The organism is [Zimmermannella] faecalis ATCC 13722 (assembly GCF_000381765.1).
GTDB lineage: Bacteria > Actinomycetota > Actinomycetes > Actinomycetales > Microbacteriaceae > Gulosibacter > Gulosibacter faecalis.
Map to the genome: position 1 here is coordinate 1 of NZ_KB907081.1, position 57671 is coordinate 57671.

General features: G+C 69.6%; 44 protein-coding genes (1 of these 44 running past the window's edge). 18 read left to right on the forward strand and 26 right to left on the reverse strand.

Annotated elements, in window-relative coordinates; genetic code table 11:
- Positions 1–235 precede the first annotated feature (235 nt).
- Together G328_RS0109960 and G328_RS0109965 are read right to left on the reverse strand one after the other, a co-directional pair.
- Positions 236–1072: a variant leucine-rich repeat-containing protein gene (locus tag G328_RS0109960; RefSeq protein ID WP_154651565.1), complete on the reverse strand. Its 837-nt coding sequence runs from the start codon at positions 1070–1072 to the stop codon at positions 236–238.
- A gap of 77 nt (positions 1073–1149) precedes the next feature.
- Complete coding sequence (locus tag G328_RS0109965) at positions 1150–1995, reverse strand: Cof-type HAD-IIB family hydrolase (protein ID WP_019619208.1); 846 nt, start codon at positions 1993–1995, stop codon at positions 1150–1152.
- Positions 1996–2049: 54 nt separating this feature from the next.
- On the opposite strand from G328_RS0109965, the gene trhO reads away from it, so the two are divergent.
- Entirely contained in the window at positions 2050–2952 is a 903-nt protein-coding gene (gene trhO / locus G328_RS15060; RefSeq protein WP_019619209.1) for an oxygen-dependent tRNA uridine(34) hydroxylase TrhO, read from the forward strand.
- Here trhO and G328_RS0109975 read toward each other — a convergent pair.
- The 3 genes from G328_RS0109975 to gltB all read right to left on the reverse strand — a co-directional run bounded on the left by G328_RS0109975 (position 2949) and on the right by gltB (position 9568).
- A complete protein-coding gene (locus G328_RS0109975) occupies positions 2949–3497 on the reverse strand; it encodes a hypothetical protein (protein ID WP_154651566.1) in 549 nt (182 codons plus the stop codon). The two genes, trhO and G328_RS0109975, sit on opposite strands and share 4 nt — an antisense overlap.
- Positions 3498–3573: 76 nt before the next feature.
- On the reverse strand, positions 3574–5037 hold the full coding sequence (locus G328_RS0109980; protein WP_019619211.1) for a glutamate synthase subunit beta: 1464 nt from the start codon (positions 5035–5037) through the stop codon (positions 3574–3576).
- Entirely contained in the window at positions 5030–9568 is a 4539-nt protein-coding gene (gene gltB, locus G328_RS0109985; protein WP_019619212.1) for a glutamate synthase large subunit, read from the reverse strand. Before gltB ends, G328_RS0109980 begins: the two co-directional genes overlap by 8 nt.
- A 170-nt stretch (positions 9569–9738) precedes the next feature.
- Between gltB and G328_RS0109990 the strand changes: the two genes are divergently transcribed.
- On the forward strand, positions 9739–10098 hold the full coding sequence (locus G328_RS0109990; protein WP_019619213.1) for a metallopeptidase family protein: 360 nt from the start codon (positions 9739–9741) through the stop codon (positions 10096–10098).
- A 1-nt stretch (position 10099) separates the two neighbouring features.
- Here G328_RS0109990 and G328_RS15065 read toward each other — a convergent pair whose 3' ends face one another.
- The gene (locus G328_RS15065; RefSeq protein WP_019619214.1) at positions 10100–10630 is read right to left on the reverse strand and encodes a nucleoside/nucleotide kinase family protein; all 531 of its coding nucleotides are present in this window, start codon (positions 10628–10630) and stop codon (positions 10100–10102) included.
- Positions 10631–10846 carry a hypothetical protein gene (locus tag G328_RS15070; protein WP_019619215.1) on the reverse strand — a complete coding sequence of 72 codons (216 nt, stop codon included), beginning with the start codon at positions 10844–10846 and terminating at the stop codon, positions 10631–10633.
- A gap of 67 nt (positions 10847–10913) precedes the next feature.
- Here G328_RS15070 and glgX (G328_RS0110005) point away from each other — a divergent pair, with 67 nt between their 5' ends.
- From glgX (G328_RS0110005) to treZ, 3 genes are read left to right on the forward strand one after another with little or no spacing between them, the layout of a single operon-like run.
- On the forward strand, positions 10914–13082 hold the full coding sequence (gene glgX, locus G328_RS0110005) for a glycogen debranching protein GlgX (RefSeq protein ID WP_040905508.1): 2169 nt from the start codon (positions 10914–10916) through the stop codon (positions 13080–13082).
- A gap of 12 nt (positions 13083–13094) precedes the next feature.
- Positions 13095–15431 carry a malto-oligosyltrehalose synthase gene (gene treY / locus G328_RS0110010; protein ID WP_019619217.1) on the forward strand — a complete coding sequence of 779 codons (2337 nt, stop codon included), beginning with the start codon at positions 13095–13097 and terminating at the stop codon, positions 15429–15431.
- 20 nt (positions 15432–15451) lie between these two features.
- A complete protein-coding gene (gene treZ, locus G328_RS0110015) occupies positions 15452–17245 on the forward strand; it encodes a malto-oligosyltrehalose trehalohydrolase (protein WP_019619218.1) in 1794 nt (597 codons plus the stop codon).
- On the opposite strand, the gene G328_RS0110020 is transcribed toward treZ, so the two are convergent.
- The 3 genes from G328_RS0110020 to G328_RS16635 are packed head-to-tail and all read right to left on the reverse strand — an operon-like array spanning position 17242 to position 18465.
- Complete coding sequence (locus G328_RS0110020; protein WP_019619219.1) at positions 17242–17493, reverse strand: helix-turn-helix domain-containing protein; 252 nt, start codon at positions 17491–17493, stop codon at positions 17242–17244. The two genes, treZ and G328_RS0110020, sit on opposite strands and share 4 nt — an antisense overlap.
- Entirely contained in the window at positions 17493–17780 is a 288-nt protein-coding gene (locus G328_RS0110025; RefSeq protein WP_019619220.1) for a DUF2975 domain-containing protein, read from the reverse strand. Before G328_RS0110025 ends, G328_RS0110020 begins: the two co-directional genes overlap by 1 nt.
- Positions 17781–17823: 43 nt before the next feature.
- The gene (locus tag G328_RS16635) at positions 17824–18465 is read right to left on the reverse strand and encodes a Type 1 glutamine amidotransferase-like domain-containing protein (RefSeq protein WP_019619221.1); all 642 of its coding nucleotides are present in this window, start codon (positions 18463–18465) and stop codon (positions 17824–17826) included.
- Positions 18466–18535: 70 nt separating this feature from the next.
- On the opposite strand from G328_RS16635, the gene G328_RS15955 reads away from it, so the two are divergent.
- The 3 genes from G328_RS15955 (at position 18536) to G328_RS0110045 (ending at position 21332) form a co-directional block, all read left to right on the forward strand.
- Complete coding sequence (locus G328_RS15955; protein WP_019619222.1) at positions 18536–19777, forward strand: Cpe/LpqF family protein; 1242 nt, start codon at positions 18536–18538, stop codon at positions 19775–19777.
- Between the two features lie 74 nt (positions 19778–19851).
- A complete protein-coding gene (locus tag G328_RS15080) occupies positions 19852–20481 on the forward strand; it encodes a TetR/AcrR family transcriptional regulator (protein WP_019619223.1) in 630 nt (209 codons plus the stop codon).
- Entirely contained in the window at positions 20478–21332 is an 855-nt protein-coding gene (locus G328_RS0110045) for a 3-hydroxyacyl-CoA dehydrogenase (protein ID WP_019619224.1), read from the forward strand. The genes G328_RS15080 and G328_RS0110045 overlap by 4 nt, the downstream gene beginning before the upstream one ends.
- A 5-nt stretch (positions 21333–21337) precedes the next feature.
- Here the strand turns inward: G328_RS0110045 and dinB are convergent, their stop codons facing one another.
- Positions 21338–22612: a DNA polymerase IV gene (gene dinB / locus G328_RS0110050; RefSeq protein ID WP_019619225.1), complete on the reverse strand. Its 1275-nt coding sequence runs from the start codon at positions 22610–22612 to the stop codon at positions 21338–21340.
- Positions 22613–22641: 29 nt separating this feature from the next.
- Between dinB and G328_RS0110055 the strand changes: the two genes are divergently transcribed.
- Genes G328_RS0110055 through G328_RS0110070 form a run of 4 tightly spaced genes read left to right on the forward strand, consistent with a single transcriptional unit; the run spans position 22642 to position 27383 of the window.
- Entirely contained in the window at positions 22642–24366 is a 1725-nt protein-coding gene (locus G328_RS0110055) for a long-chain-fatty-acid--CoA ligase (RefSeq protein ID WP_019619226.1), read from the forward strand.
- Positions 24363–25337 carry a LacI family DNA-binding transcriptional regulator gene (locus G328_RS0110060; RefSeq protein WP_019619227.1) on the forward strand — a complete coding sequence of 325 codons (975 nt, stop codon included), beginning with the start codon at positions 24363–24365 and terminating at the stop codon, positions 25335–25337. Before G328_RS0110055 ends, G328_RS0110060 begins: the two co-directional genes overlap by 4 nt.
- 29 nt (positions 25338–25366) lie before the next feature.
- Positions 25367–26395 carry an agmatine deiminase family protein gene (locus tag G328_RS0110065; protein WP_019619228.1) on the forward strand — a complete coding sequence of 343 codons (1029 nt, stop codon included), beginning with the start codon at positions 25367–25369 and terminating at the stop codon, positions 26393–26395.
- Positions 26396–26405: 10 nt separating this feature from the next.
- Entirely contained in the window at positions 26406–27383 is a 978-nt protein-coding gene (locus G328_RS0110070; protein ID WP_019619229.1) for an acyl-CoA thioesterase domain-containing protein, read from the forward strand.
- Here the strand turns inward: G328_RS0110070 and G328_RS0110075 are convergent.
- The 3 genes from G328_RS0110075 to G328_RS0110085 are packed head-to-tail and all read right to left on the reverse strand — an operon-like array spanning position 27367 to position 30859.
- Complete coding sequence (locus tag G328_RS0110075) at positions 27367–28839, reverse strand: MFS transporter (protein ID WP_019619230.1); 1473 nt, start codon at positions 28837–28839, stop codon at positions 27367–27369. The two genes, G328_RS0110070 and G328_RS0110075, sit on opposite strands and share 17 nt — an antisense overlap.
- On the reverse strand, positions 28836–30179 hold the full coding sequence (locus G328_RS0110080) for a M20/M25/M40 family metallo-hydrolase (protein ID WP_019619231.1): 1344 nt from the start codon (positions 30177–30179) through the stop codon (positions 28836–28838). The genes G328_RS0110075 and G328_RS0110080 overlap by 4 nt, the downstream gene beginning before the upstream one ends.
- Positions 30180–30196: 17 nt before the next feature.
- On the reverse strand, positions 30197–30859 hold the full coding sequence (locus G328_RS0110085) for an NUDIX domain-containing protein (RefSeq protein ID WP_019619232.1): 663 nt from the start codon (positions 30857–30859) through the stop codon (positions 30197–30199).
- A 34-nt stretch (positions 30860–30893) separates the two neighbouring features.
- On the opposite strand from G328_RS0110085, the gene G328_RS0110090 reads away from it, so the two are divergent.
- Positions 30894–31643, forward strand: coding sequence for an MBL fold metallo-hydrolase (locus G328_RS0110090; RefSeq protein ID WP_019619233.1), 750 nt, complete (start codon positions 30894–30896; stop codon positions 31641–31643).
- Between the two features lie 21 nt (positions 31644–31664).
- Here G328_RS0110090 and gatB read toward each other — a convergent pair whose 3' ends face one another.
- The 8 genes from gatB to G328_RS0110130 all read right to left on the reverse strand — a co-directional run bounded on the left by gatB (position 31665) and on the right by G328_RS0110130 (position 42124).
- Positions 31665–33173, reverse strand: coding sequence for an Asp-tRNA(Asn)/Glu-tRNA(Gln) amidotransferase subunit GatB (gatB, locus tag G328_RS0110095; RefSeq protein ID WP_019619234.1), 1509 nt, complete (start codon positions 33171–33173; stop codon positions 31665–31667).
- Between the two features lie 4 nt (positions 33174–33177).
- The gene (gene gatA, locus G328_RS0110100) at positions 33178–34686 is read right to left on the reverse strand and encodes an Asp-tRNA(Asn)/Glu-tRNA(Gln) amidotransferase subunit GatA (protein WP_019619235.1); all 1509 of its coding nucleotides are present in this window, start codon (positions 34684–34686) and stop codon (positions 33178–33180) included.
- The gene (gene gatC / locus G328_RS0110105; protein ID WP_019619236.1) at positions 34686–34985 is read right to left on the reverse strand and encodes an Asp-tRNA(Asn)/Glu-tRNA(Gln) amidotransferase subunit GatC; all 300 of its coding nucleotides are present in this window, start codon (positions 34983–34985) and stop codon (positions 34686–34688) included. Before gatC ends, gatA begins: the two co-directional genes overlap by 1 nt.
- Positions 34986–35039: 54 nt before the next feature.
- The gene (locus G328_RS0110110; RefSeq protein WP_019619237.1) at positions 35040–36218 is read right to left on the reverse strand and encodes an acetyl-CoA C-acetyltransferase; all 1179 of its coding nucleotides are present in this window, start codon (positions 36216–36218) and stop codon (positions 35040–35042) included.
- A gap of 65 nt (positions 36219–36283) precedes the next feature.
- On the reverse strand, positions 36284–38584 hold the full coding sequence (gene ligA, locus G328_RS0110115; RefSeq protein ID WP_019619238.1) for an NAD-dependent DNA ligase LigA: 2301 nt from the start codon (positions 38582–38584) through the stop codon (positions 36284–36286).
- Between the two features lie 2 nt (positions 38585–38586).
- Entirely contained in the window at positions 38587–39060 is a 474-nt protein-coding gene (locus G328_RS0110120) for an Asp23/Gls24 family envelope stress response protein (protein WP_019619239.1), read from the reverse strand.
- The gene (gene mnmA / locus G328_RS0110125) at positions 39057–40223 is read right to left on the reverse strand and encodes a tRNA 2-thiouridine(34) synthase MnmA (RefSeq protein WP_083919618.1); all 1167 of its coding nucleotides are present in this window, start codon (positions 40221–40223) and stop codon (positions 39057–39059) included. Before mnmA ends, G328_RS0110120 begins: the two co-directional genes overlap by 4 nt.
- Positions 40224–40270: 47 nt before the next feature.
- Positions 40271–42124: an ABC transporter ATP-binding protein gene (locus G328_RS0110130; protein WP_019619241.1), complete on the reverse strand. Its 1854-nt coding sequence runs from the start codon at positions 42122–42124 to the stop codon at positions 40271–40273.
- Positions 42125–42230: 106 nt separating this feature from the next.
- Here G328_RS0110130 and G328_RS0110135 point away from each other — a divergent pair, with 106 nt between their 5' ends.
- Positions 42231–43952 (forward strand): amidase, encoded by a 1722-nt coding sequence (locus G328_RS0110135; RefSeq protein ID WP_019619242.1) that lies wholly within the window; start codon positions 42231–42233, stop codon positions 43950–43952.
- Here G328_RS0110135 and G328_RS0110140 read toward each other — a convergent pair whose 3' ends face one another.
- Positions 43953–45236 carry a uracil-xanthine permease family protein gene (locus tag G328_RS0110140; protein ID WP_019619243.1) on the reverse strand — a complete coding sequence of 428 codons (1284 nt, stop codon included), beginning with the start codon at positions 45234–45236 and terminating at the stop codon, positions 43953–43955.
- Between the two features lie 138 nt (positions 45237–45374).
- A complete protein-coding gene (locus tag G328_RS0110145; protein ID WP_019619244.1) occupies positions 45375–46610 on the reverse strand; it encodes a cysteine desulfurase family protein in 1236 nt (411 codons plus the stop codon).
- Positions 46611–46635: 25 nt separating this feature from the next.
- Here G328_RS0110145 and glgX (G328_RS0110150) point away from each other — a divergent pair, with 25 nt between their 5' ends.
- The 3 genes from glgX (G328_RS0110150) to glgB all read left to right on the forward strand — a co-directional run bounded on the left by glgX (G328_RS0110150) (position 46636) and on the right by glgB (position 53080).
- Complete coding sequence (gene glgX, locus G328_RS0110150; RefSeq protein ID WP_019619245.1) at positions 46636–48738, forward strand: glycogen debranching protein GlgX; 2103 nt, start codon at positions 46636–46638, stop codon at positions 48736–48738.
- A 161-nt stretch (positions 48739–48899) separates the two neighbouring features.
- Positions 48900–50852, forward strand: a complete 1953-nt coding sequence (locus tag G328_RS0110155) for an alpha-1,4-glucan--maltose-1-phosphate maltosyltransferase (RefSeq protein ID WP_019619246.1) — start codon at positions 48900–48902, stop codon at positions 50850–50852.
- Positions 50853–50896: 44 nt separating this feature from the next.
- On the forward strand, positions 50897–53080 hold the full coding sequence (glgB, locus tag G328_RS0110160; RefSeq protein ID WP_019619247.1) for a 1,4-alpha-glucan branching protein GlgB: 2184 nt from the start codon (positions 50897–50899) through the stop codon (positions 53078–53080).
- 15 nt (positions 53081–53095) lie between these two features.
- Here the strand turns inward: glgB and G328_RS0110165 are convergent, their stop codons facing one another.
- Complete coding sequence (locus tag G328_RS0110165; RefSeq protein ID WP_019619248.1) at positions 53096–54064, reverse strand: tetratricopeptide repeat protein; 969 nt, start codon at positions 54062–54064, stop codon at positions 53096–53098.
- Between the two features lie 10 nt (positions 54065–54074).
- Positions 54075–56366: a DUF8094 domain-containing protein gene (locus G328_RS16640; RefSeq protein ID WP_019619249.1), complete on the reverse strand. Its 2292-nt coding sequence runs from the start codon at positions 56364–56366 to the stop codon at positions 54075–54077.
- Between the two features lie 313 nt (positions 56367–56679).
- Between G328_RS16640 and G328_RS0110175 the strand changes: the two genes are divergently transcribed.
- Positions 56680–57671, forward strand: the 5' portion of a protein-coding gene (locus G328_RS0110175; RefSeq protein WP_019619250.1) for a DivIVA domain-containing protein. 628 nt of this gene lie beyond the right edge of the window; the window shows 992 of its 1620 coding nt (coding positions 1–992); it begins with the start codon at positions 56680–56682; its stop codon lies off the right edge, out of view.

Sequence of the window (57671 nt, forward strand, 5' to 3'; positions counted from 1 at the left end):
CCACCCTTCTAAGGGCACCACCCGCCAACACCCGGTGGACGTGCCCCAGCACCCCAGCGCATCCCGAATTCACGCCCGCACACGCAGGCGACACCGCACCGGCACACCCGCCGAAGCGGTACTCGGAGTGCGCTGGGGCATGCGCCAGTGGTGGAACAGGGAAACGAACGATGGCCACGGTCGCAAAGACCGTGGCCATCGTCGTGATCGCGAGATCGAGTGATCGTGCAGCGGGCTAGCCCTTTCGGCGCTGCATGATGTCGAGCACCGTGCCGGCGATGAGTACGAGGCCGACGAGGAGGATGACGAAGATGCCGAGGCCCGGTCCGAAGCCGTAGCCCGCGACGTTCGCCAGGGTCGCGATCGCGTCGATCACAGAGACGACGCCTGCGATAAGGGCGACCACCCACGACGAGATGAGCACGGGGCGCTTCGTCGAGTAGCCCGAGAAGATCGTGAGACCGATCGTGCCGAGGAACAGAATCAGCAGCAGCACACCATCGCCCGACTGGATGAAGCTCGCCGAGACGCTGAATCCGAACGCGCTCGCCGAAACGGCGGGGAGGAAGAGGCCGATGAATCCGACGACGGCGGCGATTACGACGCCGACCTGGCCCCACGTGAACTTGTTGAGGAAGCTGTTCGGGTCGTCACTCGCCCGCTTACCCGCGCGCTGACCGGCATCGTTGAGGAAGCTCTTCGCGCCCTGCGCCATCTGCTGCGCACCATCGAAGAACTGGTTCGCGCCGCCCTGCTGCTGGCCGGGCTGGCCCTGCTGGCCGGGCTGACCTGGCTGGCCGTACTGACCCTGCTGCGGGCTCTGCGCCCAGTGCGGAGCTTCCTGGCTCTGGCTACCCTGTGCTTCCTGTGCCGGCTGCTGCGCCGGCGGCTGATTCTGCGCACCCTGCTGCTGGCGAATCCAGTTACCGAGTTCCGGGTAGCAGTTCGGGTTCGCGAGAATGGCCGACCACAAGTCGGGGCGCACGGCAGCGGCCCGTGCGAGCGTCGCGGCGTCGGTGGTCGGGCTGGCGAGTTCTTCGGCGGTGAAGCTGCCGGGTTCGCGATCGGTCATCGTGGTCTCCATCCAGTTGTCCGCGGCGAGGCGGGTCGTCGTGCCGGCCCTGCGGTTTTCCGACACCTGCGGGCATCCTACCTAGAGAGCAAATACGGGCTAGAGAGCAAATACGTCAGTACCTGCACAACGCCGAACTCGTCGTTACTCGGCGCGAGGTAGTTCGCGACGTCGCGCACGCCCGGATGCGCGTTCGCCATCGCGAACGACCAGTCGCCCGTGCCCATCATTTCGAGGTCGTTGAGGTAGTCACCGAACACGACGGTCTGGGCTGGCGTAATGCCGAGCGCCTCCTGCAGGTCGCGAACGCCGTGCCCCTTGTGCACGCCCGGCACCATGATGTCGACCCAGTTCGCGCTCGAGACGACGACCTGTAGATCGTTCGCGATGTCGCCGAGCAGCGCATCCGCGGCCGCCTGCGAACCCGAGAACGCGAAGATCGCGAGCTTCAGCGCGGGCTCGCCGACCTCGAGCATGTCGTCGACGACGTCGAGCTTCTTGTAGTACCGCGACGCCTCCGCGAGGAACGCGTCGTCGGCGCGCTCGACATACGCGCCGTGCGCGCCGCAGTAGACCACGCCGAGGTCGAACTCTTTCGCCTCGCGCACGATGGTCGCGACGCGCTCAACCGTCTCGTTGCTGATGACCGTGGTCGAAACGATCTCGCCGCCGTGCACGACGATGTTGCCGTTCTCGGCGATAAACGAGCCGCCCTGCAGGCCCGGGAACATGTGCTCGAGCGTCGCGAGCTGCCGCCCGCTCGCCGGCACGAACGTCACGCCGCGCGAGCGCACGAGGTCACGAAGCTCATCGAATCCCTCAGGGAACTGGTTGCCCGAGGTGAGCAGGGTGCCGTCCATGTCGCACACCACGAGGCGAACGTCGACGTCAGCGGGGTCAATGGTGGTCCAGTCGGCAGTCACGAGGCCAGTCTAGGGATACGCGACACCCGGCTGTCCGAACGTAGAATTCTCGGCATGGCCACCCCGAAGATCCTCCTTTATTACGTCTTCACTCCCCTGGCCGACCCCGAGGCGATCCGGCTCTGGCAGCACACGCTGTGCGAGCAGCTCGGCCTGCGCGGTCGCATCATCGTCTCGCCGCACGGCATCAACGGCACGCTCGGGGGCGACGTCATCGAGTGCAAGAAGTACGTGCGCGCACTGAAGCAGTACGCGCCGTTCGCCGGCGTCGACATGAAGTGGTCGGAGGGCACGGGCCTCGACGAGCACGGCCACTCGCTCGACTTCCCGAGACTCACGGTGCGCGTGCGTCCGGAAATTGTCGCGTTCGGGGCGCCCGACGAGCTCGAGGTGGACGAGCACGGCGTGGTCGGCGGCGGTCAACACCTGCAGCCCGACGAGCTCCACGAGTTGCTCGAGCGCAAGCCCGACGCGGTGTTCTTCGACGGCCGCAACGCGGCCGAGGCGGCGGTCGGCCGGTTCGAAGGAGCGATCGTGCCCGACACCGTGACGACACACGACTTCATTCGCGAGCTCGACTCGGGCAAGTACGACGACCTCAAAGACCGGCCCGTCGTCACGTACTGCACGGGCGGTGTGCGCTGCGAGGTGCTCTCGGCACTCATGGTGCGGCGCGGGTTCACCGACGTCTACCAACTCGACGGTGGCATCGTGCGCTACGGCGAACGCTTCGGCAACGACGGGCTCTGGGAGGGCTCGCTCACAGTGTTCGACGGCCGCGAGCACATCGACTTCGCCGAGGGCGCGAAAGTGCTCGGCCGCTGCGTACGCTGCGAGACGCCGACGCCACGGCTGCAGAACTGCGCCGACGAATCGTGCCAGCAGCGCCTCGTCGTGTGCGAATCCTGCGCGCCCCAGGCCCCGGCCTGCGACCACCACGAGCGACTCGCGAGCTAGTCGCTGAGCGACACCTCGTCGGCCGAGTCGACGCCGAGCGACTCGAGCGTGAACGTAAACACGTAGACGGCGCGGGGGTTCCACGCGCAGTCGTAATCTGCGTCGTTCTGCGCGTACTCGTGCCCGATCTCGCCCTCACCTGGCGCCGTGAAGCGAATCGGGGTGGGCGGGCACGACCCGTAGCTCGCGACGACGGCGACCGCACCATCAAGGTCGGGCGACGGCGTCGACAGGGCCGCACTCGCGAGTTCCTCGGGCACCTCGTCCCACCACGCATCCCACTCGGCCTGCGTCCGCAACAGCACCGGGTCGCCCTCGTCGAGCAAAGTCGAGAGCTGCTGCGTGTCGCCCGAGAGCAGGTCTTCCTGCCAGAGGTAGGTCGACTTCGTCGGCTCGAGCTCAGGCACCGCCACGTCGGAATCGCCGGATGGTCCCGGCAGGCTGCCAGGCGCGCCACCGGCCTCGCCCGAGCATCCCGCCAGCAGTCCGACCGCGAGCACGGCCGCCGCAATAGCGTCGGCCCGTCGAACACTCACTCGTCGCATGCGCGCCAGGATACGTGGGAAAGTTTTCCGGCCCGTGACCACCCGCTGAGGTCGCGCCACGGGCCGGAAGTCTGGGTTATGCGGGCAGCCGCAGTGGCCGCTCGTGCGCCGTCACCGGCGCGGGCAGTACCGTCGCCCCCTGCAGATAGGTATCGACGGCGGCCGCGGCCGAGCGGCCCTCAGCGATCGCCCACACGATGAGGCTCGCGCCGCGGCCGGCGTCACCCGCAACGAACACGCCGGGTTCCTCGGTCGCGTACGCGTCGTCTCGAGCGACGGCGCCCCGCTCGAGCGCCACCGACAGCTGCTCCGGAAGCGTCTCGGCGTCGGTTCCGGTGAACCCGAGCGCGAGCAGGCAGAGCTCCGCGGGAATCTCGTGTTCGGTGCCCGCCTTTGGTCGGCGCACCCCGTCGACAACCTCGGTCTCGGCGACGAGGAGCGCACGCAGCCGGCCCTCGTCGTCGGCGAGAAACTCGACGGTCGAGGCGAGGTACTTGCGCTCCCCGCCCTCCTCGTGGCTCGTCTGCACCTCGAACAGGTTCGGATGCGTCGGCCACGGCTGGCTCGCCGGACGCTCGCGCGGCGGCTGCACGCCGATCGCGAGGTTCGTCACGCTCGCGGCACCCTGGCGGTGCGCCGTGCCGATGCAGTCGGCGCCCGTGTCGCCACCGCCGAGCACGACGACGTGCTTACCGCGCGCCGAGATCTGCTCGTCGACCTGGTCGCCGCTGCTCGCGCGGTTCTGCTGCACGAGGTACTCCATGGCCGTGTACACGCCGTCGAGGTCGCGGCCGGGAATCGGCAGGTCGCGCGGCTTCAGCGCACCCGTCGCGACCACGACGGCGTCGAAGCGTTCCCGCAGCTGACGCCACGACATGTCGCGACCGATCTCGACGCCCGTGCGGAAGCGCGTGCCCTCGGCGGTCATCTGCTCGATACGCGCGTCGATTCGCGACTTGTCGAGCTTGAAGTCGGGAATCCCGTACCGCAGCAGGCCGCCGATCCGGTCGTCGCGCTCGTACACGGCCACCGTGTGCCCGGCGCGCGTGAGCTGCTGCGCCGCGGCGAGGCCGGCGGGGCCCGAACCCACGACCGCGACGGTCTGGCCGGTCAGGCGCACGGGCGGGTGCGGCTCAAGCCAGCCGTTCTCGGCGATGTCGTCGGCGATGGCCTGCTCGACCGACTTGATCGTCACGGCCGGCTGGTTGATGCTCAGCACGCACGCCGACTCGCACGGCGCGGGGCAGAGCCGCCCCGTGAACTCCGGGAAGTTGTTCGTCGAGTGCAGGCGGTCGGCGGCGAGGCGCTTCTCGCCGCGCCACGTGAGGTCGTTGAACTCGGGAATCAGGTTGCCGAGGGGGCAGCCCTGGTGGCAGAACGCGATGCCGCAGTCCATGCACCGGCCGGCTTGCCGCTGCAGAATCGCACCGTCGCGCTGCGACTGCTGCACCTCCTTGAAGTCGAGGATGCGCACCGCGACCGGCCGCTTCGGCGGCAGTTCGCGTTCGGTTACCTTGAGAAATCCGCGCGGGTCAGCCACGGGTCACCTCCTTGATCTTCTCCCAGACCTGGTCGCCGTCGGGGTCATCGCCCCGCTGATCGGCGAGGTCACGAATTGCGTGCACGGCGGCCCAGTCGCGCGGTACGAGTCGCGTGAAGCGCGACCAGTCGGCGGCGTCGAGCAGGCGGCGGGCGACGGCTGAGTCGGTGAGCTCGGCATGCCGCTCGAGCAGCACCTGCAACTCCATGATGTCGCCGTCACCGAGGCCCTGCAGCTGCAGTTCGCCGCTCGCGACGGCCTCGGGGTTCACCTTGCGCGTATCCAGGTCGAGCACGTACGCCGTGCCGCCCGACATGCCCGCGCCGATGTTCCGGCCCGTCGGGCCGAGAATCACCGCGGTGCCGCCCGTCATGTATTCGAGCGCGTGGTCGCCGGCGCCCTCGCAGATGCCGATCGCGCCCGAGTTGCGCACGAGGAACCGCTCGCCGACGATGCCGCGCAGCGCGAGCATCCCGCCCGTCGCCCCGTAGCCGATGACGTTGCCGGCGATGACGTTGCGCTCGGCGACGAACTTCGCCCGGTGGTCGGGACGCACGACGACCTGGCCGCCCGAGAGCCCCTTGCCGACGTAGTCGTTCGCGTCGCCGAACAGGGTGAGGTTGATGCCGCGCGGCACGAACGCGCCGAGCGACTGGCCCGCCGACCCAGTGAGGTTCACCTCGATCGTCCCGGGCTCGGCGCCCGCCTCGCCGAGGAGCTTCGTGAGCTCGTTGCCGAGCATCGCGCCCACCGAGCGGTCGGTGTTTGCGACCGGCAGGTCGAGCCGCAGCTTCTCGCCCGCCGCGAGCGCCTCGCGCAGTCGCGGCAGGTACGCCCAGTCGAGCTGCAGTTCGAGCTCGTGGTCTTGCTGCGTCGTGTGCTTGCGGTCGGTGCCGTCAACGACGGCGAACACCGGCTCGAGGTCGAGGCCGTCGGCCTTCCAGTGGCGAATCGCGTCGTCGGCGTCGATGAGCTCGGCGTGGCCCGTCGCCTCCTCGAGCGACCGGAACCCGAGCTCCGCGAGCAGCTCGCGCACCTCCTCGGCGATGTACTCAAAGAACGTCTCGACGAACTCCGGCTTGCCGCTGAAGCGCGCCCGCAGTTCGGGGTTCTGCGTCGCGACGCCGACGGGGCACGTGTCGAGGTGGCAGACACGCATCATGATGCAGCCCGACACGACGAGCGGCGCCGTCGCGAACCCGAACTCCTCGGCCCCGAGCAGCGCGCCGATCACGACGTCGCGCCCGGTCTTGAGCTGGCCATCCACCTGCACCGTCACGCGGCCGCGCAGGCCGTTCAGCATGAGCGTCTGCTGCGCCTCGGCGAGACCGATCTCCCACGGCGTGCCCGCGTGCTTGAGCGAGTTGAGCGGGCTCGCGCCCGTGCCGCCGTCGTAGCCCGACACGAGCACGACGTCGGCCTTCGCCTTCGCGACGCCCGCGGCAACCGCGCCGATGCCAGAGTGCGACACGAGCTTGACGTGGATGCGCGCATCGCGGTTCGCGCGCTTGAGGTCGAAGATGAGCTGCTTGAGGTCTTCGATCGAGTAGATGTCGTGGTGCGGCGGCGGCGAGATGAGCCCGACGCCGGGCGTCGCGTGCCGCGTGCGGGCAACCCAGGGGTACACCTTCTCGCCCGGCAGCTGGCCGCCCTCGCCGGGCTTCGCACCCTGTGCCATCTTGATCTGAATGTCGTCGGCGTGCGTGAGGTACATGCTCGTCACGCCGAAGCGGCCCGAGGCGACCTGCTTGATCGCGCTGCGGCGCTCGGGGTCGAGCAGCCGGTCGACGTCTTCGCCGCCCTCGCCCGTGTTCGACTTGCCGCCGAGGCGGTTCATCGCGACGGCGAGGGTCTCGTGCGCCTCCTGCGAGATCGAACCGTACGACATCGCGCCGGTCTGGAACCGCTTCACGATCTCGCTCACGGGCTCGACCTCGTCGATCGGGATCGGCGTGCGGGCCTCGGAGCGCAGTCGGAACATGCCGCGCAGCGTCTTCAGCTCGCGCGCCTGGTCGTCGACGAGCTGTGTGTACTCGCGAAACACGTCGTATCGCTGCGTGCGCGTCGAGTGCTGCAGCTTGAACACGGCCTCGGGGCTGAACAGGTGCGGGGCGCCGTCGCGGCGCCACTTGTACTCGCCACCCGACTCGAGTCGGCGGTGCACGAGCGCCGCGCGCTCCGACTGGTACGCGAGGGCGTGACGTCGCCGTGTCTCTTCGGCGACCACGCCGATGCCGACGCCGCCGAGCCGGCTCACGGTGCCGGTGAAGTACCGCTCGACGAACGGTGCCGCAAGGCCGACCGCCTCGAACGCCTGCGCGCCGATGTACGACGACACCGCCGAGATGCCCATCTTCGACATGATCTTCATGACGCCCTTGCCGAGCGCCTTAATGAGGTTGTGCACCGCCTCGTCGACGGTCACGCCCGTGAGCGAGCCCGAGCGCACGAGCTCCTCCGCCGACTCCATCGCGAGGTACGGGTTCACGGCACTCGCGCCGTAGCCGAGCAGCGTGGCGACGTGGTGCACCTCGCGCGCGTCGCCCGACTCGACGAGCAGGCCGACCTCCATGCGATGGCCCTCGCGAATCAGGTGCTGATGCACGGCGCTCACCGCGAGCAGGCTCGGAATGGGGGCGAGCTGCTCGTCGGAGTCGCGGTCGGAGATGATGATGAACTGCGAGCCCTGCTCGACCGCCGCATCCACCTCGTCGCACATGGCGTCGAGTCGGCGTTCCATGGCGTGCTCGCCCTCGGTGACCGCGTAGAGCGCCGAGATGACGCGCGTGCGCCGGGACCCTGGGGTGCGGTCAATGTGACGAATCTTCGAGAGCTCGTCGTTGTCGATCACCGGGAAATCGAGAATCACCTGGCTCGCGTGCTCCTCGGTGGCCGTGAGCAGGTTGCGCACGGGCCCGAGGCCGCTCGACATTGAGGTGACGACCGACTCGCGAATCGAGTCGAGGGGCGGGTTCGTCACCTGCGCGAACGCCTGCGTGAAGTAGTCGAACAGCAGGCGCGGACGCTCCGAGAGCACCGCGATCGGCGTATCCGACCCCATGGCGCCGAGGGGCTCCGCGCCCGTGCGCGCCATCGGCTCGATGAGCATCTTCAGCTCTTCTTCGGTGTATCCGAAGGCCCGCTGGCGGCGCACGACCGACGCCGAGGTGTGGCTCACGTGCTCGCGCTCGGGCAGGTCGTCGAGCTTGATGCGCGTCGACTCGAGCCACTTGCCCCACGGCTGCGAGCGCGCGAGCTCGAGCTTCACCTCGTCGGAGGGAATGATGCGCCCAGCCTCGGTGTCGATGAGGAACATGACGCCCGGCTGCAGGCGACCGCGGGCACGGATGCGCTCCGGGTCGAGGTGCGGCATGACGCCGGTCTCGCTCGCGACGACGACGAGCCCGTCTTCGGTGACGAGCCAGCGGCCGGGGCGCAGGCCGTTGCGGTCGAGGGTCGCGCCGACGAGCGTGCCGTCGGTGAACGAGATCGAGGCGGGGCCATCCCACGGCTCCATAAGCAGCGAGTGGAACTCGTAGAAGTCACGCAGCTGCTGCGGCATGTCGTCGGAGTTCTCCCACGCCTCGGGCACCATCATCATCATCGCGTGCGGCAGCGACCGGCCCGAAAGGGTGAGCAGCTCGAGCACCTCGTCGAACGAGCCCGAGTCGCTCAGGCCCTCGGTGATGATCGGCTCGAGCGGGCGCAGGTCGCCGAGCAGCTCGCTCTCGAGCTGCGACTGACGGGCGAGCATCCAGTGCCGGTTGCCCTCGACCGTGTTGATCTCGCCGTTGTGGGCGATCATGCGCAGCGGCTGCGCGAGCGGCCACGAGGGGAACGTGTTCGTCGAGTACCGCGAGTGCACGATCGCGAGGCGCGAGGTGAAGCGCTGGTCGCTGAGGTCAGGGTAGAAGTCTTCGAGCTGCAGCGTCGTCACCATGCCCTTGTAGGTGATCGTGCGCGCCGAGAGCGACGGCAGGTAGTCGCCGAGTTCGCGCTCGATGCGCTTACGCATGCGGAACGTGAGGCGGTCGAGCTCGATGCCGCTCGCGGCGGCGGTCGCCGAGGTGACGAAGATCTGGCGGATGCACGGCATCGCGGTGCGCGCGAGCGAGCCGAGCACGTCGGGCTCGGTCGGCACCTCCCGCCAGCCGATGACGCGGATGCGCTCCTGCGAGGCGATGCGCTCGATCGCGTGCGCGGCGGTGTCGGGGTCGTCGGTCGGGAGGAACACGAGGCCGGCGGCGTACTCCCCCGGGTTCGGTAGCGCGAAGTCGGTGACGGCGCGGAAGAACTCGTCGGGCATCTGCGTGAGGATCCCGGCGCCATCGCCGGTGCCCTCGTCAGAGCCGACGGCACCGCGGTGCTCGAGGTGGCGCAGCGCGTCGAGCGCGCCCTCGACGACGTCGTGGCCGGGCGCGCGTCGCAGCGTCGCCACCATGGCGAGGCCGCACGAATCGCGCTCAAATGCGGGGTCGTACAGGCCCTGCTTGTCGGGCGTCTGCAGCGCGCGTATCCGCTGTTGTGCCATCGCTCACCTCACTGCGGTTGGGGGTCGTCGGTGTCGTCGGCACGTCGTCGCGCCGACCCAGTTCGGCAAAGTTTACACACAGCGCAACTCGCTCTAAATATATTTCTTTCATTCATTTTGCGCGCACGGCAAAGTCGCCCGCAGGTGTCGGGCATCGCTAGGCTGGCGGCATGGCCGAGCTGGAGTTCCCGAACATCGACCTCGAGGCGTTCGAGCAGCTCGTGATTGCCGAGCTCGACGCGCTCCCCGACGAAGCCGTCGACGGCCTCGAAAACGTGGTCTTCCTCGTTGAAGACCGCCCCGAAGAGGGCTGGATGCTCGGGGTATACGACGGCGTCGATCTCACCGACCGCGGCACCTACGACTGGGGTCCGCTCCCCGACCGCATCATTCTCTTTCGCGAACCCCTGATCGAGTTCACGAGCTCACTCGACGAGCTGAAGCACGAGATTCACGTGACACTCGTGCACGAAATCGGCCACTACTACGGCATCGACGACGCGCACCTGCACGACCTCGGCTGGGGGTAGGTCAGAGCAGGGGTTCAAGGAGCGCCAACGTCTCAGCCACGCCAACGTCGGCGGGCAGCGTGACATCGGCGAGCTCGGGCGAACCCTCCGTCGCGTAGAAGGCGTCCTCCTGCGCACGCCAGTCGGCCCACCAGGAGTCATCGGCGTCGCGGAGGGTCGCACGCCGGTGGCGCAGATCGGCGTCGACCTCGAGCCACACGCCGACGTCGACGAGCGGGCGGCTCGCGCGACTCAGCGCACCGCATCCCTCGGCGACGATCAGTCCGGGGTGCACCGGCACGCCGTCGAGAAACTCGTCGGCATGCCAGTCCCACCGCCGCGGCACGACGACGTCGCCCGCGCGCACGCGGGCGAGCACATCGGTCGCGAGGTATGCCGCGCCATCGGCGAGCCCAGCCCAGCCCGGGTAAAAGTCTTCGACGCGCACGAGCTGCGCGCCGAGCGCGACCGCGACGTTCTCGGCGAGCGTCGACTTGCCGGCTCCTGAGCGGCCGTCGATCGCGATGACGCGGCTCGGTCGCCGCGACACCACCTAGCGGCGCTTCTTCTTCAGCGCCTTGATGATGCGCGGCAGCGCCCACCCCGACACGATCGTGAGCGGGGTGAGTACGGCGAGCAGCGCCACGACGTTCGGGCGGAACCGGGTGCCGTAGGCGTCGCTCAGCACGTAGCCGAGCGGCACGACGACGTCGCCGGCCTTGAACTCGACCTGGTCGATCGATTCGCTGGTCTGTGTTGCGTCACTCATAGCGCCCACGATAGGTGACATTCCTTTCACCTCGCCCACGTAGTCTGAGAAGGTGACTGACAACGACATCCAGAGCTGGCCGGGCACCCCGTATCCGCTCGGTGCGACCTACGACGGCTCGGGCACGAACTTCGCGATTTTCTCGGAGGGCGCCGAACTCGTCGAGCTGTGTCTGTTCGCCGATGACGACACCGAGACCCGCGTTCGCCTGTACGAGCGCGACGGCTTCGTCTGGCACTGCTACCTGCCGAAGGTGCTGCCCGGGCAGCGCTACGGCTACCGAATCCACGGCGACTACGACCCCGCATCGGGCCGGCGGTTCAACCCGAACAAGCTGCTGCTCGACCCGTACGCGAAGGCGATCGACGGCAACATCGAGTGGGGCCAGGAGGTGTTCTCGTACAACTTCGGCGACCCCGACAGCCGCAACGACGACGACTCGGCCGCGAAAATGCCGAAGGGCGTCGTCATCAACCCGTTCTTCGATTGGACCGGCGACCGCCACCCCCGCACCCCCTACGCCGACTCGTTCATCTACGAGGCGCACGTCAAGGGCCTCACGCAGCTGCACCCCGACGTGCCCGAGGACATGCGCGGCACGTACGCGGGCATCGCGCATCCCAGCGTGGTCGCGCACCTGAAAGACCTCGGCGTGACCGCAATCGAACTCATGCCGGTGCACGAGTTCGTGCACGACTCGACGCTCGTTGAGAAGGGCCTGCGCAACTACTGGGGCTACAACACGCTGAACTACTTCGCGCCGCACGGCGACTACTCCTCGTCTGGCAACAACGGCCAGCAGGTGCAGGAGTTCAAGACGATGGTGAAGACCCTTCACGCGAACAACATCGAGGTGATCCTCGACGTGGTCTACAACCACACCGCCGAGGGCAACCACCTCGGCCCCACGCTGAGCTTCCGCGGCATCGACAACGAGGCCTACTACAAGCTCGAGGCCGACGACCGCCGCTACTACACCGACTACACCGGCACCGGAAACTCGCTGAACATGCGCAGCCCGCACACGCTGCAGCTGATCATGGACTCGCTGCGCTACTGGGTGCTCGAAATGCACGTCGACGGGTTCCGCTTCGACCTCGCGTCGACGCTCGCCCGCGAGCTCCACGACGTCGACAAGCTCTCGAGCTTCTTCGACCTCGTGCAGCAGGATCCGATCGTGTCGCAGGCGAAGCTCATCGCCGAGCCCTGGGACGTCGGCCCCGGCGGCTACCAGGTGGGCAACTTCCCGCCACTGTGGACCGAGTGGAACGGCAAGTACCGCGACACCGTGCGCGACTTCTGGCGCGGCGAGCCGGCGACCCTCGGCGAGTTCGCGACCCGCATCACGGGCTCGAGCGACCTTTACCAGCGCGATGGCCGCCGCCCCGTCGCCTCGATCAACTTCGTGACGGCGCACGACGGCTTCACGCTGCGCGACCTCGTCTCGTACAACGAGAAGCACAACCACGCGAACGGCGAGGATGGCCGCGACGGCGAGAGCCATAACCGCTCGTGGAACAGCGGGGTCGAGGGCCCGACCGACGACCCCGCGATCAATGAGCTGCGCGCCCGCCAGCAGCGCAACTTCATCACGACGCTCATGCTCTCGCAGGGCGTGCCGATGCTGCTGCACGGCGACGAGCTCGGCCGCACGCAGCACGGCAACAACAACACGTACGCGCAAGACAGCGACATCAGCTGGGTGCACTGGGATGCTGCCGACACGGCGCTCATCGACTTCACCCGCTCACTCGCGAAGCTGCGCCACGACCACCCGACGTTCCGCCGTCGCCACTTCTTCTCGGGCCGCATCGCGAAGCGCGGCGAGGGCGAGGGACTCCCCGACGTCGTCTGGCTCTCGACCGACGGCTCGCGCATGGAGAGCGAAGACTGGAACGAGGCGTTCGTGCGCGCGATGGGCTACTACCTCAACGGCGACGCGATCGCGGGCCGCGACCGCTGGGGGCAGCGCATCAGCGACCAGAGCTTCCTCATCTACTTCAACGCGTCGGAGACCGACGTCGAAGTGACGGTGCCGAACGGCGAGATCTCGATGTCGTGGGAGGTCGTCGTCGACACGGCGCAGGGCGAGCTCGAACACGTCGAGCCCGGCGAGCAGTTCCTCATGCCGCAGCGCTCGGTCGTCGTGCTGCGCGAATGGCGCGAACCCGAGGCCGTGACATCGAGCATCGCGACGGTTGCGGCGGCGCCGACCGATCAGACCGCAATGAGTTAGGGAAGGACACCAATGCGCACCCCGGCGAACACCTATCGACTGCAGCTCGATGCGGAGTTCACCCTCGACGACGCGGCCGAGCTCGTCCCGTATCTGTCGACGCTCGGCGTCGACTGGATCTACCTCTCGCCGATCCTGCAGGCGACTGAAGGGTCGACGCACGGCTACGACGTCGTCGACCCGACCCGCGTCGACGAGTCGCGGGGCGGTCGCGCGGGCCTCGAGCGGCTCGCGGCGCGCGCGCACCAGGCGGGCCTCGGCCTGCTCGTCGACATCGTGCCGAACCACGTCGGCGTCGCCGTACCCCGGCAGAACCCGTGGTGGTGGGATGTGCTCTCCCACGGCGAGGGGTCGCGGTTCGCGAAGTTCTTCGACATCGACTGGGCCGCGGGCGAGGGCAAGCTGCTGCTGCCCGTGATCGGCGACGCCGACATGCCCACGGAGCCGGGTGCGCCCATCCGTGGCCTCGAGGTCGACCGCGAGGCGGGCGTGCTGCGCTACTACGACCACGAGTATCCGCTCGCCCCTGGATCGGCCGACGACCACGACCTCGACGTGCGCGACGTGCACGACGCGCAGCACTACGAGCTCGTGCACTGGCGCCAGGGCGACTGGTCGCTCAACTACCGCCGCTTCTTCACGGTCACCGAACTCGCCGGCGTTCGCGTCGAAGACCCCGAGGTGTGGGATGCGGCGCACGCCGAGATTCTCTCGTGGGTGCGCGACGGACTCGTCGACGGCCTTCGCATCGACCACGTCGACGGCCTTCGCGACCCGGCCGGCTACCTCGCGAAGCTGCGGGAGCGCACGGGCGTGTACATCTCGGTCGAGAAGATCCTCGAGCCCGGCGAGCGGCTCCCCCACTGGCCGATCGACGGCACGACCGGCTACGACGCGCTCGGCGAGTACGACCGCGTGCTCGTCGACGACGCTGGTCGCGACGACCTCGACGAGCAGTCGGCGGCGCTCTCGCACCACGACGTCGACGACTGGGAGACGCTCGTGCACGGCGCGAAGCGCTTCGTCACCGACGGCCCGCTCCACGCCGAGATTCGCCGCGTGGCCCGCGACCTCACCGGGAGCGCGGAGCCCGACGCGCGCACGATTGACGCCCTGAGCGAGATCGCGGCGTGCTTCCCCGTCTACCGCACCTACCTGCCCGAGGGCGTCGAATACCTCGAGCGGGCCGCGCGCGACGCCGCCGACTGGCGCAGCGACCTCGGTGACGAGATCGAGCGCGTCGCCGACCTGCTGCGAGACCCTGACAACCCGGGCGCACTGCGGTTTCAGCAGACGAGCGGCATGGTCATGGCGAAGGCGGTCGAAGATCGCTCGTTCTATCGCTACTCGCGCCTCACCTCGCTCAACGAGGTGGGTGGCGACCCGTCGATCTTCTCGCTGAGCCTCGAGCGGTTCCACGAGCTCCAGGCCGAGCGCCAGCGCGACTGGCCGACCACGCAGACCGCGCTCACGACGCACGACACGAAGCGCAGCGAAGACGTGCGCGCGCGGCTCGACGCGCTGAGCGAGGTGCCGGAGCTCTGGCGCGACTCGCTCGAGCAGCTGCTCGAGATCGCGCCGATCTCGAACCCCGCGTTCGGCAATCTGCTCTGGCAGGCGATCATCGGCGTGTGGCCCGCGAGCCGCGAGCGCCTCTACGCGTACGCCGAGAAGGCGGCGCGCGAGGCGGGCGACGTGACGACGTGGACCGAGATCGACGAGGGTTACGAGCAGCAGCTGCGCGACGCGATCGACGCGGCGTTCGACCATCCCGCCGCCCGCTCGATCGTCGCGAACCTCGTCGAGCGACTGCGCCGCCCGGGCTGGTCAAACTCGCTCTCGATGAAGACGCTGCAGCTGCTCGCCCCCGGCGTGCCCGACGTCTACCAGGGCACCGAGCTCTGGCAGCACTCGCTCGTCGACCCCGACAACCGGCGCCCAGTGCACTGGGTGGAGCGCCGCGCCGCGCTCGACGCGATTCTGCAGGGCGCGCGCCCGCAGTTCGACGACGACCTCGACCCGACCGGGTCGGTCAAGCTCATGCTCACGGTCGCGGGCCTGCGCATGCGTCGCGAGCTCCCCTCGCACTTCACCGAGTACACGCCGCTGACGGCGACCGGCTCGTCGGCCGACCACCTCATCGCGTTCGATCGCGGCGGGGTCGTCGTGCTCGCGACGCGGCTGCCGGTCGATCTCGAGCTCGGCGGCGGCTGGCACGACACCCGCCTCGAGCTGCCCGAGGGCAAGTGGGTCGACCAGTTCACGGGCGACTCGTACCGCGGCGAGGTCGCGGTTGCGCACCTGCTTGAGCACCTGCCCGTGGCGATGCTCGTGTACACCGACAACTAGGCGCCGGGAGGCACACCCCTATGCGAGACAGCCGGTTCGATGTCTGGGCCCCGTTCGCGTCGCGGATGCGCGTGGAGATCGACGATGCGACCTTCGAGATGCGGCGCGGTGACGGCGATTGGTGGCGCCCCGTCGACCTTCCCGAACTGCCGGGCGAGGTTGACTACGGCTACCTCATCGACGACGAGACGACGCCGACGCCCGACCCGCGCTCGCGCCGGCAGCCGGCGGGCGTGCACGGCCGCTCGCGCACGTTCGACCCGGGCTGGTACGAGTGGGGCGACGGCGACTGGCGGGGGCGACAGCTCGCGGGCGGCGTCATCTACGAACTGCACGTCGGCACGTTCACGCCCGACGGCACGCTCGACGCCGCGATCGACCGCCTCGATCACCTCGTCGAGCTCGGCGTCGACTTTGTCGAGCCGATGCCGGTCAACGCGTTCAACGGCGACCTCGGCTGGGGGTACGACGGCGTGTACTGGTACGCCGTGCACGAGCCCTACGGCGGCCCGGCCGCGTATCAGCGCTTCGTCGACGCCTGCCACGAGCGCGGGCTCGGCGTGATTCAAGACGTCGTCTACAACCACCTCGGCCCGGCCGGCAACTACCTCGGGAAGTTCGGGCCGTACGTGTCGTCGCGCCACCAGACCGACTGGGGTGACGCGATCAACGTCGACGACTTCGACTCCGACGAGGTGCGTCGCTACCTCATCGACAACGCGCTCATGTGGGTCACCGATTTCCACGTCGACGGCCTGCGCCTCGACGCCGTGCACGCGCTCATCGACACCCGCGCAACGCACATCCTCGAAGAGATCGCGAACGAGGTCGAGGCGCGCTCCGCGTTCCTCGGTCGGCCGCTGACGCTCATCGCCGAGAGCGACATGAACGCGCCGCGGCTCATCTCGCCGCGGGCTGCGGGCGGATACGCGCTGTCGGGCCAGTGGTCAGACGACTTTCACCACGCGGCACACGTCGCACTCACCCGCGAAGACGACGGCTACTACGAAGACTTCGCGCAGACCGCCGGCCACGGCCTCGGAGCACTCGAGAAGGTGCTCACCCACGGGTTCTTCCACGACGGTGCGATGTCGACGTTCCGCCGGCGCCATCACGGTCGCCCGCTCGGCGCGGGCACCTACGCGTGGCGCCTCGTCGTGTCGACGCAGAACCACGACCAGATCGGCAACCGCGCGCGCGGCGACCGGCTGAGCGAGAAGCTCACGGCCGAGCAGCTCGCGGTCGGGGCGACGCTGATGATGTGCTCGCCGTTCACGCCGATGCTGTTCATGGGCGAGGAGTGGGGTGCCCTCACGCCGTTCCAGTACTTCTCGTCGCATCCCGAGCCCGAGCTTGCCGAGGCGGTCACGAAGGGCCGTCGCGAGGAGTTCTCACGCATGGGCTGGGGCGAGACCGAGGTGCCCGACCCGCAGGACTTCGACACGTTCCGCGCATCCCGCCTCGACTGGATGGAGCTCGACCGGCCCGAGCGCCAGTGGCTGCTCGACGTCTACAAGCGACTCATCGAGCTGCGGCGCACCCGCCCGGAGCTCACGTGGCCGTGGCTGCGCGACGTGTCGGCGAAGGCGCAGCCCGAGCTCGGCGTGCTCAGCTTCTGGCGCGGCGACCTCGAGGTCGTGTGCAACTTCGCGGCCGAGCCGCGCGAGGTCGAGCTCGACGTCGACGTGGCATGGACCTCACACGACGACCTGCCCGAGGTCGTGTTCACAACCAACGACGAGGTGCGGGTCGAGGGCACGCGCGCGACGCTGCCGGCGCACTGCGCGGCGGTGTTCGCGCCGATTGCCGACTAGCGCTTGTCGGACAACTCGGCAGAACCTTCGGGCCCGTCGGCCTTCCGGTCTTCGTAGCGGAGTAGGTCGCCCGGCTGGCAGTCGAGGACTCGACAAATTGCGTCGAGCGTCGAGAAGCGCACCGCCTTTGCACGCCCATTCTTGAGGACTGCGACGTTCGCCGGCGTGATTCCGATGGCGTCGGCGAAGTCGCCCACGCTCATGCCGCGCTCGGCCAGCATGCGGTCGATCGTGATCCGGATAGTCACTACACGACCTCGTCGAGCTCGGCGCGCATCGCGATGGCATTCCGCAGGAGGGAGCGGAGGACGAGGCTGATGCAGACAATCGCGATGAGGCCGAGTGCCGTGAGGGCGATAGCGAGGGAGAGCAGCGGATCGCGGAGGTCGGCATACTCGGGCAGGTTGGTCGCAACGTTCGCGGAGAATTCCGGGAGAAGCACAATCGCGCTCAGGCCAATGAGGAACAGGACGCCAAGAAGGGCTTCCGTGGCGATGACAAGCGCGAGTGGCGGGCGAGGAACGTTCAGCTGCATGTATCGATTATCAATAGATACCTATCGCTAATCAATAGATACTTCAGTCGGCCGAGGAGATCATGCGTTCGCCGCGCTCGTCGACGACGAACGCCTGATCGTCTTCGAGCAGCTGCAGCTGGTAGCGGTCGCCGTACGTCGCGACGATCTGCTCGATGATCTCGGGCGGATACGGCGGCAGCTGGCCGTCGGCGTGCGGCACGATGACGGAGTCGATGAGCCCGAGGCCGCGGTAGCTCGGCAGGTTCGGAGCCTCGTCGGGGTCGTCCATCGGCACGATCGGCTCGAGACTCGGGCCTGCCACGACCGAGCCGGCGCTGAGGCCGATGTAGGGCAGCCCCGCCTTGACGCGCTCGACGATGAGCTTGTCGGCGCCCGAGATGCGCATCGCGTCGCGGAGCAGGAACGTGTTGCCGCCGCGCACGTAGAGCGCGTCGATGCGGTCGAGGGCCGCGGTGACCTCGTCGGCCTTCATCTCGGCGAGAAAGAGGTCGTCGACGGTGCCGACCTGCTCGACGATTCGCTGACGCTCCTCGTAGATCCAATCCGGCATCGAGACGTGCTCGGGCACCCGCCCGATCGCGTCGTGCACGAAGCCGATGCGCGCCTCGCTCAGACGCCCGACATGCGTGTGCAGAAACCCGGGCAGAGCACCGGCCTGCATCGACAAGAGCAGCAGCTTCATGGCGTCAGGGTACCGAAGCCGGTTGGGCTCCGGCCGATACCCTGGAAGTTCGCGAGCCAACAGGAGACCCATGCGAATTCGACAGCTGCTCACCGTGACCCTCTCGACCGCGGCATTACTGCTCGCGGGCTGCGCGAGCGGCGCATCCGAGCCAGAGCCGACGCGCTCCGAGACCGCAGGGGCGAAGCCGGTCGAGCTCCCTGAGACACCGGCGGGTGAACGGATGCGCTGGCTCCACGACCTGCTCGAGCGCGACGACGACGTGACGGCCGACGACCTCGACGGCGTCTTCAGTGAGGAATTCACCGACGCGGTGCCGCTCGAGGAGGTCGTCTCGCTGCTCAACACGAACATCCGGCCCGCCGCGCCGTTCGTGCTGCGCGACTACGTCGGTGACGAGTTGAACGCGAGCGTCGTGTTCGAGGGCGCCGTCGGTGAGCCGTTCACGGCGCAGCTTGCGGTGACGAGCGACGGCACGATCACGGGCCTGCAGCTCCTCCCCGAGATGAAGCACGAGGCGGCGACGAGCCTCGACGAGGTGCAGGAGCGGCTCGAGGCGCTGCCAGTGTCGACCGAGCTGTTTGTGCGCGTCGATGATGAGGACGTCGTGGCCACGAGCGGCGAGGCGCGCCCAATCGGGTCGATCTTCAAGCTCTGGGTGCTGCTCGCGGTCGTCGACGCGATCGACGCGGGGGACCTCGCCTGGAGCGACGAGCTCACCATCACCGACGACAACAAGTCGCTCCCGAGTGGGCGGCTGCAAGACGAGCCCGCGGGCACGACCGTGACGGTCGCCGATGCGGCCCAGCTCATGATCTCGATCAGCGATAACACCGCGACCGACCTGCTCATGGAGGCCGCCGGCCGCGATCGGGTCGACGCCGCGGCGCCCGAGGCGATGCGGCCCGTTTCCACGACCGCCGAAATGTTCCAGCAGCTCTATGGCGACGACGCGCTCACGGCCGGGGTGAGCGACGCGGCCCTCGCGGAGTCGATGGCGGATGCGCCGACCTGGCAGGCGACGCCGGCCGACATCGCCGACGCCTACGACCAACTCGCCGAAGACGCGGCCGCGCATCCCGAGGTCGATGCGGCCCTCAGCAAGAATCCCGGCGTGCCGGTCGAGGGCTACGACTCGCTCTGGTTCAAGGGCGGCTCGCTCTCGGGCGTCGTCGCGGGTTCGTGGCGCGGCGTGCTGCCGAGCGGCGAGATCGTCACCGTCGTCGTCACGGCGTCGGGCGACACGCAGCCGGTCGCCGACGCGACCGTCGAGGCCCTGCTGCTCGCGGGCGACGCGCTCGCGCTCGCTTGATTCGCGCCTAAAACTGAGTATGCTCATTAATAAGTGAGGTCAAAGTTTCGGGCTCGGCAGAGAGGGTGATCCGGATGACCGAAGCACCGCAGGGTCGACGCGAGCGCAACAAGCAGGCGAAACGCACCCGAATTCTCGCCGAGGCGGGCCGACTCTTCGCCGAGCACGGCTACGCCGGCACTACGACGAGCGCGGTCGCCGAGGCGGCCGATGTCTCGCACGGCACGCTCTTTCGCTATGCGCCGTCGAAGGCGGCGCTCATGCTCATGGTCGGGAACGCGGCCCTGAGCGCGAGGCTCGCGGAGTACGCCGACGCCGGGCACGGTACGGCGACCGACCGCATCGTCGCCCTCGTGGCACCGTTCGTCGAAGATCGCACCCAGCTCGAGAACCTGGTTGCGTATCAGCGCGCGGCGCTCGACGGCGACCCACGTGAGGAGCACTGCGCCGAGGCGGTCGCAATCGTTGACCGCGTCGTCGACACGATCTGCGGGATCCTGCTCGACGCTGCCGAAGAGCCCGGCGCGACTGAGGCCGCGCAACTCGCGGCCGAGACGGTCTACGCGTCGCTGCACCTGCAGCTCGTGCGCGCCGACCGCGACGGGCGCTCCCCCGCCGACCTCACCGCACACTTCCGTGGCCAAACCGAGCTGATCGTTCGGGGCTTTCTCGCCACGGTCAAAGGAAAGAAGGAACAGCAATGACTGACATCACGAACGTCACCGTGCTTGGCTCGGGCGTACTCGGCTCGCAGATCGCATACCAGACCGCCTACGCCGGCTTCACCGTCACTGCATGGGACATCACCGATGACGCGGTCGCCGCGGCCAACGAGCGCTTCGCGGCCCTCGCGAAGCGCTACGACGCCGAGGTTGAGGGCGCGAAAGACGGCAAGTCGGCCGCCGCGCTCGAGCGCCTCACCACGACGAGCGACCTCGCTGCGGCCGTCGCCGACGCCGACCTCGTCATCGAGGCCGTGCCCGAGAACCCCGAGATCAAGAAGTCGACGTGGGAGAAGGTCGGCGCCCTCGCACCCGAGAAGACGATCTTCGCCACGAACTCATCGACCCTGCTCCCCTCGAGCTTCAAGGATGCGACGGGCCGCCCGAACAAGTTCCTGGCGCTGCACTACGCGAACCAGATCTGGGCCCAGAACACCGCCGAGATCATGGGCACGGCCGACACTGACCCCGAGGTCTACGCGACCGTCGTCGAGTTCGCGACCGAGCAGGGCATGGTGCCGATCGAGGTGAAGAAGGAGCAGCCCGGTTACGTGCTGAACACGCTGCTCGTGCCGCTGCTCAACGCGGCCGGCTACCTGTACGCGAACGGCATCGCCGACGCCGAGACCATCGACAAGACCTGGCGCATCGGCACGGGCGCACCCCGCGGCCCCATGGAGATCTTCGACATCGTCGGCCTGACCACCGCCTACAACGTGTCGGTCATGGGCGATGAGGAGTCGCAGAAGTTCGCGAAGATCCTCAAGGAGGACTTCATCGACCAGGGCAAGCTCGGCGTCGCCACCGGCGAGGGCTTCTACAGCTACAAGTAGCGCGCCTACGTCGACGGCCGGTTCGGGCGCTCGCTGAGCCCCGTACCGCCGTCACGGCGCTCGCCGCGGCCGAGCAGCGATGCGGGCCGAATCGCGGCCTTGCCGAACTTCGCGACCGCCGCATCCGTCGCCCGCTCGGCGGCCGACCACTCGTCGTCGTGCGCGTCGTCCCACAGCAGCAGCGACGTCGCCTGCCCAGCTTCGACGAGGTCGGCGGCGCGCACGCCGATGAGCCGCACGGGGCGCCCCTCGGCGTGGAGCTCGTCGAACAGCTGCGCGGCCGCGCGGTAGAGCGTGAGCCCCGTGTCCGAGGGGCGCTCGAGACGCACCTGCCGCGACACGGTGTCGAAGTTCGCCCAGCGCAGCTTTACCGCGACCGTCGCCGCCGCGAGCCCTGCCCGGCGCAGCCGCGCGGCGACCGCATCCGCCTGCGCTCGCACCTCGCGCAGCAGCGCATCGTGCGACGTGACATCGACCTCAAACGTCTGCTCGTGTGAAACCGACTTCTCGCGCCGCTCGACCTCGACGGGTCGCGAGTCGCGCCCCCAGGCGAGGTTCGCGAGGTGCGCACCCATCGACTTGCCGACGATGCGTTCGAGCGCGGCAGGGGGCGTGTGCGCGAGCTCGAACACGGTGTGGATGCCGCGGCCGTGCAGCTTCGCCTCGGTCGTCGCACCGACGCCCCAGAGCGCGCCGACGGGCAGCGCGTGGAGGAACGGCACCGTGTCGCGCTCGGGAATCACGAGCAGGCCGTCGGGCTTGCACTTGCCGCTCGCGAGCTTCGCGACGAACTTCGTCGCGGCAACGCCGACCGAGCAGGTGAGGCCCGTGCGCGCGTGCACCTCGTGGCGGATGCGCCGGGCGATTTCGGCGGGCGGGCCAAACAGTCGCACGGCGCCGGTGACGTCGAGAAACGCCTCGTCGATCGAGAGTGGTTCGACGAGGGGCGTGAACTCGCGGAAGATCGCCATGACGGCATCGGAGGCCTCGCGGTACTTGTGCATGTGCCCCGAGATGACGGTGGCGCCCGGCGCGAGCTGGAGCGCCCGCGCCATTGGCATCGCGGCGTGCACACCGAGCGCCCGAGCCTCGTAGCTCGCCGACGACACGACGCCGCGGCCGCCCGCGCCGCCAACGATGACGAGCTCCCCACGGAGTTCGGGGCGCTCGAGCAGCTCGACCGAGACGAAGAATGCGTCCATGTCGACGTGGAGAATCGTCGCGGAACCGTCGTCGCGCGCGTCGCCCACCTCACGCGCGCCGAGCTGCTTCCGAGACATGCTCCCATTCTCGCCAATAAACTGCGGGTATGAGCGATGCCGCAATCCCCGTGTCCGAGTTCAATGCCAATCGCGTGTGGACGAAGAACTACGCCCCAGGCGTTCCCCGCGATATCGAGCCCGTGACGACGTCGCTCTACGACGAGCTCGCCGACCGCGCCGAGCACTTCGGCGACCACGTCGCCCTCGAGTTCTTCGGCGCCGAAACGACGTACGCGCAGCTGCACGACCACGTCACCCGCTTCGCGAACGGCCTGCGCAGGCTCGGAGTGAAGAGCGGCGACCGGGTCGCGATCGTGCTGCCGAACTGCCCGCAGCACGTCATCGCGTACTACGGCGTGCTCCGCCTCGGCGCCACGGTCGTCGAGCACAACCCGCTCTACACCCGCAACGAGCTGCGCACGCAGTACCAAGACCACGGGGCGGTGTTCACGATCGCGTGGGACAAGCTCGCCCCCGTCGTGCAGTCGCTCGCCGGCGAGGTCGAGGTGCGGCGCGTCATCTCGGTGAACATGACGAAGATGATGCCGCGCAAGCTGCAGCTGCTCATGAAGCTCCCCGTGAAGAAGGCGCGCGAGTCGCGCGAAAAGCTCACGGCAAAGGCGCCCGGCACGGTGCCGTTCGAGAAGGTGCTCCACCAGGTGCCGATCGGCGACGAGGTGCCGAAGCCCGACGCATCCGACATCGCGATGCTCGCCTACACCTCGGGCACGACCGGCACGCCGAAGGGTGCGATGCTGTCGCACTCGAACCTGCTCTCGAACGGCCGGCAGGGCAAGGCGTGGATGCCCGAGTTCACGATGGGCGAGGAGACGATCTACGCGTTCCTGCCGATGTTCCACTCGTTCGGCAACCTGCTCGGCACGATCTACGGCGTCGTCACGGCGTCGCGCGTCACGCTGTTCCCCACCTTCGACCCCGAGCTCATCATCGACGCGTCGAAGGTGCACCCCGCGACGTTCTACCCCGGCGTGCCGCCGATGTTCGACCGGCTCGCGCGCATCGCGAAGCAGGGCAAGCTCGATCTGTCGGGCGTGCGCTACGCGATGAGCGGCGCGATGACCCTCACCGATCCCGTCGTGGAGCGCTGGGAGGCGGTCGCGGGCGGCGGCCTCAACGAGGGCTACGGGCTCACCGAGGCCTCCCCCATCGTGTTCTCGAACCCATTCGGGCCGACCCGCAAGATCGGCACGATCGGCCTGCCGCACGCGTCGACGACCATCAAGGTCGTCGATCCCGACGACCCCGAGCGCGAGGTGCCGCTCGGCGAGGTTGGCGAATTGCTCGTGCACGGGCCGCAGGTGTTCCAGGGGTACTGGAACAACCCCGAGGAGACCGACAAGGTGCTGCTGCCCGGCCGCTGGCTGCGCACGGGCGACCTCGTGACGCAGGATGCCGACGGGTTCATCACGGTCGTTGACCGGGCGAAGGAGCTCATCATCACGGGCGGCTACAACGTCGCCCCCACCGAGGTCGAGCAGGTGCTCGTGAAGGTGCCGGGCATCGCCGAGGCGGCGGTCGTCGGCATCACGCGCGGCTCGTCTGGCGCCGAGTCGGTGACCGCCGCGATCGTGCTCGAGGAGGGCGCGACGTTCGACGAGAAGGCGACCCGCGCCTTCGCGCACGAGCAGCTCGCCGACTACAAGGTGCCACGCAGCTACGTCGTCGTCGATGAGCTGCCGAAGTCGCTGCTCGGCAAGGTGCTGCGCAAGCAGGTGCGCGAGCAGCTCGGCGGGGCGAAGGCAGGCAAGTGAGCCGACCGACCCTGCGCGACGTCGCGACGCGGGCGGGCGTGTCGACGGCCGCGGCGTCGCTCGCGCTGCGCGACCTCGCGGGCGTCTCGGCGTCAACGCGCGAGTCGGTGCTCGAGGCCGCGGCCGAGCTCGGCTACGTCGTCAACGTCGCCGCCCGCAACCTGCGCCGGCAGCGCACGGGCACCATCGGCATCTACCTTCCGCCGGGTGTGACGCTGCAGTGGTACTACGCCGACGTCGCCCTCGGCGTCACCGACGCGGCCGGCGCGCGCGGAGTCGCGGCGCTGATTCTCCCCCAGTCGGGCGACCCGCGAGCGTTCGTGCCGTACACCGACGGCATCGTCACGATCGATGTGAGCCGCGAAGACGCGACGGCACGCGCGCTGCTCGAGTCGGGGGTGCCGATCGTGACTGGTGAGGCGGTTCCCGAGGAGCTTCCGCGACCGACCGGAGTCGTGTTCGTCGATCACTACGCACGCGCCCGCGAGGTGCTTGCGCACCTCGTGGGGCGCGGTGCGGCGCGCATCGGCGTGCTGCTGCCACCCGACGACACCGTGTGGGGTGCCGAGGTCGCGCGAGCCGTGCGCGAGTTTGGCGGGGCCGAGACGCAGTCGGTCAGCGTCGCGTTCTCGCCGACGAGCGACGAGATTCGCGCGGCGTGTGCGCGCCTCGTCGACGTCGACGCGATCATCGCGATCCCCGACGGCACGGCGACGAGCGTCGCCGGGTTCCTGCGCGCGCACGACCACGAGATTGGCAGCGACGTGCTGCTCGCCTCGTACACCGACACGCTCGCCGACCGGCTGCTCGACCCGCCCGTGACGGCGCTCGATCTGCGCCCGCGGGAGCTCGGGGCACGCCTCGCGACGCACCTGCTCGATGTGCTCGACGGCTCGGCCGCGAACCCGCACGAGGAGTTTGACGTGGAGTGGCATTTCCGGGCCTCGACGCGGGGGAGGTTAATCGATTAAGCTGCCGGGAGTTGAGAGGAGTCGCAACAATGAAGATGCCCCCTGAGTGGACCCGTCACGACCGCACCTGGATGGCCTGGCCGGGCCCTGGCTATCTCTTCGGCACGTCGGAGGCCGACGCCGACGAGGCCCGCGCGACCTGGGCGGCTGTCGCCAACGCGACCGTCGACTTCGAGCCCGTCACGATTCTCGTGCCCACGAGCGAACTCGCGCATGCGAAGCGCGCCCTGTCTGGCCGCGTCGAGATCGTCGAGGCCGAGCTCAACGACGCGTGGATGCGCGACATCGGCCCGACCTTCGCGTTCGACGGCGACGAGCTTGTCGCGATCAACTGGGTGTTCAACGGTTGGGGCGCCCAGGAGTGGGCGACGTGGGACAAGGATGCGCGCATCGGGCGTCGCGTCGCCGAGCTCGCCGGTGTGCGCGTCGTCGACTCACCGCTCGTGAACGAGGGCGGCGGAATCCACGTCAACGGCGAGGGCCAGGTGCTCGCGACCCGCACGGTGCAGCTCGACCAGGGCCGCAACCCGGGCTGGTCGCCCGAGCGGGTCGAGGCCGAGTTCGCCGAGAAGCTCGGCGCCGAGCAGACCATCTGGCTCCCGCGCGGCCTCACCCGCGACTCCGAGGAGTTTGGCACCCGCGGCCACGTCGACATCGTCGCCTCGTACACGCCTGACGGCCGCGTGCTCGTGCACGAGCAGCGCGACCCGGCGCATCCCGACTTCGAGGTCTCGAAGGAGATCATCGCCTCGCTCCCGCGGTCGTTCGAGGCGGCGGGCACGCCCCGCGAGATCCTGCGCGTGCCCGCGCCGAAGGAACTCCGCGACGCCGAGGGCTGGGTCGACTACAGCTACATCAACCACCTCGTCGCGAACGACGCGGTCATCGCGTGCGGCTTCGCCGACCCGAACGATGCCGAGGCGTTCGAGGTGCTCGCCGACGCGTATCCGGGCCGGGAGATCGTCGCCATCGACGCCCGCCCGATTTTCGCGCGCGGCGGCGGCATCCACTGCATTACGCAGCAGCAGCCCGCGCTCGTGACCGAGGCCGCTCGCTAAGCTGGGCGGTGTGACCGAGAGCCAATCCCCCGACGCCGCGCCGCGGCAGCTGCACTCCGAATCGCCGGCCGCCCGGCTGCTCGCCGAGGAGGCGCCCGAGCTCACCGAGCTCGAGCAGCTGCCGCCGCTCGACGCGTTTCTCGCGACGCTCGACCTCGACGAGACCGGCGCGCGCACCACACAGGACATCTTCACCGGCAAGAGCCAGTGGATGCCCCACGGCCGCGTGTTCGGCGGGCAGGTCGCGGCGCAGTCGATCGTCGCGGCCTCGCGCACGCTGCCCGACGACCGGCAACTGCACTCGATGCGCGGCAACTTCCTGCGCCCGGGCGACATTCGCGAGCCCATCACGTTCTCGGTCGAGCGCAGCCACGACGGCAACTCGTTCTCGACGCGGCTCGTGCAGGCCTACCAGCACGGCAAGCCGATCTGGTCAATGATCGCGAGCTTCCAGGTGGAGTCCGACGGGCTCGACCACTCGGCCGAGATGCCCGCGGGCATTCCTCAGCCCGACGAGCTCACGAACGCGGCCGCGCAGGTGGCCGTGGCCGGCGAGTCGCTCGCGAACTACTGGGTGCACCGCCGCCCGTTCGAGCTGCGCTACGTCGACCCGCCGGCGTTCTTGCGCCCGACGCCGGGCCGGCGCGCCGAGGCCGCCGTCTGGCTGCGCGCGACGGGCCCGCTCCCCGACGATCCGCTCGTGCACCGCGCGGCGCTCGCCTACGTGAGCGACTACGTGATTCTCGACCCCGTGCTGCGCCGGCACGGCCTCGCATGGGTCGACGGTCGGCTCCGGGTCGCCAGCCTCGACCACAGCGCGTGGTGGCATCGCCCCGCGCGCGCCGACGACTGGCTGCTGCTCGTGCTCGCGTCGAACAACGCCCACGGCGGGCGCTCGCTCACGCAGGGCGAGTTCTACACGCGCGACGGCGAGCTCGTTGCGACCGTGGCGCAGGAGGCGATGATTCGGCTCAAGGGCGAGGCGTAGGCACGGCCCGGTCGGTGAACGCCGTCTTCGGCACGAACAGCAGCAGCACCGCCGCGATGAGCCCCGTGACGCCGCAGACGCTCCACACCGTGAAGTAGCCCGCGAGTGTGCCCGCGGTCGCCTCGGCCGTCGCCGCAACGCCCGACGCACCCTGCATGAGCGCGATGCCGAAGATCGCCGACGCGATTGCGCCGCCGACGGTCTTCACCGAGTTCGTGAGGCCCGTCGCGACGCCCGTCTGCGTCGGCGGCGCGGCGGCCGCGGCAGCTGCCGGCAGGGCGGCGACGAGCGCGCCCGAGCCGACGCCGGCGACCACCATGTTGCTCACGACCTGCGCGTACGTGTCGTGGAGCGGCAGGAACAGCAGATACCCGACGCCCACGAGCGTGGCCGCCGCGACGAGCGTGAGGCGCGGCGTGATCCAACGCGACACCCGCGAATAGAGCAGCGCGCCCACAATCATCGCGATGAGGTACAGCCCGATGATCAGCGAGGTGCGGAAGCCCGTCGTGCCGAGCCCGTAGCCGTACAGCTCGGGGTCGGTGCGCGCGAACGTCGACAGCGGCGCCTGCGCGCCGAGCACGCTCACGCCGAACAGGCCCGCGGTGAGAAACACGGGCGCGAGTGCGGGCGAGCGGAACATCCGCACGTCGATGAGCGGGTCGGGGTGGCGCAGTTCGTACCGGGCAAAGGGCACGAGCAGCAGCAGGCCCACCGCCACGACGCCCCAGGCGACCGGGCTCGCGACGCCGCCGAGCCGCAGCAGGCTCAGCCCGCCCGTGAACGCGATGAGGGCGAGCGACACGAGCACGAGCCCCACGAGGTCGAGCTTGCCGCCCGTGAGCAGGTCGGACTCGCGCACGCCAAACCGGATCACGAAGAAGCACGCGACGACGAGCAGCGCCGGCACGAGCAGCACGATCGACAGCGGCAGCGTGTCGACGAGCTGGCCGCCAAGCAGGGCGCCCGCGATGGCGCCAGCTTCGAGTGTCGCGACGAGGATGCCGGCGGCGCGGGCGGTGAGCAGCGAGGCGTCGTCGCGGCCGCGGGTGCGCGACCAGATAATCGCGACCTCGAGCGGCAGCCACACGACGTAGAAGCCCTGCAGCGCCCACGCGACGAGAAACACCCCGAACGAGCCGGCGAACGGGAGCGCGAGCGACGCGAGTGCCGTGATCGCGGTCGACCACAGCAGCATCCGTTTGTGCCCAAACATGTCGCCGAGCTTCGCGAACGCCGGCACGACGAGCGCGCTGAGCATGAGCTGCGACCCCTCGAGCCAGTTGACGTCGGCGTCGTGTACGTCGAGGTGCCGCGCAATGTCGGTGAGCATCGGCGTGTAGTACCCCTGCAGCACCCCGCTCGTGAACTCGACGAACGCGAGCAGCCCGACGACGCCCGCGAGCGGGCCGAGGGATGCGCGTGGTTTTGCAGCACCCCGCGGTCGGCGGCTCATGCCGGAATCCCCTCGATCAGGGTGCGGTGGAATCGCTCGCCGCGCTCGAGCTCGACAACGTCGACGCGCTCGTCAACGCCGTGGATTGTCGCCCGCTGCTCGGCGTTCATGAGCAGCGGCGCGAAGCGGTACGTCGCGGGGCAGATGCGGTGAAAGTAGCGTGAGTCGGTTGCCGCCATCGTCACGTACGGCACCGTGACCGCCGTGGGGTGCGACGCCCGAACCGACTCGGCAATGAGCGCAAACTGCGGGCCGTCGCTCGGCGACTCGGGCGACGCGTCGCTCCCCTCGAGCACCTCGATCGTGATGCTCCGGTCGGCGATTCGGCGCCGCAGTCGCCGCACCGTGCCGCCGACGGTCTCGCCGAGCGCGAGCCGCAGGTTCACGACGGCGTGGGCCTGCGAGGGCAGCACGTTGTGTGCGGTGCCACCGCCGAGCTCCGTGGGCGCAATCGTCGTGCGTACGAGCGCGGCCGCCTCGCCGCCGAGCCGCGCGAACACCCGAGCGTTGAGCCAGGGCCAGGCCGCGAGTATCCGGTACAGCGGTCGCCCGAAGCCGGAGCTGCGGGCCGAGAACAACCCGAGCATCCGCGTGATCGCCTCGGGCACCCGGGCGGGATACGTCGTGGGCTTCAGCCGTGCGACGGCGCGCGAGACGCGGCCGACGGCGGTGAGCGGCGGCGGGGTCGACGCGTGGCCGCCGTCGCTGCGGGCGCTGAGTCGCAGGCTGACGACGCCCTTCTCGCCGACGCCGACCATCGCGGCGAGGCCAGTGACGAAGGGCAGCGGCGCGTCGGTGACCGCGCCGCCTTCGTCGAGCACGAGCCAGGGCGTAATGCCGCGCTCCCGGAACACCTCGACGATCGCCTCGGCCGCGGCACCGAACGTCTCTTCGTTGCCGCCGAGCGAGAGGTAGACGTCGCGGGCGGGCACGAACCCGTCGGCGAGGAGGTTCTCGACAGCGTCGAAGAGCACGACGAGCGGGCCCTTGTCGTCGAGCGCGCCGCGACCGTACACGCGGCCGCTCTCGATGCGCCCTTCGAACGGCGGATGCGTCCATGGGTCGCGCTCGTCAACCGGCACGACGTCGTAGTGCGCCATGAGCACGACCGGGTCGGCGGCCGGGTTCGCGCCCGGCCAGCGGTAGAGCAGCCCGAAGTCGGTGATGCGCTCGAGCTCGAGCGAGGCGTGGATGCGCGGGTACAGCTCGGAGAGCAGGGCCACGAACGCCTCGAACGGCTCGGGCCCGCGCTCGTCGAGTTCGGCCGACACGGTCGGCACCTGAATCATGCGCGAGAGGCGTTCGGCAATGCCCGCCCGAGGCGACGCTGACTGGCTCATGTCCACAGCGTAGGCGGTTAGCCGCGCAGGTAGCGCCAGGGCTTCGTGGCGGTCTCGAGCCGGTGGCGGGCCTCGCCGACGGCGTCGGGGTCGTCGTAGACCGCGTCGCCCGGCCAGCAGATGATGCCGCCGTCGCGCGCCCGGGTGGGAAGCTCCTCGAAGCCACCCGAGCGCAAGTCGGCGAGGGCCTCGGCGACGTCGGCGTACTTCGTGAGCTTGCCGAGCATGACCCACGTGGGCGCGATCAGCGTGAGGGCGTCGTTCGCGTGCGCGTCGAGCATCCGCTGCGGGCGCACCCATTCGAGGGCCACCGCCTCCGCCTCGGCAGGCACCGGCGTGCCCGAGAACGTTGGGGCGACGAAGAACCAGGTGCGGAATCGCGGCGTGACATTGTGGGGCGGGCTGAAGATCGCGAGCGGCGTGAGGCTCGCCGGGTCAACGATGAGTTCGGTCTCTTCGCGCACCTCGCGGGCGGCCGCGACGCGGGCCGCGGCCTCTTCGTCGGCCGGGTCGCCGTCTTCGGGGTCGACCTTGCCGCCCGGGTACACCCAGGCGCTCGCAAACGAACCGCGCGAGGGGCGCTGCAGCATGAGCACCTCGATGCCCTCGTCACCATCGCGCAGCAGGAGCACGGTTGCGGCGAGGCGCTCGGTCGTTTCGGGCGAAGCGGGTGTGGTCATCTGTGCACCATATCGCGAGCGATACGCTGGCGGTATGGCTGTCGACATCGCGCTGGTGCGGGCGAACAACCCGTCACCGATGACCCTGACCGGAACGAATACGTACGTCATCACGAGCGGCGAGGGGAGCTGCGTCGTCGACCCCGGCCCGCTCGAGGCCGAGCACCTCGACGCGATCGTCGAGACCGCCGAGCGAATCGAGCTCGTGCTCTCAACCCACCGGCACCGCGACCACACCGAGGCGGTCGACGCGCTCGTCGAGCGCACCGGCGCCGTCGCCCGCGCCGTCGACCCGGCCTGGTGCCGGGGCGCCGAGCCGCTGCGCCACGGCGAGGCGATCGCGCTCGGCGACACGTCCCTGCGCATCCTCGCCACCCCCGGCCACACGAGCGACTCGGTGAGCGTGCTCGTGCCCGAGGCGCACGCGATGCTCACGGGCGACACGATTCTCGGCGGCTCGACGACCGTCATCGAGCACCCCGACGGCACGATCGCCGACTACCTCGCGTCGCTCGACCTCATCGAGAAGCTCGGGCCGGGGCGCATCCTGCCCGGGCACGGCGACGAGATCCCCGACTCCATCGCGGCCGTCACGGCGCTGCGTGCCCACCGGCTGGAGCGGCTCGACCAGGTGCGTGGCGTGCTCGCCCAGCTTGGCGAATCCGCCCGCGTCGACGACGAGCTCGTCGAGCGGGTCGCCGGCGCGATCTACGCCGATGTCGCCGCGCAGGGCGCGGCCCGCCTCTCGGTCGCGGCGCAGCTTGCCTACCTCGCGGGGAACTGATCCGCGAGGTAGGCGAATGAACTACGCCTGAGCGCGCTCGAGAATGAGCTCGCGCACGCGCTTGGCGTCGGCCTGGCCGCCCATGGCCTTCATGACCGCGCCGATGACGGCGCCGGCAGCCTGCACCTTGCCGTCCTGAATCTTCGCGAGCACGTCGGGCTGTGCCGCGAGTGCCTCGTCGATTGCCGCGATGAGCGCGCCGTCGTCCGAGACCACCGCGAGCCCGCGCGCATCCACGACCTCGCGCGGCGAACCCTCGCCCGCGAGCACGCCCTCGAGCACCTGGCGCGCGAGCTTGTCGTTGACGGTACCGTCGGCGATGAGCACCTCGAGCTCGGCGACCTGCTGCGGCGTTGCGAGAGCGGTCGGGTGCACGCCCTGCTCGTTCGCGAGGCGGCTGAGCTCGCCGAGCCACCACTTGCGGGCGCCGGCGGCTGAGGCGCCGGCCGCGACCGTCGCATCCACCGCATCGAGCAGGCCACCGTTCACGATGTCCTGGAACACCTGGCCGCTGAAGCCCCACTCCTCGCGCAGGCGACGACGGCGCAGCACGGGCTGCTCGGGCAGCGCGGCACGCAGCTCCTCGACGAGCTCGACGCTCGGGCGGATGGGCATGAGGTCGGGCTCGGGGAAGTACCGGTAGTCGTCGGCGTCCGACTTCGGACGGCCCGACGACGTGCGGCCGGTGTCTTCGTGCCAGTGCCGCGTCTCCTGCGTGATCGACTCACCCTTCGCGAGCAGCGCGGCCTGGCGCTGAATCTCGTAGCGCACGGCCCGCTCGATCGAACGGAACGAGTTGATGTTCTTCGTCTCGGTGCGCGTACCGAGCTTCTCCTCGCCGCGCGGACGCAGCGAGACGTTCGCGTCGCAGCGCAGGTTGCCGCGCTCCATGCGGGCGAACGAGACGCCGAGCGAACGCGCAATGTCGCGGATCGTCGAGACGTACGCCGCCGCGAGCTCGGGCGTGCGGTGCTCGCCTCCGAAGATCGGCTTCGTCACGATCTCGACGAGCGGCACGCCCGCGCGGTTGTAGTCGACGAGCGACGAGGATGCGCCCTGGATGCGCCCGGTCGAGCCCATGTGGGTGAGCTTGCCGGCGTCGTCTTCCATGTGCGCGCGCTCGATCGGCACCTGGAACACCGTGCCGTCCTCGAGCTCCACCTCGACCTCGCCGTCGAACGCGATCGGGTCGTCGTACTGCGAGATCTGATAGTTGCGGGGGCTGTCTGGGTAGTAGTAATTCTTGCGCGCGAACGACGACTCCTCGGCGATCGAGCAGCCGAGCGCGAGGCCAAGCTGAATCGAATACCGCACCGCCTGCTCGTTCACGACGGGCAGCGTGCCGGGCAGGCCGAGGTCGACCGGGCCGATCTGCGTGTTCGGCGCGGCGTCGTGTTCGTCGCCCGACGGGTTCGGTGCGGGAGAGAACATCTTCGTCTTCGTCGAGAGCTCAACGTGCACCTCGAGGCCGATGACGGGCTCGTACTTCTCGAGCGCCTCATCAAAGTTCATGAGTTCGGGTTTCGCCATCTCGCTACGCCTCCTTCAGCTCGGGCGCCTGCGCGTACAGCGGGCTCCCCCAACGTTCCGCAAGCGACGACTCAAGTGCCGCGCCCGCCTGGTAGAGCCGCGCATCCTCCCGCGCCGGCGCCATGAACTGGAACCCGACCGGCAGGCCCTCGCTCAGCCCCATGGGAAGCGAGAGCGCAGGGATGCCCGCGAGGTTCGCCGGAATCGTCGTGATGTCGGCAACGTAGTTCGCGGTCGGGTCGTCGACGCGCTCGCCGAGACGCCACGCGACGGTCGGTGCGGTCGGCGCGACGAGCACGTCGACGTCGGCGAACGCGCGGTCGAAGTCGCCCTGCACGAGCGTGCGCACCTTCTGGGCCGAACCGTAGTAGGCGTCGTAGTAGCCGCTCGACAGGGCATACGTGCCGAGCAGTATGCGGCGCTTCGCCTCGTCGCCGAGGCCGGCGGCGCGGGTCGCGCTCATCACCTGCTCGACGTTCGCGCCTTCGGGCGTCACTCGCAGGCCGTAGCGAACCGAGTCGTACCGGGCAAGGTTGCTCGAGACTTCGGCGGGCATGAGCAGGTAGTACGCCGCGACGGCGTAGTCGAGCGTCGTGAGCTCGATCCAGCTGATCTCGGCGCCGCGCTCACGCAGCACGTCGAGCGCCTCCTCGAAGCGCTCGCGCACGCCAGCTTCGAAACCCTCACCCTCGGCGAGCTGCCGGGGCACGCCGACGCGCAGGCCGTTGAGCGCATCCGCCCGCTGGCCCGCCTTTGCGGCGTCGGCGAACGAGGGCCACTCGTGGGCCATCGACGTCTGGTCGCGGCCGTCGTGGCCACCGATAACGTCGTGCAGCAGCGCCGCGTCGAGCACGGTGCGGGCGGCGGGGCCGATCTGGTCGAGCGACGACGCCATTGCGATGGCGCCGTAGCGGCTCACACCGCCGTAGGTCGGCTTCACACCGACCGTGCCGGTCACGGCCGCGGGCTGGCGCACCGAACCACCGGTGTCGGTGCCGAGCGCGAGCGGTGCCTCGAACGCGGCGACCGCGGCGGCCGAGCCACCGCCCGAACCGCCCGGAATGCGGTCGAGCGACCACGGGTTGTTCGTCGCGCCGAAGCCGCTCGTCTCGGTCGACGAGCCCATCGCGAACTCGTCCATGTTCGTCTTGCCAAGAATCGGCAGACCAGCGGCGCGCAGCCGCTCGACCACGTGGGCGTCGTACGGCGGCTGCCACCCCTCGAGGATGCGGCTGCCGGCCGTGGTCTCGAGGCCGCGGGTGACGATGTTGTCTTTCACCGCGATCGGCACGCCCGCAAGCGGCGAGGTGGCGGTACCGGCGGCGCGGCCCGCGTCGGCCGCTTCGGCCTGCGCGAGCGCACCCTCGGCGTCGATCTTGAGGTAGGCGTGCACCGCGCCGTCGACTGCGGCGATGCGGTCAAGGTGGGCCTGGGTTGCGTCGACCGAAGTAGTCTCGCCGGCCGCGAGGCGGTCGGCGAGCTCGGCGGCGGTGAGCTGGGTGAGGTCGGCCACTACTGCTCCTCTCCGAGAATCGCGGTCACCTTGAAGCGCGACTCGTCGCGGTCGGGAGCCTGCGCGAGCACCTCGTCACGGTCGAGCGTCGGGGCGGCCTCGTCGGCGCGCATGACGTTCGCGGTGACGAACGGGTGGCTGGCGGGCGCGACGTCGGGCGTCGCCACCTCTTGGACCTTGCTGATGAGCTGGTTGATGGCGCCGAGCTGTTCGGTCATGCGGTCGATCTCCTCATTCGTGAGATCGATGCGCGAGAGCTCCGCCAGGTGCTCGACGTCTGCGCGAGTGATGTCTGACATACCGTTCCGTCTTCGAGTTGCAATCCGACCTGCCCAGTCTAGTTGCGCCGTGACTTAGCGGGTGAGGATGAGCGCCTCTCCCTGGCCGCCACCGCCACAGAGGCCGATCGCGGCCGTGCCGCTCCCCCGGCGCGCGAGCTCGTGGGCGAGGTGCACCACGAGCCGGTTCCCCGAAACACCGATGGGGTGGCCGATCGCGATGCCGCCGCCGTGCACGTTCACGATGTCGTCGCTCACGCCGAGGTCGCGCTGCGAGCGCGCGACGACCGCGCCGAACGCCTCGTTGATCTCGACGAGGTCGAGGGCGGCGGCGGTAATGCCCTGCTTGTCGAGCGCCCGCGCGATCGCTCGCGACGGCTGTGCCTGCAGAGAGTTGTCAGGGCCGGCGGTTTGCCCGCTCGCGCCGACGGTGGCGAGCACGGGCCAACCGCGCGCATCCGCCCGCTCGCGGGTCGTGACGATGACGGCCGAGGCGCCGTCGGAGATCTGCGACGAATTGCCCGCGGTGATCGTGCCGCCCTCGGCGAAGGCCGGGCGCAGCTTCGCGAGCGACTCGACCGTCGTGTCGGGGCGGATGCCCTCGTCGCGCGTGATGACGAGCGGTTCACCCTTTCGCTGCGGAACTTCGACCGGCACGATCTCGGCCTCGAAGATGCCCGCCTCGGTCGCCGCCTGCGCACGCTGGTGCGACCGCGCGGCCACCGCATCCTGGTCATCGCGGTCGATCTCGAATCGGGGGTTGTGGCGCTCGGTGGAGGCGCCCATGCTCTCGTGGTCATAGGCGTCGGTGAGTCCGTCGAAGGCGAGGTGGTCGAGCACCTCGACGCTGCCGTACGTCCAGCCGTCGCGGGAGTTCATGAGTAGGTGCGGGGCGCGAGTCATCGATTCCATGCCCGCGGCGACGACGGTCGTCGCGTCGCCCGTCGCGATCATGCGCGCGGCGTCGATCACCGCGGTGAGGCCCGAAAGACACACCTTGTTCACCGAGTGAGCCGGCGTCTCCCAACCGAGGCCGGCACCGATCGCGGCCTGTCGCGCCGCGTTCTGCCCGCTGCCCGCGGCGAGCACCTGGCCAACGATGACTGCATCGATGTCGGCGGGGTCAACCGACGCCTGCTCGAGGGCGCCCCGAATCGCGATCGACCCGAGCTGCGGCGCGGTGAAGCTCGCAAGCTGCCCCTTGAGCCGCCCCTGCGGGGTGCGGGCGGCCGCCACAATCACAATGTCGGTCACGGTCGTTCCCCTTCGCCTGGCGGTCTACTGCCGACCACTTTACGTCGGTCGTGGTGCGTGTCGGGCTACGCCTCGGGGGCCGCCACCGCGTCTGGACCGCCCTCGAGCAGCAGCCGGAAACCGTCGGCGTCGAGCACGGGGATGCCGAGCTCTTCGGCCTTCGTGAGTTTCGACCCGGCGCCAGGGCCCGCTGCGACGAAGTCGGTCTTCTTCGAGACCGATCCCGCCGCCTTGCCGCCTGCGGCGATGATCGCCTCCTTCGCACCCTCGCGCGTGAAGCCCTCGAGCGTGCCAGTCGCGACGATCGTCAGGCCGGTGAGCGGCCCCTCGACTTCCTCGCGAGCGCCCGGCCCAGGATGCCCGGGGATCGACCACTGCACGCCCGCGGCCGACCAGCGGTCGATGATCTCGAGATGCCAGTCGACGTCGAGCCACGCGACGATCGACTCGGCGATGATGCCGCCGACGCCCTCAACCGCCGAGAGCTCCTCGACCGACGCGGCACGAATCGCGTCGAGCGACCCGAACCAGTCGGCCAGCGCCCGCGCGGCGACGGGCCCGACGTGGCGGATGTTCAGCGACACGAGCAGCCGCCACAGCTCCTTCGTCTTCGCCTTCTCGAGCTCGTCGAGCAGCTTCTGCGCCTGCGTCGATGCGCCGTACACCGGCACATCCTTCTTGAACCCGGCCTTGCGCCGCTCGGCCGCGGTCATCCCCTCGGCCTCGGGCGCGTACGTCTTCGCCTTCACGACCCGGAACGGCGTGCGACGGCGCGGCTCGCCATCGGCGTCAACCCGCGGCTCGCCGGTGTCGGCGTCGCGCACCGTGACGACGATCGGCACGAGCTCGTCGAGCGTGAGGTCAAACAGCGCGGCCTCGGTGACGAGCGGCGGCTGCTCGGGTTCGTCAGGCTGCGTGAGCGCGGCCGCGGTCACCTCGCCGAGCACCTCGATGTCGAGTCCCTGCCGCGAGCCGATGTGCTCGACCCGGCCGCGCACCTGCGCGGGGCAGCTGCGCGCGTTCGGGCAGCGCAGATCGATGTCGCCCTCCTTCATCGCGCGCAGCTCGGTGCCGCACTCGGGGCAGGCGGTCGGCATCTCGAACGGATGCGCGTCGTCGGGCCGCTCGGCGAGCACCGGTCCGAGCACCTCGGGAATCACGTCACCCGCCTTGCGCAGCACGACCGTGTCGCCGATGAGCACGCCCTTCGCGCGCACGACCTCTTGGTTGTGGAGCGTCGCAAACGTCACGGTCGACCCGGCGACGCGCACGGGCTCCATGACGGCGTACGGCGTGACCCGACCCGTGCGGCCCACGCCGACGCGCACGTCGAGCAGCTTCGTGTGCACCTCTTCGGGCGGGTACTTGTACGCGATCGCCCAGCGGGGCGCCCGCGAGGTCGCGCCGAGCTCGTCGTGCTGCGCGAGGTCGTCGACCTTCACGACGACACCGTCAAGCTCGTGCTCGATCGAGGCGCGCCGCTCGCCGTACTCCTCGACGTAGGCGACCACCGCATCCGCGTCGTCAACCACCCGCGTGTGCGGGCTCGTCGGCAAACCCCAGCTTGCGAAGAGGTCGTAGTAGTCCGACTGGTTCGTGAGCCGCGGCGGCGCGTCGTCGCCCTGCACCCACGCACCGATGCCGTGCACGTACATGCTCAGTCGGCCGAGGCGCTTGCGCATAAGCTCGAGCTTCGCCCCGCGCTTGCCCTCGCGCTTCTGGCGCAGCGAGCCCGAGGCGGCGTTGCGCGGGTTCGCGAAGGGAGCCTCCCCCGCCGCGGTCTGCTCGGCGTTGAGGTCGCGGAAGTCGTCGACGCGAAAGAAGACTTCACCGCGCACCTCGACGAGCTCGGGCAGGTCATCGCCCGTGAGTTGCTGCGGGATGCACGCGATGTCGGCGATGTTCTCGGTGACGTCTTCGCCCGTGCGCCCGTCGCCACGCGTCGCCGCGACGGTGAGCTCGCCCCGCTCGTAGGTGAGCGAGATCGCGAGCCCGTCGATCTTGATCTCGGTGAGCCACCGCACGTCGCCGCCCGCGGCCGCGTCGGTGCGCTCGAGCCAGGCCCGCAGCTCGTCGACCGAGAACACGTTGTCGAGCGAGAGCATCCGCTCGCGGTGGGCGACCTCGGCGAACAGCGACGAAGCGCCGCCCCCGACGACCTGCGTCGGGGAATCCTGCGATTGCAGCTCGGGGAACTGCGCCTCGAGCTCGCGCAGTCGAGCCATGCCGGCGTCGTAATCGGCGTCGGGCACGAGCTGCGTGTCGCCCTCGTAGTAGGCGGCCGACCACTCGGTGAGCTGTTCCGCGAGCCGCGCGGCCTCGTCACGGGCCTGATCGAATTCGAGCCCGGGGTCGCGTTCGGCCATGGCTAGCTCCTCTTGGCGCGGCGTTCTCGCACCACCGATTCGGCGGCGCGCAGGGAGGCTCCGAGGAGCCATTCGGTCTTCTCGCGCAGCCGCTTCTCGGCGCGCGGCTCGCTCGTTGTGTCGCGGTACACGAGCCCGAGGCCGAGCCCGAAGATCACGACCGCGACGCCGGCGTAGCCCCAGAACCAACCGGCGGTCGGCGGGGGCATGAGCAGCATCGACCCGAGCAGCACGACGCCCGCGATGATGAGCCAGAGCAGTACCGCGAGAATCCAGTCACGCACGCTGAACTCGCGCGCGGGCGCGGTGCACTGCGCGGCGAGCTGTTCGGCATCGCGGCGGAACCGTGCGTCGTAGTCGGCACGGAGCTTCGTCTCGTCGTCGACCTCGCGGTAGCTGCGCGCCCAGCGCTCGGCGAGGGCCGAGAGCTTGTCGAGCGCCTGACCATCCTTGAGTGGCGGTGCCACGGGGCTCATCGGGCTCCTCCCGCCGCAAGCGCGAGCTCGCGCAGGTCAAGCTGCGACGTCGCGATGTCGATCGTGAACTGGCCCATCACCCGCGTGCCGACGTAGATGACGGCCGACTGGCCGGTCGCGACGCCGATGAGTGGCTCGTCGACCCGCACCGAAATCTCGATGCCGGGCTCGGTCGCGTCGGGCCGCGTCGCGCGGTCGGCCGTGCGGATGCGGCACGTGCCGGGCTGCGGGTCGGCGTGCGCGCGAATCTGCACGTCGCAGCGGAACTCGAGCTCGTCGGGCCGGGCGCCCGCCCAGCTGAACCGCTGCCCCGCGATCTCACCGATCGCGAGTGCCTCCTTCGGCCCGACGGTGACGGTATTCGTCTCGGGGTCGGTGCCGAGCACGAAGCGCGGCCGGCCATCGTCGGCGGGGCGCGAAAGGTTGAGGCCCTTGCGCTGGCCGACCGTGTACGAGCTCGCGCCGCGGTGCTCGCCGAGCACCTCGCCGTCGCGGTCGACAATCGCGCCGGGGCGAAGCGGGATGTGCTCGCCGAGCCAGGCGCGCGTGTCGCCGTCGGGAATGAAGCAGATGTCGTAGCTGTCGGGCTTGTTCGCGGTGACGAAGCCTCGCTCGCGTGCCTCGGCGCGGATGAGCTCCTTCGAGGGCGTCGCCCCGAGCGGGAACCAGCAGTGGGCGAGCTGGTCGGCCGTGAGCACGCCGAGCACGTACGACTGGTCTTTCGCCTCTTCGCTCGAACGGTGCAGCTCTCGCTCGCCGTCTTCGCGGTCGACGACCTCAGCGTAGTGGCCCGTGACGACGGCGTCGAAGCCGAGGTCGAGCGCCTTGTCGAGCAGCGCCGCGAACTTGATCTTCTCGTTGCAGCGCAGGCACGGGTTCGGCGTGCGGCCCTGCGCGTACTCGGCGATGAAGTCGTCGACGACGTCGAGCTTGAACCGCTCCGAGAAGTCCCAGACATAGAAGGGAATGCCGAGCGCGTCGGCGACGCGGCGCGCATCCATCGCGTCTTCGATCGTGCAGCAGCCGCGCGAGCCCTGCCGCAGCGTGCCGCCCGCGCGTGAAAGCGCGAGGTGCACGCCGACGACCTCGTGCCCCGCCTCAACGGCGCGCGCTGCGGCGACCGACGAGTCGACGCCACCGCTCATTGCTGCAAGTACCTTCATAACCCGACCAGTCTACGAGCCGCGGGCGGGAACGGCGAGGCGCGCCGCTACTCTCCCGACTCGGCGTAGAGCCGCGCGTACGCGCCGCCGCCGGCGAGCAGTTCGTCGTGGCTGCCGCGTTCGACGATCTCGCCGCGGTCGAGCACGTGAATGACGTCTGCGTCGCGAATCGTCGAGAGCCGGTGGGCGATCGAGATGACGGTGCGCCCGCGCGCGGCCTCGTCGATCGCGGCCTGCACGTGTCGCTCGCTCACGGCGTCGAGGGCGCTCGTCGCCTCGTCGAGCACGAGCACGGCCGGGTCTTTCAGCAGCACCCGCGCGATCGCGATGCGCTGCTTCTCACCACCCGAGAGCCGATACCCGCGCTCGCCGACGACAGTGTCGTACGCGTCGGGGAACGACGCGATCTGCTCGTGGATGCTCGCCTTACGGCACGCGGTCTCGAGCTCCTCGAGCGTCGCGTCGGGTTTCGCGAGGCGGAGGTTCTCGGCGATCGTCGCGTGCACGAGGTAGGACTCCTGGCTCACCATGCCGACGTTCGCGACGATGTCGGCGCGGCGGAGCGCCTTCACGTCGGTGCCCGCGAACGCGACCACCCCATCCGTCGCGTCGTAGAGCCGCGCCGCGAGGTACGCGATGGTCGATTTGCCCGCGCCCGACGCCCCGACGAACGCGACAAACTCGCCCGGCCGGGCGTGGAACGAAACGCCGCGCAGGGTCGCCGGCTCCTCGGCGCGCTGGTCGGGGTACCGGAACACGACGTCGCGGAACTCGACCTCGCCGACGCGCGCCTCGTCGAGCGGTTCGGGCTCGGCGGGGTCGACGATCGCGGGGCGAAGCTCGAGGTACTCGAAGATGCGCGCGAACAGCGCCTTCGAGGTTTGAATGTCGAGGCCCGTTCGCATGAGGCCGAGCAGCGGCCGCCGCAGCTGCCCGTTCACGCTCGTGAACGCGACGATCGTGCCGGCCGTGATCGCGGCGCCGCCCGTGATGAGGTAGCCGGTGACGACGTAGATCGCGACGGGGATGAGCGCCATCACGACGCTGACGAACGCGAAGAATCGCTGCCCGGCCATCGCCTGCGCGAGCTGCAGCCGCACCTGGTACCGGTTCGCCTCCTCGTACTCGGTGGTCGCCGCCGCCTCGCGCCCGAGCGTTTTCGTGAGCAGCACGCCCGAAACTGAGAGCTGCTCTTGCGTCATCGCCGTCATGTTCGCGAGCGACTGCTGCGTCTTCGTCGCAATGCGGGCGCGGCGTTGGCCGACGCGGCGCTGCAGCAGGATGAGCGGGGGCAGCAGCACGAGCGAGAGAATCGCCAGCTGCCAGCTCAGCACGAACATCGCCGTGACCGAGGCGATCGTCGTCACGATGTTGCCGACGATCGAGGTGAACGTGTTCTGCAGCACGTTCGCGACGCCACCGACGTCGTTCTGCAGGCGAGACTGCACCTCGCCGGTCTTGGTTTTTGCGAAGAACGCGAGCTCCATCTGCTGCAGGCGGTTGAACAGCCGCACCCGCAGATCGGCCGTGACCGAGTTGCCGACCTTCGCGGTGAGCCACGTCTGCCACACGGTGATGCCGGCGTTGAGGAACAGCACCGCGACCATCGCTCCGATGATCCACCACAGGGCGACGAGGTTCGGTCCGCCACCATCGACCGGGAACAGGCCCTTGTCGAACGCTTGCTGGGTGAGCAGGGCCGGGGCGACGCCGAGCGCCGCGGTGATGAGCACGAGCACGATCGCGGTAATGAGCTGCGGTCGGTACGGCACGAACAGGCCGCCGATGCGCCGCCAGAGATGCGGCACCTCGGGCGCGGCGTCGATCTGCGCGCGCAGCACCGAGTCGTCGGCCATGCCTCGGGCGCCGCCGCCACGACCGCCCGCCCCCATCATCGTCATGTCGACAGCCTACGGGGCGCCGGTGTCGGGTTCCCCATGCGGACTTAATCGATTAAGCTAGCCGAGTCGAGTCAGCGAAGACCAGAGACATTCAGGAGGCCGCGCCGTGACCGAGACCGGAACCAATTTCGACGTCGTCGAGGCAAGTATCGCCGAACTCCGCGCCGCCCTCGAGGAGCGCCGCACGACGGCGGTCGACCTCGTCACGGCGTACCTCGCGCGCATCGACGCGTACGACTGCCCCGACACCGAGACCCGCCTCAACTCGGTCATCGTGCGCAACCCCGACGCGCTCGCCGAGGCCCGCGCATCCGACGCCCGCCGCGAGCGCGGCGAGACGCTCGGCCCGCTCGACGGCATCCCCTACACCGCGAAAGACAGCTACATGGCGCGCGGCCTGACGGTCGCGGCGGGCTCCCCCGCGTTCCGCGACCTCGTCGCCCAGCGCGACGCCTTCACAATCGAGCGCCTGCGCGCCGGCGGCGCCGTGCTCATCGGGCTCACGAACATGCCACCGATGGCGAACGGGGGCATGCAGCGTGGCGAGTACGGCCGCGCCGAGAGCCCCTACGACGCCGCCTGGCTCACCTCGGCCTTCGGGTCGGGCTCGTCGAACGGCTCCGGCACCGCGACGGCCGCGTCGTTCGCGGCGTTCGGCCTCGCCGAGGAGTCGTGGTCGTCGGGCCGCGCGCCGGCCTCGAACAACGCCCTGTGCGCGTACACGCCCTCGCGCGGCGTCATCTCAATGCGCGGCAACTGGCCGCTCGTGCCGACGATGGACGTCGCGGTGCCACACACGCGCTCGATGGCCGACCTGCTCGAGGTGCTCGACGTCGTCGTCGCCGACGACGCGACGGCGCGCGGCGACTTCTGGCGCGTGCAGCCGTGGGTCGAGATCCCGAAGGCGAGCGAGGTGCGGCCCGAGTCGTACCCGGCGCTCGCCGAGTCGGCGTCGTTGCAGGGCAAGCGCTTCGGCGTGCCGCGCATGTACATCAACGCTGACGAGGCGGCTGGCACCGGCGACCAGCCGCGCTTCGGCGGGCCGACCGGCACGCGCATCCACACCCGCGACTCTGTGCTCGACCTCTGGCGCGCCGCCCGCGCCGATCTCGAGGCCGCCGGCGCCGAGGTCGTCGAGGTCGACTTCCCCGTCGTCTCGAACTACGAGGGCGACCGGCCGGGCGCGCCGACGATCGCGACCCGGGGCATCCTTCCCGACGGGTATCTCGACCACGAGATTCTCGAGCTGTCGCTGTGGTCGTGGCACGACTTCCTCGACGCGAACGGCGACCCGCATTTGCGGCGCCTCGCCGACGCCGAGGAAGACCTGATCTTCCCGCACCCCGCCGGCGCGCTGCCCGACCGCTACGGCGAACTCGACTTCGACATTCGCCGCTACGTCTGGTTCGCGCGCGAGCACGGGGTGCCCGATCTTGCCGAGATTCCGACGATCGCCGAGGGCGTGCGGGGGCTCGAGGAGACCCGGCGGGTCGACTTCGAGGAGTGGCTCCGTGACCTCGGGCTCGACGCCGTCGTGTTCCCCGCGGTCGCCGACGTCGCGCCCGCCGACATGGACGTGAACCCGGCCTCGGCCGACCTCGGCTGGCGCAACGGCGTGTGGGTCGCCAACGGCAACCTCGTGCCGCGCCACCTCGGGATCCCGACCGTGACGGTACCGATGGGCGCGATGGCCGACATCGGGATGCCCGTCGGCCTCACGTTCGCGGGCGCAGCCTACGACGACAGCGCGCTGCTGCGCCTCGGCGCCGCGTTCGAATCGCTCCGGCCCCGCCGAACGGTGCCTGGACGTACGCCGCCGCTCGCGTAGTTAGTGGGCCGCCCGGGCCGTGTCCTCGCCCGGGTCGGTGCCGGTGAGCTTGCCGAGGTGGTGCATGAGGTGGAAGATCACGAGCGCCGCGATCGTGCCGAGCGCGATGCCGTTGAAGATGACGCCGTCGAAGTCCCACGTGACGTTCGCGATGCCGACGACGAGCGCGACGCCCGCCGTCATCTGGTTCTTCGGCTTCGCGAAGTCGACCCGCGCATCCACCCACATGCGAATACCGACGATGCCGATGAGGCCGTAGAGCACGAACGTGACGCCGCCGAGCACCCCCGCGGGAATCGAGAAGATGAGCTCGCCCACCTTCGGGCTCATCGCGAGCAGCACCGCCGCGATGCCCGCGACCCAGTACGCCGCCGTCGAGTAGACGCGCGTGGCGCTCATCACGCCGATGTTCTCGCCGTACGTCGTCGTGGGCGAGCCGCCGAACGTCGCCGAGATCGCGGTGGCGATGCCGTCGGAGGCGAGCGTGCGCCCCACCATCGGGTTGAGGTCGCGCCCCGTCATCTGCCCGACCGAGGTGACGTGGCCGACGTTCTCGGCGATGAGCACGAGAATCACTGGGAGGAACATCGGCAGCACCGAGAGGTCGAACTCGGGGCCATGAAACTGCGGCAGGCCCAACCAGTCGGCGTCGGCGACGCGCTCGAAGTCGACCTCGCCGCGTACGACGGCGAACACGTAGCCGACGACGACGCCGAGCAGCACCGAAACCCGCCCGAGGATGCCGCGGAACAGCGCCGTGCAGAGCACGACCGCGAACAGGGTGACGACCGCGGTGAGCGTCGACTGCTGGAAGTTCTCGTAGGCCGTCGGCGCGAGGTTAAACCCGATGAGCGCGACGATCGAGCCCATGACGACGGGCGGCATGAGCGCGGTGATCCAGCGCGTGCCGACGAACTGCACGAGCAGCCCGATGAGGGCGAGCAGGATGCCCGTGAGCAGCACGCCGCCGAGCGCGACGCCCATGTTGTGCGCGCCCGTCGCCGCCATGATCGGCGCGATGAACGCGAAGCTCGACCCGAGGTAGCTCGGCACGCGGTTCTGTGTGATCACGAGGAACAGCAGCGTGCCGATGCCCGAAAACAGCAGCGTCGTCGACGGCGGGAATCCTGTGAGGAGCGGCACGAGGAACGTCGCGCCGAACATCGCGATGACGTGCTGCGCGCCGATGCCGATCGTCACCGGCCACGACAGGCGCTCGTCGGGGGCGACGACCGCACCCGGCCGCACCGTTCGACCGTTCCCGTGCAGTTTCCACCCGAACATCCGCTCCCCTGTCTTCTTGAGTTCTGTCTTTCCGGCGCTGTCCCCTGACAGAGTGCCCCAACAATTCTGCCCGCAACTCTCCCGTTGAGTGGTCTCAAGTTGCTGTTCTGAGCGCTCAGAACAGCAACTTGAGACCACTCAACTGGTGTGAGGAGGTGTGGATGTGGGGGCGGCGGCGGATGCGCGGGCACGGTTTGAGAGGCCGGCGCGGCGGGCGGTGGCGTAGGCCTCGGGGAGCGCCGCGACGAGGGCAGCGACGTCGTCGCGCGTCGTGTCCCAGCCGAGGGTGAAGCGCAGCGCCCCGCGGGCGGTCGCCTCGTCGTCGCCCATCGCGAGCAGCACATGGCTCGGCTCGGGGATGCCTGCCTGGCACGCCGAGCCGGTCGAGGCCGACAGTTGCGCCATGTCGAGGAGGAACAGCAGCGAGTCGCCCTGCGCGCCCGGGAAGGTGAAGTGCGCGTTGTTCGCGAGGCGGCCGTCCGGCTCGTCCTGCGGATCGGCGCCGCGCAGGCGCGCCTCGGGAATCGCGTTGCGCACCTCCGCGATGAGTTCGTCGCGAAGCGCGGCGAGCCGGGCGCGTTCGTCGGGCGCGCACGCCGCCTCGAGCGCCGCCGCAAACGCCGCCGCGCCCGCGACATCCTGCGTACCGCTGCGCAACCCGCGCTGCTGACCGCCGCCATGCACGAGCGCCTCGAGCTGCGCATCCCGCGACACCGCGAGCGCGCCGACCCCGACGGGCCCGCCGACCTTGTGCGCCGACACGCTCACCGCTTGCACGCCCCAGCCGCGCAGGTCGACGTCGACGTGGCCGAGCGACGCGACGGCGTCGACGTGCACCGGGACGCCGTAGCGGCGCCCGAGTGCCCCGACCTCGGCGACCGGCTGCAGGGTGCCGACCTCGTTGTTCGCGTGGAGGAGCGAAATGACGGCGATGCGCTCGGCGTCGTCGGCGAGCATCCGCTCAAGGGCCCCGGGGTCGATGCGGCCGAGCTCGTCGACGGGCACGAACTCCACCTCGGCGCCCTGGTGCGCGACGAGCCACTCGACCGCGTCGAGGGTCGCGTGGTGTTCGGCGCGGGTGGTGAGGATGCGCGGCCGGGCCGGCGCGGCCGGGTGCGGGTTGCGGGCCCACCAAAATCCCTTGATGGCGAGGTTGATCGACTCGGTGCCGCCGGAGGTCAGCACGACCTCGATCGCCTGCGCGCCGAGGTTCCGGGCGAGGCGCTCGCGCGCCGATTCGAGCGCGGCCCGGGCGACCTGACCGTGCGCGTGAATCGATGCCGGATTCCCGACGCGCGCGTGTTCGCGGAGCCACGCGTCCCTCGCCTCGGGGCGAATCGGCGTGGTCGCGGCGTGATCGAGATAGATCGGCATGCATCGATTGTAAAATCGGGCCCCTATGCAGGCGTACGACCTCCCGCAATTCGGCATCACGCCCGGCCACGACGACGGCACGACCGCGTCGGAGGCCGCGCCCGCGACCCTCCGCGTCTGGTCGCACCACGCGACCGCCATGCACCTCGTGCTCGTCGATGCCATGGGGGCGGTGCAGGCGCAGCTGCCGATGCAGCGCGACGGCGACGTCTGGCAGGTGTCGACCGACCGGCTCGTGCCCGGGCAGCGCTACGCGCTCTCGGTCGCGGGCCCGAGCGGCGGGGTGCACCGCTTCGATCCCGACCGGTACGTGCTCGACCCGTACGCGCGCCACGTCGAGCAGCTCGGCGACCCGGGCGACGCGCGCTGGGTCGGCGTCGTCGTCGCACCCGACGACGCCCCGCGCACCGAGAAGCCCGCGACCCCGAATCACGACTCGATCATTTACGAGCTCCACGTGAAGGGCTTCACGAAGCGCGCCGAGTTTTTACCCGAGGAGGTGCGGGGCACGTACGCCGGCCTCGCGCATCCGAACATCATCGCCCACCTGCGCCGCCTCGGCATCACCGCCGTCGAGCTCCTGCCCGTGCAGGCCTTCGCGAGCGAGGGACACCTGCGCCGCGCCGGTACAACGAACTACTGGGGCTACAACACACTCGGGTTCTTCGCCCCGCACGCCGACTACGCGACCGCGGCGGCTCGCGCCGCAGGGCCCGAGGCGGTCGCCCGCGAGTTCCGCGACATGGTGGATGCGCTGCACGAGGCGGGCATCGAGGTGCTGCTCGACGTGGTCTACAACCACACCGCTGACGAGGGCGACACGGGCGAGCCCGTGCTGTTCGCAGGCATCGACCGCGCGAGCTATTACCGTCACCTCGGCGGCGATGAGCTGCTCGACGTGACGGGCTGCGGCAACTCGGTCGACACGAACCTCCCCGCCGCGCAGCGCCTCGTGCTCGACTCGCTGCGGTACTGGGCGACCGAGTTTGGGGTCGACGGGTTCCGCTTTGACCTCGCGGTGACCCTCGGGCGGGGCGACGACCAGTCGTTCAGCGGCGAGCATCCGCTGTTGCGGGCGATCACGGCTGACCCCGTGCTGCGCGAAACGAAGCTCATCGCCGAGCCGTGGGATGTCGGCACGGGCGGCTGGCAGACCGGCAATTTCCCGGGCGACGAGGAGTTCAGCTGGGGCGAGTGGAACGACGAGTACCGCGACCGCGTGCGCAGCTTCTGGGTGCACAGCTTCGCGCAGGCGCGCATCACCGGGCAGCACCGACAGGGCCTCGGCGAACTCTCGACCGCGATCGCGGGGTCGTCCGACCGCTTCAACGACGCCCGCGGCCCGCTCGCCTCGGTGAACTTCGTGACCGCGCACGACGGCTTCACGCTGCGCGATCTCGTGAGCTACAACGTCAAGCACAACCTGCTCAACGGGGAGCTCGGCCGCGACGGCACGAACGACAACCGCTCGTTCAACTTCGGCCGCGAGGGCGAGAGTGAGGATCCGCTCGTCGAGCGCAGCCGCCACCTCGCGATGCGCAACCTGCTCGGCACACTGCTCACGTCGGCGGGGGTGCCGATGCTCGTCGCGGGCGACGAGTTCGGGCGCACGCAGCACGGCAATAACAACCCGTACAACCAAGACAACGCGGAGTTCGGGTGGGTCGACTGGGATCTCACGAACGCGCAGGAGGCGCTCATTCGCCACGTGCGCCGCCTCACGTCGCTGCGACGCGCGCATCCGGCCCTGCGACCGCGCCGCTTCAACCACACGAACCACACGACCGAGCACGCGGCCCGGCTCGACTGGTTCGACCCGCTCGGCGAGCCGATGCATGACTGGCAGTGGCACACGCCGTCACTGCGGTCGCTGCAGTACATCGCGTCGACGAAGCTTCAGGACGACGGGCGCGACCGCGTGCTCGTCATGATCAACGGCGTTGAAGACCCGGCGCCGTTCCGGCTGCCGGATTTCGCGCGCGTCACCGGTTACCGGCTGCTCTGGGATTCGAGCGCCGATCACGTCGCCGAGATCGACTCCGACGCAATGCGCGTGCTCGCCCCGGGCTCGCGGCTTCGCGTCGCGGGGCCCTCGATGCGGGTGTTCGAGGCGATCACCGGCGTTTAGCCCGCACGCTCGGCGAGTCCTGATTGCAATCGACCGGGTACAGACAAGCTTCGACCAGGGTTGCTAGCGTCAGAATCGTGGCAACGACAGCTGGCAGCAACGCGCACGACTCCCACGACTTCCCCGGCGGCTACACGCCCCGCTACGGGAGGATCCCGATCATGCAGCTGCACCCGCAGCTCGATGACAACCGGTTCCCGACGCGCGCCTCGGCGGGCGAGGTGGTGCCGTTCCAGGCGGTCGCGTTCCGCGAGGGCCACGACCGCATCGGCACCGAGCTCGTGCTCGTGAGCCCCGAGGGCGAAACGCACCGGGTTCGGATGCACGAGGGTCGCCCCGGCCTCGACGAGTGGGTCGCGACGGCGCAGCTCACGAGCGTCGGCACGTGGCGCTGGCACGTCGAGGCGTTCGGCGACGACTACGCGACCTGGCACCACAATGCCGAGATCAAGGTACCGGCCGGCATCGATGTCGACCTCATGCTCGAAGAGGGCGCGCGCGTGCTTGACCGCGCGGCGGCCGACCCCGCACTCTCGGCCGCCGAGCGCGACACGCTGCTCGGCGCCGCGATCGCTGCCCGCGAGACGTCGCGCCCGGCCGCCGCGCGTCTCGAGGCGGCGGTGGCGGATGCGGTGCTCGCGATCATCGACGCGCATCCCGTGCGCTCGCTCGTCACGGAGTCGGATGAGCGCGAGATCCGCGTCGAGCGGGAACGCGCCGGCTTCGGCGCCTGGTACGAACTGTTCCCCCGTTCCGAGGGCGCGCGCCGCAACCCCGACGGCAGCTGGCAGTCGGGCACGTTCCGCACCGCTGCCGCCCGCCTCTATGGCGTCGCGAAGATGGGCTTCGACGTCGTCTACCTCCCCCCGATTCACCCGATCGGCACGACGAACCGCAAGGGGCCCAACAACACGCTGAACGCGGGCCCGAACGACCCCGGCTCGCCGTGGGCAATCGGCGCGCCCGAGGGCGGGCACCGCGAGATTCACCCCGACCTCGGCACGGTCGCTGACTTCGAGGCGTTCGTGGCGCGCGCCGGCGAGCTCGGGCTCGAGGTCGCACTCGACCTCGCGCTGCAGGCGACGCCCGACCACCCGTGGGTCAAGGCGCATCCCGAGTGGTTCACGACGCTCGCCGACGGCACGATCGCCTACGCCGAGAACCCACCGAAGAAGTATCAGGACATCTACCCGATCAACTTCGACAACGACCGCGACGGCCTCTACCGCGAGGTGCTCGACATCGTCGAGTACTGGATCGGCCTCGGCGTGCACATCTTCCGCGTCGACAACCCGCACACGAAGCCGCTGCAGTTCTGGGAGTGGCTCATTCACGAGGTGAACGCGCGCCACCCCGAGGTGATCTTCCTCGCCGAGGCGTTCACGCGGCCCGCCGTCATGCAGTCGCTCGCGAAGGCCGGGTTCCAGCAGTCGTACTCGTATTTCACGTGGCGCAACACGCGTGAGGAGCTCGAGGAGTTCCTCACCTCGATCTCGCACGACACGAGCCACTTCATGCGGCCGAACCTGTTCGTGAACACCCCAGACATCCTTACCGAGTACCTGCAGCACGGCGGCCGCCCGGCATACGAAGCGCGGGCCGTGATCGCGGCCACCGCGAGCCCGAACTGGGGCGTGTACGCCGGCTACGAACTCGTCGAAAACGAGGCGCGCCCTGGCTCCGAAGAGAACCTCGACAACGAAAAGTACGAGTACAAGGAGCGCGACTGGGAGGCGCACGAGGCCGACGGCACGTCGCTCGCGCCACTCATCACGCGCCTCAACGAGATTCGCCACGCGCATCCCGCCCTCGCGCAGCTGCGCAACCTCGAGCTGCACGATGCCGACTACGACCAGATCCTCACGTTCTCGAAGCACCTCGAGGCCGCGCACTCGCCGACCGGTGCCGACGACACGATCATCGTCGTGGTCAACCTCGACACGACGAACACGAACATCGCGAACGTGCACCTCGACCTCGAGAAGCTCGGCCTGCCCGCCGCGAGCGCGTTTGGCGTCGTCGATCTGCTGAGCGGCCAACGCTGGACCTGGCGCTCGTCGAACTACGTGCGGCTCGCGCCCGGCCAGGCGCACGTGCTGCACCTGCAGTCGTAGCCGCGCGCATCCGCCCCGCCCACCACCGTCGATTGGCACATCTCATGAGCACTCCCACAGTTGACCCCGACCTCCCCGAGCTTGGCCCGGAGATTCCCGACGCTGAGCTGCTCGCGCTCGCCGAGGGCCGCCACTCGGGGCCGCACGGCGTACTCGGGCAGCACCCGCTCGACGACGGCGAGGTGTGTGTGCGCGCGCGCCGCCCGCTCGCGGAGTCAGTGACGGTCGTGCTCGACGACGGCGAGCGGGTCGACCTCACGCACGTCGCCCACGGGATTTGGGCGGCCGTGCACGAGCACGGCCTGCAGGCGTACCGCATCGAGGCAACCTACGCGGGTGGCGCAACCGACATTGCCGACGACCCGTACAGGTTCTTGCCCACGCTCGGCGACCTCGACCTCTTTCTGTTCGGCGAGGGCCGCCACGAAGAGCTCTGGAACGCCTTCGGCGCACACGTGCGCGAAATTGACGGCGTGCGCGGCACCTCGTTCTCGGTGTGGGCGCCGCACGCGCAGGCGATTCGGCTCGTCGGGTCGTTCAACGACTGGGACGGCGCGCGGCACGCGATGCGCAAGCTCAACGACCAGGGCGTGTGGGAGCTGTTCATTCCCGACGTCACGGCCGGGCACGCCTACAAGTTTCAGATTCTCACCGAGCACGGCGAATGGATCGACAAGGCCGACCCGCTCGCCCGGCACGCCGAGCAGCCGCCGCACACCGCCTCGATCATCACGAACGCACCGCAGCACGAGTGGGGCGACGACGAGTGGATGCGCGAGCGGGCCGAGCGCGACCCGCACAACTCCCCCATGAGCGTCTACGAGCTGCACGCTATGTCGTGGCGCGAGGGGCTCACCTACCGCACGCTCGCCGACGAGCTCATCGACTACCTCGACGAACTCGGGTTCACGCACGTCGAGTTCATGCCGCTCGCCGAGCACCCGTTCGGCGGATCCTGGGGCTACCAGGTGACGGGCTACTACGCTCCCACTTCGCGGCTCGGCACGCCCGACGACCTGCGGTACCTCATCGACCGCCTGCACCAGGCCGGCTACGGCGTGCTCATGGACTGGGTACCCGGGCACTTCCCGAAGGATGCGTTCGGGCTCGCGAAGTTCGACGGGCAGCCCGTCTACGAGCACCCCGACCCCCGCCTCGGCGACCAGCAGGACTGGGGCACGCACGTGTTCGACTACGGCAACTCGCAGGTGCGCAACTTCCTCGTCGCGAACGCGCTGTTCTGGCTCGAGGAGTTCCACATCGACGGCCTGCGCGTCGATGCCGTCGCCTCGATGATCTACCGCGACTACTCGCGCGACGAGTGGCTGCCGAACAGCGACGGCGGCCGCGAATACTACGAGGCGATCGACTTCCTCAAGGAGGTCAACGCGACCGCGTACAAGCGCTCCCCCGGCATCGTCATGGTCGCCGAGGAGTCGACGAGCTTCCCCGGCGTCACGAAGCCCACCGACCAGGGTGGACTTGGCTTCGGCCTGAAGTGGAACATGGGCTGGATGAACGACAACCTGCGGTACTTCGAGAAAGACCCCGTGTACCGCAAGTGGCACCACGGCGACCTCACCTTCTCGTTCGTCTACGCGTGGAGCGAGCAGTACGTGCTGCCGATTTCGCACGACGAGGTCGTGCACGGCAAGGGCGCGATGTTCTCGAAGATGCCCGGTGACGACTGGCAGAAAGCCGCGAACCTCCGCGCGTTCTACTCGTACCAGTGGAGCCACCCCGGCAAACCCCTGCTGTTCATGGGGCAGGAGTTCGGGCAGCCGAGCGAGTGGAACGAGTCACGCGGCCTCGACTGGTGGCTGCTCGACAACCCGACCTTCTCGGGCATCCAGCGCTACATCTCCGAACTCAACCAGCTCTACCGCGACGTGCCGGCGCTCTGGGAGCTCGACAACGACCCGAACGGCCTGCAGTGGATCAACGGCGGCGACGCCGAGCACTCACTGCTCGCGTACCTGCGTCGCGACCGCTCGGGCGCGGTCATCGCGTGCATCCACAACTTCTCGAACGAGCCGCTCGAGGGCTACCGCGTCGGCCTGCCCGAGGGCACGTGGCGCGAGGCGCTGAACTCCGACGACGTCGCGTTCGGCGGCGGGGGCGTGACGAACGCCGAGGTCGTGCTCGACCGCGAACCCGCGAACGGGTTCGCGCAGTCGGCGAGCCTGCGCATCCCGCCGCTCGGCGCGGTATTCCTGCTGCGCGACTAGGCGGTCGCCACGGAACTAAGCGAACAACAGGTTCGTCAGCTGCTGACGAGCGCGCGCGACGCGCGGCTCGTCGGCGCCGACGACGTCGAAGAGCTCGACGAGGCGCTCACGGATGCGCGACTTGCCGTCGGCATCAACCTTCGGGAACATCGCGAGGAGGCGGTTGAACGCGTCGTCGACGTGCCCGCCCGAGAGGTCGAGGTCGGCGACGTCGAGCTGCGCGTCGATGTCGCTCGGGTTCTCGGCGGCGGCGGTGCGGATCTGCTCGAGGGTCTTGCCCTGCAGGCGCGCGAGGAGGCTCACCTGCGCGAGCCCGACCTTCGCGAGGTCGTCGGCGGGCGACTCTGCAATGGCACGCTCGTACGCCGACTTTGCGGCCTCCACGTCGCCGCGCTCGAGCGCGTCGCGTGCCTCCTGGTGGAGGGGCGGGAGCGGCGCCTCGGCCGGCTCCTCGTCGGCCTCGGGGGCGTCGCCCGTGATCTGCACGAACCCGGTGAGGCCCTGCTGCGCGGCGACCGCGAGCACCTCTGAGAGCACCTGCTCGATCTGGTCGCGCGGCGGGTTGCCGGCGAACAGGGGTGCCGGGCGACCGCCGAGCAGGGCGATCACCTGCGCCTGGTCGCCGAGTCCCGGCTGCGAGTCGAGGTCGATGCGCAGCAGCACGAGGCGACCGCCGGCCGCGCGCACGATCTCGGCGAGCACGGGCGAGAGCGCCTGCGAGTCGGGCGAAGTGGCCGAGTGCATCTCGACGAGCACGGGCATCGAGCGCGACATCGCGGCGAACTGCTCGAGCTCAGCCTGACCACCGTTCACCACGGGGTCGGCGAGCGACGCGAGCGGCTGTCCGCCACCACCGGGCTGCCCCGCCGCGGCCTGCGGCGTCTGCTGCTGGCCGGGCGCCTGGCCGTGACCGCTCAGGTCGACGGCACCGTGCAGCGAAATTTCGGGCTCGGGCCGACGGGGCCCCGTGCTTGCATCAGTCACTCAAATCCTCCTACTCGCTGAGCTCGCTCGCGCTCGTGAGCGCCTGCGAAACTCCAAGGAACTGCACCTGACCACCGGTCTCGGCCGAAGGCACGTAGAACAGTAGCTGGTCGGTGTAGGTGCGCTCAAAACCGTACTCGGTCGTCTCGATACCCGACAGGGCGGCCGTGGCGCCCGACACCGTGATGCGGGCGCGGTCGTTGGCCGCGCTCACCGTCTCGGTCTCAGTGATCGACACCGCGATGATCGCCCCGTCGTCGAGCGCGACCATGCCGAGCGGCGACGAGTCGCTCCCCGCGTAGGCGAAGTCGACGTTCGTCACCTCGGGGTCGAGTGCCTCGGTCTGCTCGTCGCGGTACGCCTGGTTCACCTCGGCGCGCAGCGAGTCGTTGTCGGTCGAGAAGAGGTCGGCGTGCGGCGACGCGTCGCCCTGTGCGATGACGTCTGCGTAGGCATTCGCGAGGTCGCCCGGGGCGATCACTAGGTCGCCCGGCAGGTCACGGATGCTCGCGGCACCGACGTTCGTGGGCGCGGCTTCGGGCAGGGTCACGTTCGATGCGAGCTGCACGAGCGACGACACCTTGAAGTTGTCGCGCGCGGTGTCTTGCACGAGCATGACGCCGAAGGGCGCGTCGGGCGAATCGGGGCTCGCGTTCACGACGGCAAAGATCGTGCGCGGGAACTCGTCGGTCGACTCGGGCAGCGCGTAGACGATGTCGCCGGTCGGGAACGCGGCGGGCGCGGGCAGCTCACCGTCGGCCTTTTGGCCGCGGTAGAGCGCGATGCGTTCGGCGAGGGCGTCGCCCTCGAAGCGGGGCTCGAGAATCGACGAGTCGTGCGCTTTGTCTGCCTCGACCGCGAGTTCACCAGCCTCGGTGATCACCGACTGGATCTGCTCGAGGTTGAGGGCGGGCGGGTTCGCGCCCTCGTCGAGAATTGCCGCGTCGACGGTCGACGTCGCGGTGCCGGTCGGCTGCAGATCGACGTCGGTCCACTCGGCCGGCCAGTACTGCGGCGCGCAGCCCGCGAGCGTGAGACCCACGACCATCGCGGTCGACGCGACGAAGAATGAGCGCTTCGGCGCCTTCGAGCGGTTGCGGCCGCGAGGGCGCTTCCACATCGAGTCATCGTCGGCCGGGGCGGCGGCGGGCTGCTCGGGTTCGGGCGCGGGCTCCTCGACTGCGGGCTCTTCAGCTGTGGGTTCTTCCACGGCAGGCTCCTCGGCTGCGGGTTCCTCGACGACGGGCTCCTCGACAACCGGCTCCTCGACAACCGGTTCTTCGACGACCGGCTCTGCAGTTACCGGCTCCTCGGCAGCAGGCTCCGCGAAGACCGATTCCTCGACCGCGGGCTCCGTGGCGACCGGCTCTTCGACAACAGGCTCGTCAACGGCCGGCTCCTCGACAACAGGCGCTTCGATGACCGGCTCCTCAACGACCGACTCTTCGGCGACGGGTTCGTCGATACGCGGCTCTTCAACCCCAGGCTCATCCGCAGGGAAGTCAATGGGCGCATCCTCGTCAACCGCGGCGGGCGTGCCAGCGGCAGCCTCGGCAGCTCGTTCTTCGGCGGCCGCCTCTGCGTCGCCGTCCCAGGGCACGGGCGTCCACTCGAGCGACTCGTGCTCGGCAGCCTCGGCGGGAGTCCCGGCGACACGACGCTTGCGCGCGGCGGAGGCGGCGCGACGCTTCATGCGGCGGCGGTGCGCGATCGCCCACCACAGCAGCGCGAGGAAGAGCACGAAGAGCACACCGCCGATTACGAGCAGCGGGCCCGACAGCGGCGCATACCCGCCGAGCGGCCAGGTCACCGAGACAGTCGAGGGTGCGGGGCTCTCGCCGTCGGAGGTTATGAGGATCGAGTAGCCGGGCGCGACGGTCGTGCTGAGCCGCACCTCGCCCTCGCCCTCGTGCTCCTCGTACCAGAGGTCGTTGCCGATCGGGCTCGGCACCGTGTCTTCGCTCCCCGACTCGGTGAAGGTCAGGCCGATGTGCTCGCGCGAGTGATTGGCATCCTCGTCGAGGGTCACCATGTCGTGCTTCGCGTCGCCAACCCAGGCCATGACGTCATTCGTGCGACCAATGACGACGTTGATCTCGCCCTCGCCGGTGATGAGGATGTCCTGCAGGCCGGCGCGCGACGAGAGCACGTCGTCGTTGATCACCATGACCGGGGCGCCACTGTCTGAGGTGCCGTCGGCCGTCACGGTGCTCGCCTGTGAGGCGGCGACGAACTGGATCCCTCCGAAGACAAGCGCGACGACGCTCGCCACGAAGGCGACGGCCGCGAGAATGAAGCGCACGAAGAATCTCCTCGGGTCTTGGGATAGGAAAAGGTCGGTGCCCAGTCCCTTACTGCAGGGTATGCGGCACTCGACTACCAGCCGCGCGCGACGCGCGATCTAGCAGGAACCCGCAAACGGGCAAGCCACCAGCCTAGTGCATTCACCAATTTGTGACCTTATTGTGACCAGAGAATCCTGCACTCCGGGGTAGTGCATCGATGCAGACGCACGAATGCTGCGCGCTCCCATGGGCGCGGCTCTACACTTTCCCTGACACCCGCCCGCCGCGAGTTTGCCTCGCGCACCGACCAACCCCTGGAGGATCAGGCACGTGGATTCGTTCAACTTCACCACTGCGATGCGCGGCTACCAGCGGGAAGAGGTGGACCAGGCCCTGAACGACCTCCAGCAGCAGCTCAAGCAGGCGCAGGCGGCCTACGAGCGGGCACAGCAGCGCACGCAGGAGCTCGAGGCCCGCGCGAAGCGGCTCGAAAGCGACCTGCGTGAGGCCGAGGCCCCGAGCTACGCGGGGCTCGGGTCGAAGCTCGCGGGCACGCTCTCGACGGCCGAAGAGCAGGCGATGCGCATCGTGTCGGATGCGCAGCGCGAGTCCGAGAAGATCCTGTCGGATGCGCGCAAGAACGCCGCGCGCATCCACGAAGACGCGAACGACTACGCCGAGCGAGTGACGCGCGAGGCCGACCAGTCGGCGCAGCGCGTCGCGCAGGAGGCGCAGTCGTCGGCCGACCAGCTCGTCGAAAACGCGAAGCAGGAGGCGGAGCTCACGCGCGTGAACCAGGAGCGCGAGATCGACTCGGTGAAAGACCAGGTGACGAGCGAGCTGCGCGAGCGCCGCCACGCCACTGACCGCGAGATCGAGGCGAACCGTGCCGAGGTGTCGGCGGAGCTCGCACGCAAGCGCCAGCAGCAGGAGACCGAGCTTGCCGAGGCGCTTGCGAAGTTCACGGAGCAGCAGCGCGCGTTCGAGAACTGGCGCGTCGCGGCCGAGCGCGATCTCGAGGAGCGCCGCGAGAAGTTCGAGCGCGAGCTCGTCGAGCGCCGCGGTGCGCTCGAGCAGGAGCTCGCCGACGAGAAGTCGACGCAAGAGACCGAGCTCGCGGAGGCCCGCGCGAAGTTCGTGCGCGAGACCACGGCCGAGCGCGAATCGCTCGCCGCCGAGGTCGCCCGTCAGCGCGCCGAGCTCGCCGACTCAATCGAGGCGACGAAGTCGGCGCACGAGCGCGAGCTCGCGACCGCGCTGGCGAACCACAACCGCACGCTCCAGCAGTCGCAGGCTGAGGCGGAGGCGACCGCATCCGAGCT

Excerpts from the sequence above, each read along its gene's own strand:
- G328_RS0109960 (WP_154651565.1), bottom strand. The coding sequence starts at position 1,072 with ATGACCGATCGCGAACCCGGCAGCTTCACCGCCGAAGAACTCGCCAGC.
- trhO (WP_019619209.1), top strand. The coding sequence starts at position 2,050 with ATGGCCACCCCGAAGATCCTCCTTTATTACGTCTTCACTCCCCTGGCC.
- G328_RS0109975 (WP_154651566.1), bottom strand. The coding sequence starts at position 3,497 with ATGCGACGAGTGAGTGTTCGACGGGCCGACGCTATTGCGGCGGCCGTG.
- gltB (WP_019619212.1), bottom strand. The coding sequence starts at position 9,568 with ATGGCACAACAGCGGATACGCGCGCTGCAGACGCCCGACAAGCAGGGC.
- G328_RS0109990 (WP_019619213.1), top strand. The coding sequence starts at position 9,739 with ATGGCCGAGCTGGAGTTCCCGAACATCGACCTCGAGGCGTTCGAGCAG.
- G328_RS15070 (WP_019619215.1), bottom strand. The coding sequence starts at position 10,846 with ATGAGTGACGCAACACAGACCAGCGAATCGATCGACCAGGTCGAGTTC.
- treY (WP_019619217.1), top strand. The coding sequence starts at position 13,095 with ATGCGCACCCCGGCGAACACCTATCGACTGCAGCTCGATGCGGAGTTC.
- treZ (WP_019619218.1), top strand. The coding sequence starts at position 15,452 with ATGCGAGACAGCCGGTTCGATGTCTGGGCCCCGTTCGCGTCGCGGATG.
- G328_RS0110025 (WP_019619220.1), bottom strand. The coding sequence starts at position 17,780 with ATGCAGCTGAACGTTCCTCGCCCGCCACTCGCGCTTGTCATCGCCACG.
- G328_RS16635 (WP_019619221.1), bottom strand. The coding sequence starts at position 18,465 with ATGAAGCTGCTGCTCTTGTCGATGCAGGCCGGTGCTCTGCCCGGGTTT.
- G328_RS15955 (WP_019619222.1), top strand. The coding sequence starts at position 18,536 with ATGCGAATTCGACAGCTGCTCACCGTGACCCTCTCGACCGCGGCATTA.
- G328_RS15080 (WP_019619223.1), top strand. The coding sequence starts at position 19,852 with ATGACCGAAGCACCGCAGGGTCGACGCGAGCGCAACAAGCAGGCGAAA.
- G328_RS0110045 (WP_019619224.1), top strand. The coding sequence starts at position 20,478 with ATGACTGACATCACGAACGTCACCGTGCTTGGCTCGGGCGTACTCGGC.
- dinB (WP_019619225.1), bottom strand. The coding sequence starts at position 22,612 with ATGTCTCGGAAGCAGCTCGGCGCGCGTGAGGTGGGCGACGCGCGCGAC.
- G328_RS0110055 (WP_019619226.1), top strand. The coding sequence starts at position 22,642 with ATGAGCGATGCCGCAATCCCCGTGTCCGAGTTCAATGCCAATCGCGTG.
- G328_RS0110065 (WP_019619228.1), top strand. The coding sequence starts at position 25,367 with ATGAAGATGCCCCCTGAGTGGACCCGTCACGACCGCACCTGGATGGCC.
- G328_RS0110075 (WP_019619230.1), bottom strand. The coding sequence starts at position 28,839 with ATGAGCCGCCGACCGCGGGGTGCTGCAAAACCACGCGCATCCCTCGGC.
- G328_RS0110080 (WP_019619231.1), bottom strand. The coding sequence starts at position 30,179 with ATGAGCCAGTCAGCGTCGCCTCGGGCGGGCATTGCCGAACGCCTCTCG.
- G328_RS0110085 (WP_019619232.1), bottom strand. The coding sequence starts at position 30,859 with ATGACCACACCCGCTTCGCCCGAAACGACCGAGCGCCTCGCCGCAACC.
- G328_RS0110090 (WP_019619233.1), top strand. The coding sequence starts at position 30,894 with ATGGCTGTCGACATCGCGCTGGTGCGGGCGAACAACCCGTCACCGATG.
- gatB (WP_019619234.1), bottom strand. The coding sequence starts at position 33,173 with ATGGCGAAACCCGAACTCATGAACTTTGATGAGGCGCTCGAGAAGTAC.
- gatC (WP_019619236.1), bottom strand. The coding sequence starts at position 34,985 with ATGTCAGACATCACTCGCGCAGACGTCGAGCACCTGGCGGAGCTCTCG.
- ligA (WP_019619238.1), bottom strand. The coding sequence starts at position 38,584 with ATGGCCGAACGCGACCCCGGGCTCGAATTCGATCAGGCCCGTGACGAG.
- G328_RS0110120 (WP_019619239.1), bottom strand. The coding sequence starts at position 39,060 with ATGAGCCCCGTGGCACCGCCACTCAAGGATGGTCAGGCGCTCGACAAG.
- mnmA (WP_083919618.1), bottom strand. The coding sequence starts at position 40,223 with ATGAAGGTACTTGCAGCAATGAGCGGTGGCGTCGACTCGTCGGTCGCC.
- G328_RS0110130 (WP_019619241.1), bottom strand. The coding sequence starts at position 42,124 with ATGACGATGATGGGGGCGGGCGGTCGTGGCGGCGGCGCCCGAGGCATG.
- G328_RS0110140 (WP_019619243.1), bottom strand. The coding sequence starts at position 45,236 with ATGTTCGGGTGGAAACTGCACGGGAACGGTCGAACGGTGCGGCCGGGT.
- G328_RS0110145 (WP_019619244.1), bottom strand. The coding sequence starts at position 46,610 with ATGCCGATCTATCTCGATCACGCCGCGACCACGCCGATTCGCCCCGAG.
- glgX (WP_019619245.1), top strand. The coding sequence starts at position 46,636 with ATGCAGGCGTACGACCTCCCGCAATTCGGCATCACGCCCGGCCACGAC.
- G328_RS0110155 (WP_019619246.1), top strand. The coding sequence starts at position 48,900 with ATGCAGCTGCACCCGCAGCTCGATGACAACCGGTTCCCGACGCGCGCC.
- glgB (WP_019619247.1), top strand. The coding sequence starts at position 50,897 with ATGAGCACTCCCACAGTTGACCCCGACCTCCCCGAGCTTGGCCCGGAG.